This window comes from Aeromonas sp. 62-46, from assembly GCF_001898585.1.
In the GTDB taxonomy this organism is placed as follows: Bacteria; Pseudomonadota; Gammaproteobacteria; order Enterobacterales; family Aeromonadaceae; genus Aeromonas; species Aeromonas caviae.
In genome coordinates, this window is record NZ_MKUI01000056.1 from 1 (window position 1) to 41,644 (window position 41,644).

At 61.4% G+C, this 41,644-nt stretch carries 41 protein-coding genes; 20 read left to right on the plus strand and 21 right to left on the minus strand.

All coding sequences use genetic code 11. The features are described 5' to 3' along the window. Together BGO64_RS17375 and BGO64_RS17380 are read left to right on the plus strand one after the other, a co-directional pair. On the plus strand, positions 1-181 hold a 181-nt coding region (locus tag BGO64_RS17375), incomplete at its 5' end, for a hypothetical protein (protein ID WP_286701087.1). A gap of 107 nt (positions 182-288) precedes the next feature. Beyond that, complete coding sequence (locus BGO64_RS17380) at positions 289-828, plus strand: gamma carbonic anhydrase family protein (RefSeq protein WP_103244715.1); 540 nt, start codon at positions 289-291, stop codon at positions 826-828. A 79-nt stretch (positions 829-907) separates the two neighbouring features. On the opposite strand, the gene polA is transcribed toward BGO64_RS17380, so the two are convergent. Then, complete coding sequence (gene polA / locus BGO64_RS17385; protein ID WP_286701088.1) at positions 908-3,661, minus strand: DNA polymerase I; 2,754 nt, start codon at positions 3,659-3,661, stop codon at positions 908-910. Between the two features lie 401 nt (positions 3,662-4,062). Between polA and elbB the strand changes: the two genes are divergently transcribed. Continuing rightward, on the plus strand, positions 4,063-4,713 hold the full coding sequence (gene elbB, locus BGO64_RS17390; RefSeq protein WP_286701089.1) for an isoprenoid biosynthesis glyoxalase ElbB: 651 nt from the start codon (positions 4,063-4,065) through the stop codon (positions 4,711-4,713). Between the two features lie 72 nt (positions 4,714-4,785). On the opposite strand, the gene BGO64_RS17395 is transcribed toward elbB, so the two are convergent. The 4 genes from BGO64_RS17395 to fieF all read right to left on the minus strand — a co-directional run bounded on the left by BGO64_RS17395 (position 4,786) and on the right by fieF (position 8,218). Next, a complete protein-coding gene (locus BGO64_RS17395; protein WP_010672454.1) occupies positions 4,786-4,995 on the minus strand; it encodes a cell division protein ZapB in 210 nt (69 codons plus the stop codon). Positions 4,996-5,216: 221 nt separating this feature from the next. Beyond that, positions 5,217-6,497 carry a hypothetical protein gene (locus BGO64_RS17400; protein ID WP_286701090.1) on the minus strand — a complete coding sequence of 427 codons (1,281 nt, stop codon included), beginning with the start codon at positions 6,495-6,497 and terminating at the stop codon, positions 5,217-5,219. Positions 6,498-6,518: 21 nt separating this feature from the next. Beyond that, entirely contained in the window at positions 6,519-7,298 is a 780-nt protein-coding gene (gene cysE, locus BGO64_RS17405; RefSeq protein WP_010672452.1) for a serine O-acetyltransferase, read from the minus strand. 8 nt (positions 7,299-7,306) lie between these two features. Next, the gene (fieF, locus tag BGO64_RS17410) at positions 7,307-8,218 is read right to left on the minus strand and encodes a cation efflux pump FieF (protein WP_043155671.1); all 912 of its coding nucleotides are present in this window, start codon (positions 8,216-8,218) and stop codon (positions 7,307-7,309) included. Between the two features lie 87 nt (positions 8,219-8,305). On the opposite strand from fieF, the gene BGO64_RS17415 reads away from it, so the two are divergent. From BGO64_RS17415 to trmL, 3 genes are all read left to right on the plus strand, one after another. Continuing rightward, a complete protein-coding gene (locus BGO64_RS17415) occupies positions 8,306-9,001 on the plus strand; it encodes a response regulator (protein ID WP_010672450.1) in 696 nt (231 codons plus the stop codon). Next, a complete protein-coding gene (locus tag BGO64_RS17420) occupies positions 8,998-10,353 on the plus strand; it encodes an ATP-binding protein (RefSeq protein WP_039041147.1) in 1,356 nt (451 codons plus the stop codon). Before BGO64_RS17415 ends, BGO64_RS17420 begins: the two co-directional genes overlap by 4 nt. A gap of 70 nt (positions 10,354-10,423) precedes the next feature. Beyond that, positions 10,424-10,888, plus strand: coding sequence for a tRNA (uridine(34)/cytosine(34)/5-carboxymethylaminomethyluridine(34)-2'-O)-methyltransferase TrmL (gene trmL, locus BGO64_RS17425; protein WP_286701091.1), 465 nt, complete (start codon positions 10,424-10,426; stop codon positions 10,886-10,888). 31 nt (positions 10,889-10,919) lie between these two features. On the opposite strand, the gene dinF is transcribed toward trmL, so the two are convergent. From dinF to lexA, 4 genes are all read right to left on the minus strand, one after another. Then, entirely contained in the window at positions 10,920-12,290 is a 1,371-nt protein-coding gene (dinF, locus tag BGO64_RS17430; RefSeq protein WP_236758551.1) for an MATE family efflux transporter DinF, read from the minus strand. Positions 12,291-12,304: 14 nt separating this feature from the next. After that, complete coding sequence (locus tag BGO64_RS17435) at positions 12,305-12,931, minus strand: SCO family protein (protein ID WP_042879170.1); 627 nt, start codon at positions 12,929-12,931, stop codon at positions 12,305-12,307. Positions 12,932-13,121: 190 nt separating this feature from the next. Next, entirely contained in the window at positions 13,122-13,412 is a 291-nt protein-coding gene (locus tag BGO64_RS17440; RefSeq protein WP_010672445.1) for a hypothetical protein, read from the minus strand. A 349-nt stretch (positions 13,413-13,761) separates the two neighbouring features. Next, positions 13,762-14,388, minus strand: a complete 627-nt coding sequence (gene lexA / locus BGO64_RS17445; RefSeq protein WP_010672444.1) for a transcriptional repressor LexA — start codon at positions 14,386-14,388, stop codon at positions 13,762-13,764. 204 nt (positions 14,389-14,592) lie between these two features. On the opposite strand from lexA, the gene plsB reads away from it, so the two are divergent. Beyond that, on the plus strand, positions 14,593-17,016 hold the full coding sequence (gene plsB, locus BGO64_RS17450; protein WP_010672443.1) for a glycerol-3-phosphate 1-O-acyltransferase PlsB: 2,424 nt from the start codon (positions 14,593-14,595) through the stop codon (positions 17,014-17,016). Positions 17,017-17,080: 64 nt separating this feature from the next. Here the strand turns inward: plsB and ubiA are convergent, their stop codons facing one another. Together ubiA and BGO64_RS17460 are read right to left on the minus strand one after the other, a co-directional pair. Continuing rightward, positions 17,081-17,944, minus strand: a complete 864-nt coding sequence (gene ubiA / locus BGO64_RS17455) for a 4-hydroxybenzoate octaprenyltransferase (protein ID WP_042864636.1) — start codon at positions 17,942-17,944, stop codon at positions 17,081-17,083. Further along, a complete protein-coding gene (locus tag BGO64_RS17460; RefSeq protein ID WP_201985752.1) occupies positions 17,941-18,492 on the minus strand; it encodes a chorismate--pyruvate lyase family protein in 552 nt (183 codons plus the stop codon). The genes ubiA and BGO64_RS17460 overlap by 4 nt, the downstream gene beginning before the upstream one ends. Before the next feature lie 145 nt (positions 18,493-18,637). On the opposite strand from BGO64_RS17460, the gene BGO64_RS17465 reads away from it, so the two are divergent. Further along, positions 18,638-19,069: a flagellar basal body-associated FliL family protein gene (locus BGO64_RS17465; RefSeq protein WP_010672440.1), complete on the plus strand. Its 432-nt coding sequence runs from the start codon at positions 18,638-18,640 to the stop codon at positions 19,067-19,069. 56 nt (positions 19,070-19,125) lie between these two features. Continuing rightward, positions 19,126-19,296 (plus strand): hypothetical protein, encoded by a 171-nt coding sequence (locus BGO64_RS17470; RefSeq protein ID WP_010672439.1) that lies wholly within the window; start codon positions 19,126-19,128, stop codon positions 19,294-19,296. 57 nt (positions 19,297-19,353) lie between these two features. On the opposite strand, the gene BGO64_RS17475 is transcribed toward BGO64_RS17470, so the two are convergent. From BGO64_RS17475 to BGO64_RS17485, 3 genes are all read right to left on the minus strand, one after another. Beyond that, positions 19,354-19,698, minus strand: a complete 345-nt coding sequence (locus tag BGO64_RS17475; protein WP_447503894.1) for a DUF2799 domain-containing protein — start codon at positions 19,696-19,698, stop codon at positions 19,354-19,356. A gap of 163 nt (positions 19,699-19,861) precedes the next feature. Further along, positions 19,862-19,984, minus strand: a complete 123-nt coding sequence (locus BGO64_RS17480) for a hypothetical protein (protein ID WP_010672437.1) — start codon at positions 19,982-19,984, stop codon at positions 19,862-19,864. A 266-nt stretch (positions 19,985-20,250) separates the two neighbouring features. After that, positions 20,251-21,273 (minus strand): LacI family DNA-binding transcriptional regulator, encoded by a 1,023-nt coding sequence (locus tag BGO64_RS17485; protein WP_041212112.1) that lies wholly within the window; start codon positions 21,271-21,273, stop codon positions 20,251-20,253. Between the two features lie 252 nt (positions 21,274-21,525). Here BGO64_RS17485 and BGO64_RS17490 point away from each other — a divergent pair, with 252 nt between their 5' ends. The 4 genes from BGO64_RS17490 to BGO64_RS17505 all read left to right on the plus strand — a co-directional run bounded on the left by BGO64_RS17490 (position 21,526) and on the right by BGO64_RS17505 (position 24,871). Then, positions 21,526-21,969 carry a PTS sugar transporter subunit IIA gene (locus BGO64_RS17490; protein WP_104455056.1) on the plus strand — a complete coding sequence of 148 codons (444 nt, stop codon included), beginning with the start codon at positions 21,526-21,528 and terminating at the stop codon, positions 21,967-21,969. Positions 21,970-22,001: 32 nt separating this feature from the next. Then, the gene (locus tag BGO64_RS17495) at positions 22,002-22,289 is read left to right on the plus strand and encodes a PTS sugar transporter subunit IIB (RefSeq protein ID WP_016349013.1); all 288 of its coding nucleotides are present in this window, start codon (positions 22,002-22,004) and stop codon (positions 22,287-22,289) included. 60 nt (positions 22,290-22,349) lie between these two features. After that, complete coding sequence (ulaA, locus tag BGO64_RS17500) at positions 22,350-23,606, plus strand: PTS ascorbate transporter subunit IIC (RefSeq protein WP_011704190.1); 1,257 nt, start codon at positions 22,350-22,352, stop codon at positions 23,604-23,606. 215 nt (positions 23,607-23,821) lie between these two features. Then, on the plus strand, positions 23,822-24,871 hold the full coding sequence (locus tag BGO64_RS17505) for a glycosyltransferase family 9 protein (protein WP_319863283.1): 1,050 nt from the start codon (positions 23,822-23,824) through the stop codon (positions 24,869-24,871). A gap of 21 nt (positions 24,872-24,892) precedes the next feature. Here the strand turns inward: BGO64_RS17505 and BGO64_RS17510 are convergent, their stop codons facing one another. From BGO64_RS17510 to rfaD, 5 genes are read right to left on the minus strand one after another with little or no spacing between them, the layout of a single operon-like run. Further along, positions 24,893-25,588: a glycosyltransferase family 32 protein gene (locus BGO64_RS17510; RefSeq protein ID WP_286701093.1), complete on the minus strand. Its 696-nt coding sequence runs from the start codon at positions 25,586-25,588 to the stop codon at positions 24,893-24,895. Beyond that, complete coding sequence (locus BGO64_RS17515; protein WP_042864640.1) at positions 25,585-26,316, minus strand: glycosyltransferase family 25 protein; 732 nt, start codon at positions 26,314-26,316, stop codon at positions 25,585-25,587. Before BGO64_RS17515 ends, BGO64_RS17510 begins: the two co-directional genes overlap by 4 nt. Beyond that, a complete protein-coding gene (locus BGO64_RS17520) occupies positions 26,297-27,619 on the minus strand; it encodes an O-antigen ligase family protein (protein ID WP_045522532.1) in 1,323 nt (440 codons plus the stop codon). Before BGO64_RS17520 ends, BGO64_RS17515 begins: the two co-directional genes overlap by 20 nt. 22 nt (positions 27,620-27,641) lie before the next feature. After that, entirely contained in the window at positions 27,642-29,405 is a 1,764-nt protein-coding gene (locus BGO64_RS17525) for a bifunctional glycosyltransferase family 4 protein/polysaccharide deacetylase (protein ID WP_286701094.1), read from the minus strand. A gap of 49 nt (positions 29,406-29,454) precedes the next feature. Beyond that, positions 29,455-30,414 (minus strand): ADP-glyceromanno-heptose 6-epimerase, encoded by a 960-nt coding sequence (gene rfaD / locus BGO64_RS17530; RefSeq protein ID WP_039041134.1) that lies wholly within the window; start codon positions 30,412-30,414, stop codon positions 29,455-29,457. A gap of 154 nt (positions 30,415-30,568) precedes the next feature. On the opposite strand from rfaD, the gene BGO64_RS17535 reads away from it, so the two are divergent. From BGO64_RS17535 to BGO64_RS17555, 5 genes are all read left to right on the plus strand, one after another. Next, positions 30,569-31,213: a TetR/AcrR family transcriptional regulator gene (locus BGO64_RS17535; RefSeq protein ID WP_010672429.1), complete on the plus strand. Its 645-nt coding sequence runs from the start codon at positions 30,569-30,571 to the stop codon at positions 31,211-31,213. A gap of 183 nt (positions 31,214-31,396) precedes the next feature. After that, a complete protein-coding gene (locus tag BGO64_RS17540) occupies positions 31,397-32,587 on the plus strand; it encodes a glycine C-acetyltransferase (protein ID WP_049636419.1) in 1,191 nt (396 codons plus the stop codon). Between the two features lie 89 nt (positions 32,588-32,676). Further along, positions 32,677-33,702, plus strand: a complete 1,026-nt coding sequence (gene tdh, locus BGO64_RS17545; RefSeq protein ID WP_010672427.1) for an L-threonine 3-dehydrogenase — start codon at positions 32,677-32,679, stop codon at positions 33,700-33,702. Between the two features lie 219 nt (positions 33,703-33,921). After that, positions 33,922-34,374, plus strand: a complete 453-nt coding sequence (locus BGO64_RS17550) for a c-type cytochrome (RefSeq protein WP_039041132.1) — start codon at positions 33,922-33,924, stop codon at positions 34,372-34,374. Positions 34,375-34,458: 84 nt separating this feature from the next. Beyond that, positions 34,459-36,762, plus strand: coding sequence for a putative bifunctional diguanylate cyclase/phosphodiesterase (locus BGO64_RS17555; RefSeq protein WP_052814996.1), 2,304 nt, complete (start codon positions 34,459-34,461; stop codon positions 36,760-36,762). Here BGO64_RS17555 and rep read toward each other — a convergent pair. Next, a complete protein-coding gene (rep, locus tag BGO64_RS17560) occupies positions 36,749-38,761 on the minus strand; it encodes a DNA helicase Rep (protein WP_286701095.1) in 2,013 nt (670 codons plus the stop codon). The genes BGO64_RS17555 and rep overlap by 14 nt on opposite strands. Before the next feature lie 152 nt (positions 38,762-38,913). On the opposite strand from rep, the gene BGO64_RS17565 reads away from it, so the two are divergent. Further along, complete coding sequence (locus BGO64_RS17565) at positions 38,914-40,134, plus strand: cysteine desulfurase (protein ID WP_286701096.1); 1,221 nt, start codon at positions 38,914-38,916, stop codon at positions 40,132-40,134. Between the two features lie 13 nt (positions 40,135-40,147). Beyond that, positions 40,148-40,582 (plus strand): SufE family protein, encoded by a 435-nt coding sequence (locus BGO64_RS17570; RefSeq protein ID WP_161470358.1) that lies wholly within the window; start codon positions 40,148-40,150, stop codon positions 40,580-40,582. A gap of 21 nt (positions 40,583-40,603) precedes the next feature. On the opposite strand, the gene tcdA is transcribed toward BGO64_RS17570, so the two are convergent. Further along, the gene (gene tcdA, locus BGO64_RS17575; RefSeq protein WP_049636414.1) at positions 40,604-41,440 is read right to left on the minus strand and encodes a tRNA cyclic N6-threonylcarbamoyladenosine(37) synthase TcdA; all 837 of its coding nucleotides are present in this window, start codon (positions 41,438-41,440) and stop codon (positions 40,604-40,606) included. Positions 41,441-41,644 lie beyond the last annotated feature (204 nt).

Here is a 41,644-nt window from a genome sequence, read left to right on the forward strand (position 1 = left end):
GCTTTTGGCTGCTGCGGGAGTGGCATTCTACTCAACCGCCTTCTCGAGTCAAGCCTTATTTTACGAGGCTTTTTCGAGGTTACCGACGAGGTTGTTTGCGTTGCCGCTTGCCCTGTCGATGGAGGCGCATTATAGGGAGCGAATTCTTTCTGGCAACCCCTCCTCTGCAATAAAATTGTAAAAATCGGCACTTTTTTAGTTATTCATATCCAAGCACAGCTTTTATACAAACTTATCCACAGAAACCGGTGTCGTCTTGCTAGAATGGCCGAAAACAAGGAGGCCAAGATGGACTTGCGACTAAGACCTTACAAGGGAAAATGCCCGCAACTGGGCAATCGGGTATATGTGGATCCCTGCGCCACCCTGGTGGGGGATATCCAGCTCGGCGACGATGCGAGCATCTGGCCCATGGTGGCCGCCAGAGGGGACGTCAACCATATCCGCATCGGTGCGCGCAGCAACATTCAGGACGGTACAGTGCTGCACCTGACCCGCAAGAGTGCCAGCAACCCTGGCGGCTATCCGCTGCTTATCGGCGAAGATGTCACGGTCGGACACAAGGCGATGCTGCATGGCTGCACCATAGGCGACCGGGTACTGGTCGGCATGGGTGCCATCCTGCTGGATGGGGTGATCGTTGAAGACGATGTGATGATCGGGGCGGGCAGCCTGGTGCCACCAGGCAAGCGGCTCGAGGCCGGCTTTCTTTATATGGGCAATCCCGTCAAGCAGGCCCGCCCTCTCAAGCCGGCCGAGATCGCCTTCCTGAAGACCTCGGCCGACAATTATGTGCTGCTCAAGGATGAATACCTGCAAGAGGCCTGACCCTGCAGCCACAAACAGGAAGCCCGGCATGATGCCGGGCTTCTCTGCTTATATAGCTAGCCAATCACTGTGGTCAGGATCAGTGGGCCTGATCCCAGTTGTCACCGGTGCCCGCTTCCACCACCAGCGGCACATCCAGTTCGGCCGCACCCGACATCTTCTCCTTGATGAGGGCGATGTACTCTTCCAGCTTCTCTTCGCGGATCTCGAACACCAGTTCATCGTGCACCTGCATCAACATGCGGATCGACTGGTCTTCAATGCCCCGGATCCAGCCATCCACGTTGATCATGGCCCGCTTGATGATGTCGGCAGCCGTACCCTGCATGGGGGCGTTGATGGCGGCCCGTTCGGCCGCCTTGCGCAGGCCCGCGTTGCGAGACTTGATATCCGGCAGATAGAGGCGACGGCCAAACAGAGTCTCCACATAGCCCTGGGCGTCCGCCTGCTGGCGGGTACGCTCCATGTACTCCAGCACACCCGGGTAGCGCTCGAAGTAGAGATCCATGTACTTCTGCGCTTCGGCGCGACCGATCCCCAGCTGCTTGGCCAGACCGAAGGCACTCATGCCATAGATGAGACCAAAGTTGATCGCCTTGGCGCTGCGACGCATGTCGCTGGTCACCGCATCGAGCGCGACGCCGAATACCTCGGCGGCGGTCGCCTTGTGGATGTCCTTGCCCTCGGCAAAGGCGGTCAGCAGCCCTTTGTCACCGGAGAGGTGGGCCATGATGCGCAGCTCGATCTGGGAGTAATCCGCCGCCACCAGCTTGTAACCGGCGCACGGAATGAAGGCCTGCCGAATGCGGCGCCCCTGTTCGTTGCGCACCGGAATGTTCTGCAGGTTGGGGTCGGTGGACGACAGTCGACCGGTCGCCGCCACCGCCTGGTGATAGGAAGTGTGCACCCGCCCGGTCTGCGGCTTGATCATCAGCGGCAGCTTGTCGGTGTAGGTGGACTTGAGCTTGGCCAGGCCACGGTGCTCCATCAGCAAACGCGGCAGCTCATAGGTCTCCGCCAGCTCGGCCAGCACCTCTTCCGCAGTGGATGGCGCTCCCTTGGGGGTCTTTTTGATGATCGGCAGCCCCAGCTTGGTGAAGAGGATTTCACCCAGCTGCTTGGGCGAGGAGAGATTGAACTCCTGCCCGGCCAGCTCGTGGGCCTGCTTCTCCAGCTCTGCCAGACGCACTTCGATCTCCTGGCTCTGCTGATGCAGCAGCTTGGGCTCGATGGTGGTACCGAGTCGCTCCATCCGCGCCAGCACCGGCAGCAGCGGCAGTTCGATCTCGCTGAACACCTTGGCAAGGCCCGGCTCGGCAGAGAGCTTGCCCCACAGTGCCTGATGCAGACGCAGGGTGATGTCGGCATCTTCCGCCGCGTAAGGAGCCGCCTGCTCCAGTTCGATCTGGTTGAAGGTGAGCTGCTTGACCCCCTTGCCAGCAATGTCCTCGAACGAGATGGTCTCGACGTTCAGATACCTGCGGGCCAGGGAATCCATGTCGTGGCGGCTGGCGGTAGAGTTGAGCACATAGGACTCGAGCATGGTGTCGTAGGCGATACCCTGCAGCTCGATACCGTGGTTGAGCAGCACGTTGCGATCGTACTTGAGGTTCTGCCCCACCTTGAGACAGGCCGGATCTTCCAGCAGCGGCTTGAGCTTGCCCAGCACCAGCGCTTCGCTCAGCTGGACAGGCGCTCCCAGATAATCATGGCCGAAGGGCACGTAGGCCGCCTTGCCCGGCTCGATGGCAAAGGAGACGCCAACGACGCGCGCTTCCATATAGTCGAGACTGGTGGTCTCGGTGTCGAAGGCAAACAGCGGCGCCGCCTGCAACCGTGCCAGCCACTCGTCGAATTCGGCCTCATCCAGGATGCAGCGATAGTCGGTTTCGATGGCGGCTGCCGGGGCGGCGCCTTCCTCATCACTTTCGGCTTCGCTCTCCTCAGCGCCACCGGACTCCAGCTCTTTGATCAGGTTGCGCAGCTCATACTCGCGATAGACCGCCAGCAGAGCCTCTTTGTCGATGGGGCCAAGCTGCAACTCTTCCAGGCTCTGTTCCAGCGCCACGTCGGTCTTGATGGTGGCCAGCACATAGGAAAGGCGCACCTGCTCTTCCTGCTCGCGGAACTTGTCGGCGAACGCCTTGGAGCCACGGAAGCCGAGCGCCGCCACTTTGTCGAGGTTGGCGGCGATCTCGTCGATGCTGCCTATCCCCTGCAACAGAGCCAGTGCGGTCTTCTCGCCGACACCTGTCATGCCGGGAATGTTGTCCACCTTGTCCCCCATCAGCGCCAGGTAATCGATGATGAGCTCGGGCGGTACGCCGAACTTCTCGATCACCCCTTCCCGATCGGTCTTCACATCCTTCATGGTGTCGATCAGGGTGACATGGTCGGAGACCAGCTGCGCCATGTCCTTGTCGCCGGTGCTGATGAGCACAGGCAACTGTTTCTCGGTCGCCTGACGGGCCAGGGTGCCGATCACGTCGTCAGCCTCCACCCCTTCGACCATCAGGAAGGGGAAACCCATTGCCTTAATCATCTGGTGGATAGGGGCGACCTGGCTGCGCAGATCGTCCGGCATGCTGGCGCGTGTTGCCTTGTATTCGGGATAGATGTCGTCGCGGAAGGTCTTGCCCTTGGCGTCGAACACCACGGCCACGTGGCAGTCAGGGTACTGCTTGCGAAGGCTGCGCATCATGTTGGCCATGACACGGACGGCGCCGCTAGGCAAGCCGGTCGAGGTGCGCAGATCGGCCTGCTGCGAGGCAAAGAAGGCGCGGTAAAGATATGAAGAGCCGTCGACCAGAATAAGAGGATTGCTAGAGGCCATGAAAATCGTCCTGCCAAGAATAAACAGCCGCTAGGATGCCACAGGGCCCGCACCACACCAAGGGGACTCCCACCATCACCCCGGCGCACCGGTGGGGCATATTGCTGTGGATAACTCTGTGCTCAAAAATGGCACCATTGCATCACGGCCGTGACAAAGCTGTGGATTAAAACAAAAAATATCTTTTAAAACATTACGTTGAGAACATGAAAACTCAACATGACACACTCATCATGATCTCGATCAATGTGGAAAAAAATTCAAGGGGGGTACTGAGGCAGGATCCAAAACGAAACAATCCTAGCACAGGGAGATGACTTGACCAGCGGAGGTCGAACGATAACCATACAAAAGTACAACAATCTACCCTGGCTCACATTTTCAACAACGAGGAGTCTGTCATGAAAAAAGTGGCCGTGATCTTGAGTGGTTGTGGCGTGTTTGACGGCGCCGAAATCCACGAGGCCGTCATCAGCCTGCTGGCGCTGGCCCGTCAGGGAGCATCCGTTCAATGCTTCGCCCCCAATGTCCCTCAGCTTCATGTCATCAATCACCTGACCGGCGAGGTCAGCGAGGGAGAGAGCCGCAACGTGCTGGTCGAGGCGGCCCGCATCTGTCGCGGCCAGATCAGGGATGTAGCTGAACTGGATGCAGCCGACTTCGACGCCCTGCTGGTGCCGGGCGGCTTCGGCGCCGCCAAGAACCTGTGTGACTTCGCCATCAAGGGCGCAGAGTGCCGCATCCAGCCGGATGTGCTGAAGGCTTGCCAGAGCTTTGCCAGAGCCTGCAAACCGGCCGCCTACATCTGCATCGCACCGGCCATGATCCCGCTCATCTATGGGGCAGGCACCCTGGCCACCATTGGCAACGACGAGGGCGCCGCCAACGCCATCGAAGCCATGGGTGGCAGTCATCTCGACTGCCCGGTGAGCGAATTCGTGGTGGATCAGGAGCGCAAGGTCATCTCCACTCCTGCCTACATGCTGGCCAACAATATTGTGGAGGCGGCGGACGGCATCGAGAAGACCGTCAAACAGCTGCTGGCACTCTGATTGCCCGGCAGACCAAAACAAGCGGGCCGCTCAAGGAGCGGCCCGCTTTCATTCCGGTCAGTCTAGACGGAATCAGATGGCATCGCCCATCTGGTCCATCTTGCCCAGCAGGGCACGCAGACGCTCTTGCCAGGCAACGTGCTCGTTGCGCAGTTGGTGGTTTTCGTCTTGCAGCTTGCTGTTCTGCTCTTTCAGCTCGTCCAGCTCCATCTTCAGCAAGGAGATATTGTCGACGGCGGATTGTACTTTGGATTCGAGTTGCTCAAGGACTTCTAGTGACATATGCATACCTGTATGTTCAATTGCGATGCCCCACAGAGGGCGATTCAAGCGCGTGGAGCCAGCATACCCTGATGCGCTCGACACAAACAAGCCAGCACGTTGCAAAATGCGCCCTGCGGCCCGGTATTGCTTAAATATGCGTCGGTTTTTCTCGCAGGCAGCAGGAACCTCGATCCCGGGCGTCCGCCGTGGCATAACCCGCCCTCCTGCCGATGCCACCATCAGCCATGCAAGGCGATGAAGCCCCCCATCATCAGACAGGCCACGGCGTACATCAACAGGCCGTAGAGCAGGTTCCAGCGCAGCAGCAGCCCGGCGCTCAGGCTGTAGCGGGACGCCAGCGCCAGATTGGAGCCGGAGAGCGGGCTCGTCCCGGTCGCCAGCCCCCACCCCATGAGGAAGCACATGCCAAGCAGGCTGGGATCCGGTGCCAGCGGCCAGAGCAGCGGCGCCACCCCCGAGATGCTGATGAGAGGATGCACGCCCACTATGGCCACCAGGAAGATCAGCAGCAGGGTCAGGCAGGCTTCCAGCCAGCCGAAGTGGTTGAACAGCGGCAGGCCGTGGCCACTGCCAAAGTCCAGTACTGACAGCGCGCTGTTGATGCCAGCCGCCAGCAGGCCGGCCCCCAGAAACAGCACAAGCTGGCCACCGATGGCCGGGAAGCGCTCCACCACCTGGCGCTTGAGAGCTGCCCCTCGCCCCGCTTGCGGCATGAACAGCAAGGCCAGCAAGGGCGCCACCAGGGCGATCACCGCCAGAATGCTGAGTCCGGGCCAGAAACGGTGGATCACCAGCACCAGCAGTGCCAGGGTCACCGGTAGCCCCAGGGTCTGGAGCCGCAGCGGATAACCTTCAAAGGTCTCCACGCCGAGTCGCTCTACCTGCCAGGCCGTCAGCCCCATGGCCAGCAAGGCCGCCAGTATGCCAAAAGGCAGTATGCTGCCCAGTTGCAGACCCGGTGCATAGGTGAGGGCCACCGCCATGGCGACGAAGAAGGGGGACCAAAACGCAGCCGCACAGAAGATCCGGCTCAGCACCATGACCTGACGCCGCTCCAGCGTCCCGTTGCGCTCCAGCCGATCGCCGATGATGAAGAGCACCGAAAGATTGATGACGGCCCCCAGCAGATTGAGGCTGGCCATGGTGCTCCACAGCCCCTTGCGACCGGACCAGGAGGCGGTGCCGGTCAAGAGGCCGGAGGTAGCCAGATTGAGGGTGCTCACTGCGGCAAACATGGTCAGCATGTTGATGTTCGGCAAGAGCCAGTCACCGGGGCTGAGGCTGGCCCCTCGCCACCAGGAAAAGAGCAGCAGCAGGAGCGCCGCGCCGTAGAGGGCTAGCGCCTGGCGCCGTGCGGCACCCACCAGCCAGGGCCAGGTGAGCAGGGAGGCGGCCCAGGCCGCGATGGCGGCGGGCCAGGGGGAGAAGTCCAGATAAAGGTGCAGCAGGTTGAGCAGCCACATCCCCAGGATCAGAAAGCCTGACCAGCGCTTGACCATACAACGGCCTCGGTCAGGGGATCAGAGGCACTGATCCATGTCCAGGGAAGGTTTGTCGCACTCGGGGCGGCCCACAATCCTGGCGGGCACGCCAGCGACCGTGGTGTGAGGCGGCACCGGGTTGATCACCACGCTGCCGGCACCGATCTTGGCACCGACGCCCACCTCGATGTTGCCGAGCACCTTGGCCCCCGCCCCTATCATCACCCCTTCCCGGATTTTGGGGTGGCGATCGCCACTCTCCTTGCCGGTCCCCCCCAGAGTCACACTCTGCAGGATGGAGACGTCGTTCTCGATGACGGCGGTTTCGCCGACCACGATACCGGTGGCATGGTCAAACATGATGCCCTTGCCGATGCGGGCGGCCGGGTGTACATCCACGCCGAACACCACGGAGATCTGGTTTTGCAGATAGAGCGCCAGGGCACGGCGTCCCTGACGCCACAACCAGTTGGCCACCCGATACCCCTGAAGAGCATGGAATCCCTTGAGGTAGAGCAGCGGGGTGGAGAAGAGGTCGACCGCCGGGTCGCGATCCTGCACCGCGCAGATGTCGGCGGCCACTGCGGCCAGCAGCTCGGGCTCGCTGCGCAGGGCCAGCTCGATCACTTCCCGCAAGGCGATGGCAGGCATGGTGGTGCTGTCGAGCTTGTTGGCAAGCTGGAAGCTCAGCGCCGAGCGCAAATCCCGGTGATTGAGAATGGTGGAATGAAAGAAGCTGGCCAGCATGGGCTCCTGGGCCGCCATGCTCTGCGCTTCCTGCTGAATTTTTTGCCAGGTTCTGGCAACCAGATCATCCATGTTGCAGCCTACTGTTGTTCAGGGTGAGTGCTTTGTCGTTCTTTTGTCAGCACCGAGATGGGGTCCATGTGAATGATCACATCCATCCGCTCGAAGGCCTGGCGGACGGCCAGTTCAGCCTCGTCGGCTATCTGATGGGCCCTGACCAGAGGCAGTTGATCATCGAGTTCCAGATGCAACTGCACGAAACGGGTCGGCCCGGATTGGCGGGTACGCAGGTCATGTACGCCATGCACCCCCTCTACGGCGCAGCAGAGGGCCATTATTCTCGCTTGTTCCTCCTCTGGCAACTGACGATCGAGCAGGGCCTGCACCGATTCGTAGCCGATATGGACAGCCCCCCACACCAGGAACAGACCGATCAGAATGGCAAACAGGCCGTCGGCCCAGTACCACCCCTGCCCCGCCAGCACCAGTGCCACCAGCACGCCGCCATTGAGCAGCAGGTCGGAACGGTAGTGCAGCATGTCGGCCTTGATGGCCACACTGTTGGTCTTGCGGATGACAAAGCCCTGGAAGCTCACCAGCAACAGGGTCAGCACGATGGAGCCGACGCTGACCCAGATCCCCGCCTCCAGGCGCACCACGGGCACCTGATTCAGCATCGACGAGATGCCGTGCATCACCAGCAGCAGGGCGGACCCCGAGATGAAGGCCGACTGCACCAGACCCGCCAGGGACTCCGCCTTGCCGTGGCCGAAGCGATGCTCTTCGTCGGCAGGGGCCAGCGCATAACGGATGGCCAGCAGATTGATGAGAGAGGCGCTGATGTCCATGAAGGAATCGGTCAGGGATGCCAGCAGGCTGGATGAATCCGTCATCAGCCAGGCGATCAGTTTGCCCAGGATGAGCAGGGTGGCGGTGGTCACAGCGGCCATGCTGGCCAGGGTGACCCAGCGGGAATAGTGTTGGTGGCTCAAAACCGGCTTTCCTCCGACGCGTAAAAACTTATTATACCCTGACCCGGACGTCAGTTTGGCGTGCAAAATCAACAGAGTGACTCCCAGATGAACAAAATACTCCTGGTCGACGACGATCTCGAACTGACCCAGCTGCTCACCGAAATCCTGACCCTGGAGGGGTTTGAGGTCACTGTCGCCGAGGATGGGGAAGAGGGATTGCAGCGACTGGCAGAACAGGCATTCGACCTGGTGCTGCTGGACGTCATGATGCCCAGACTCAACGGCTTCGCCATGCTGACCCGGCTGCGCAAGACCCACGACACCCCGGTGTTGATGCTGACCGCCCGTGGCGACAGCCAGGATCGGGTCAACGGGCTGGAGGCCGGTGCCGACGACTATCTCGCCAAGCCGTTCGACGACAGGGAGCTGCTGGCCCGGGTGCGCGCCATCCTGCGTCGAACCCAGAGCCAGGCTCCCCAGCGCGGCGGCAGCTCGGAAGAGGTGCGCTTCATGGATCTGGTGCTGCAGCCCGGCCTGCAACAGGCTCGCTGCGACGATCAGTTGCTGGAACTCACCGCCACCGAGTTCGGCCTGCTGGAGTGCCTGCTGCGCAATCCGGGCCAGATCGTCAGCAAGGGCCTGCTCTCCGAGCAGGTGCTGGGCAAGAAGCTCGAACCTTTCGATCGGGCCATCGACATGCACCTGAGCAACCTGCGCAAGAAGCTGCCGGAGCGGGCCGACGGCCAGCCCCGCTTCAAGACGGTGCGGGGACGAGGCTACCTGTGGCTGGAGCAGGCATGAAATCGGCCCGCACCTTCAACGGCCTTTCCACCCAGATCTTCCTCTGGTTCTGGTTCATCCTGCTGCTGGTCGTGGCCGCGGTGGTAATCCTCCCCACCCTGGACCCCCGCAACATCATCCCGCTGCCGGCCCACGAGATCACCCGTCTCAACAACAACCTGGCGGCGCTGCAACGGGGCGCGGATCCCGAGCAGGATTTCGATCTGGCCAAGGCCATCGATGCCGCGGGCCTCTTGCCGGTGGACAACATCTATCTACGCGATGCCAAGGGGCAGATGCAGTCCAGCACCCGGCTAAGCAAGTTCGTGATCCGTTTCATGCTCGACTCGGACAACCCGGCCAAGCCCATGCTGGGCAGCGAACACCAGCGCGCCATCGCCGGCCCCTTCCAGATGGTCCATCACGGCCAGACCTATCACGTCTATTTCGGTCTGAATGTCGAAAACTCCTACCTGTTCCTCTTCATCCAGATCCTGGATCACCCCATCCAGATCCTGGGCATCGCCATGCTGGTCAGCACCCCGCTCTGTCTGTTGCTCGCCTGGCGCCTGACCCGCCCCATACTGCAGTTGCAGCAGTCGGTCTCCCAACTCGCCCAGGGCAACCTGGAAATACAGATCCCCAACCTGGGGCGGCGCGACGAGATAGGCCAGCTGGCCGAACATGTCAGTCGCATGGTCGATACCCTCAAGGACATGATCCAGAAGCAGAAGCAGCTGCTCTCCGACATCTCCCACGAGCTGCGCAGCCCCCTGACCCGCATCCAGCTCGCACAGGCGCTGATCCGCCGCAAGCAGGGGGACAGCGCCGAGCTGGCGCGCATCGAAGGGGAGATAGCCCGGCTCGACAAGCTGATAGGGGATCTGCTGGATCTGTCGCGGGTGCAGCAACATGTGGAGGCGCCAGTGACGCTGCCCCTGGCGGAGCTGCTGGAGCCCATCCTGGACGACGCCATGTTCGAGGCAAACCAGAACGGCAAACAGCTCAGGCTCCCTTCCCTGCCCGCCGAATCCCTCACCATGTGGCCGGAACTGTTGGCCCGCGCCCTGGAAAACCCGCTGCGCAACGCCCTCAAGTATGCCCGCGAGTTCATCAAGGTGGACTGGTACCGGGAGGGACGGGAGTGGGTGATGACCATACGGGATGACGGCCCTGGCGTGCCGGTGGAGCAGCAGCCCCGGTTGTTCCTGCCCTTCTTTCGGGTGGACGATGCCCGCAACGCCAAGACCGGGGGCACCGGTCTCGGCCTTGCCATCGCCGCCGAGGCGATCCAGCGTCATGGGGGGACCATCCGGGCCAGCAGCAATCAGCCGACCGGACTGGTCATCACCATCCGTCTGCCCATGCCCTGACCTCCCCCTTTTCATCGGCACGGGTGCTGGGTATGCTGGCGCCCGTTTCGCACCAGCCCAGGATCCTTCCATGCTCGATATCGTGCTCTACCAACCGGAAATCCCCCCCAACACCGGCAACATCATTCGCCTCTGCGCCAATACCGGCTACCGGTTGCACCTGATAGAGCCTCTGGGGTTCGAGTGGGATGACAAACGGGTCAAGCGGGCCGGGCTCGACTATCACGAGTTTGCCGACATCAAGCGCTGGCCTGACTATGAGGCGTTTCTGGCGGCCATCGCCCCCCAACGGGTCTTTGCCTGCACCACCAAGGGACGCACCGCCCACTCGGCGGCCCGGTTTGCCCCCGGTGACGCCCTGCTGTTCGGGCCCGAGAGCCGAGGCCTGCCCATGGAGATCATCGAGAGCCTGCCATTCGAGCAGCGGCTGCGCATCCCCATGCTGCCCCAGAGCCGCAGCATGAATCTGGCCAACGCTGTCGCGGTGTTCGTCTACGAGAGCTGGCGACAGTTCGACTATTCAGGCTCGCTCTGACCGCTGACGATATTGGCAAGGTGGCCAGGATTCAGACTGACTGCGCCGTCCCCTGCCCCGCCAGCAGCCGTCCATCACGCTCCAGTCGCCAGCAGAGCCAGCCCAGCGTCAGGCCACGACCGGCCATCAGGGCACTCATGGCGGCCCACAGGGCCGCCACACCCCATCCCTGGCAGAACCACCAGATGGGAAAGAAGCCGGCAAACACCGCCACCAGCATGCTGTTGCGCATCTCCCGGGCCCGGGTGGCGCCGATAAAGACCCCATCCAGCAGGAAGCACCAGACCGCCAGCAGCGGCATGGCCACCAGCCAGGGGAGCTGACGTTGCGCCTCGGCGATCACCGCCGGTATGTCGGTAATGTGACGGATGAGCCAGTGGCCCCCCAGGGCAAACGAGAGGGTGAATGCCAGGGCGATCAGCAGCGCCCAGCCCAGATTGAGGACGATGGCCTCCCGCAGCAGCGGCCTATCACGCCGCCCGATGGCGCGCCCTACCATGGCTTCCACCGCATAGGCAAATCCATCCAGCCCGTAGGAAATCAGCATCAGGAAATTGAGCAGCACCGCATTGGCGGCCACCGCCACATCCCCCAGCCTGGCCCCCTGTAGAGTCATGAACACGAAGCAGAGTTGCAGGCACAGGGAGCGGATGAAAATATCCCGGTTCAGGGCGAGCAGCCGTAGCAGGGCCGGCCACTGGCGCCAACGCAGCCAGGCGTTGTGCCACACCCCGGGATCAAGTCGGCGCAGATGCCGGCTCACCAGCCAGAGCCCCACCCCGAGCGTGCTGTAATCCGCCAGCAGGGACGCTGCGGCCACCCCTTTCACCTGCCAGCCCAATCCCAGCACGAACCAGGCATCCAGCACCATGTTGACGAGATTGCCCAGGATCAGCAGCAGCATGGGACTGCGTGCATCCTGCATGCCCAGCAACCACCCCATGATGACCAGATTGCACAAGGCCGCCGGGGCGCTCCAGACCCGCACCGACACATATTGACCGGCATAGGTCTGTACCTCGGAAGAGCCGCCACCGAGGGCGATGATGGCCGGCAGGAACGGCAACAACAGGAGCAACAGCGCCATGCCCAGTCCGATCGCCAAGCCCAGGGCCCGCGCCAGGGTGTCGAGCTGCCCTTCGGCATGGGCTGCACCTTGAGCCTGAGCGGTCAGCCCTGTGGTGGACATGCGCAGGAAGCCAAGCAACCAGAACAGCAGATTGATGAAGGTCGCACCGACCGAGACGCCGCCGAGAAACCAGGCCTGGCCAAGATGACCGATCACCCAGGTGTCCACCAGCCCCAGCAAGGGCGTGGTGACGTTGGAGAACACCATGGGCAGGGCCAGGGCGAAGACGGCTCTGTGGCGGCGAGGATCCTTCAGCCAGGCGGGAATCAGCATGGTGCGCGCCGGGCTCACTCGCCAACCAGCCGCACGATGCGCGCGAAGTCGGCCACCATGGCCTGCATGTCCACGTGGGGCACCTCACCCGGTGCTACTTTGGGTCGGAAGGTGGCCACCAGCTTCCCCTCGGGGTTGATCAGCACGATGGAGGCGGAGTGGTCGATCAGGTAGTCCTTGCGATCCCCTTCCACGATGGAATAGACCAGCCCCAGATTGCGGACCAGAGGAAAGAGGGTACTGTGAGGTGCGGTCGCCGCCTTGAACTCGGGCTCGAAGAAGGCGGTATAGCTCTTCAGGCGGGCGCTGTCATCCCGCTGGGGATCCGCCGAGATGAATACCACCTGGCTAGTGGGGGCTATCTTCTTCAACGCCGGATAGACGCTGCGCAGATCCGCCAGCGTGGTCGGACAGACATCCGGGCAGTAGGTGTAACCGATGAACAGAAAGCTCCAGTGTCCCGTCAGGTTGGCAGGGGTAAAGGGCTGTGCATCCGCATCCGTGAGGGCAAACGGATTGATGTCTCGCCCCGCCGGGTAGTAATCGGCCTGTTCCGGCACCGCGGGCTGACTCCAGTAATAAGCCGCCGCAATGGCGCCGATGAACAGCAACAGCAACAGGTAAAAGCGTGGTTTAACCATATAAAACAAAGCCTTGCTTATGTTAGAAGCCCTGGGGGCAAAACCGGTAGGGGTCATTGTAACCCGCCAGCCCCCGCCGATGGCTAGTCTTGCATCCCGGCGGGAAAGCGTCTGTGCCATGGATAAGCCGCATCGGCGCCAAAACAAGAGCCCCGCTCTGGCGGGGCTCTTGTCTGTACAGGAAGAGGGATCAGGGCCGCAGCCTGTGCTGCGGCTGGGCACGTCTCAGGGGGACGCGCAGCGGGATGACGGGGGCAGTCCAGGGCTCATCCGGCAATCCGATGTCGTGATGACGGCGAAACAGACGAACCAGGCGGACAATCTTGTCTTTGGGGCACCCAAGCCAGATGGTCCAGCCATCTCCCTTGTGATAGACCCAGAGCGCATAGAACCATGTCATCCGACTGCCCTTGATGAATCGGGTGATGGAAGATGCGGGCGCTGCGGCCGGCACCGGATCCCACGGCGAGCTTGAAGCCATACCTGTCCTCCTTGCTCAACAGGTCACGCTGACGGGTCTCTTTGTCCTCAACGACGAACCAACCACGGCAGCGTACTGACTGTACGAGTCCCCAGTCTGAGGCGACTCTCCCTTCTGCGCACCGACCCGGCGATCATGCATCCCTGCCATGGCGTACTGCCCGGTGCGACTCCCCCTTCCCTGATCACCGACCATGACAGGGGCCTTATCAAAGGATATATCCGAAATGCATGTCGTGCGGCGAGACTGTGTGCACCGGAAGGAGAGGCGAAAAGGTGGGGAGGGAGATGCCATCGGCGATGAAAATGAAGAGGCCTCCCGCAGGAGGCCTCTTCATCGCATCGGATGCTTACATCCAGTCGGCGTTGCGGATCACGCCAACCGCCAGGCCCTCTATGGTGAGGTGCTGACTGGCGAGATCCACCTCGATGGGGGAGAGCTCTTCGTTTTCCGGCAGCAGCCATACCTGGCTGCCCTTGCGCTGGAAGCGCTTGACGGTGACGTCCTCGTCCAGACGTGCCACCACGACCTGGCCGTTGCGTACCTCCTGGGTCTTGTGTACCGCCAGCAGGTCCCCGTCCATGATGCCGATGTTCTTCATGCTCATGCCCTGCACCCGCAGCAGGAAGTCTGCCCGCGGGTGGAACAGGGCGGGATCCACCTGGTAATGGCTCTCGATGTGTTCTTGGGCCAGGATGGGTTCCCCGGCCGCCACCTTGCCGATCAGTGGCAGGCCGTTTTCTTCAGGCTGCACGTCCTCTTCTTCGAGCAGCAGACGAATGCCGCGGGACGTGCCCGGCATGATCTCGATGACCCCTTTTTTGGCCAGGGCCTTCAGATGTTCTTCGGCCGCGTTGGCCGACTTGAAGCCAAGCTTCTGGGCAATCTCGGCGCGAGTCGGCGGCATGCCGGTCTCGTTCATGTTCGCCTTGATGAGCTCGAGTACTTCAGCCTGGCGAGGGGTAAGGGGTTTCATAGCATGGGCACCTGTCTTTTTATACAGCACACTGGCAGTATATACAGTGCTGGGGCCAAGGCAAGGCGCAACTGGCATTTGTCGCGACCCGACGCACATTTGTCCCTCCCCCCGCTCTGAAGTGCCGACTCATCGTACCTCTCGGCGACAAGCTGTCGGTGATTTGCTATGCTCACGCCGCATTTTTTTGGAGAGCAGACGCACATGTCCCTTGGACAGAAGATTTCCAGAGCCATCCTGCAATGGCCGGTCAGCGGCTTGGTCAATCACAAGAGCCTGCCGGAAAATCCCATCACCGAGCTCAAGCTGGATCCGGCCAGACCCATCGTCTATGCCCTGAAGACCAGCTCGATCACCGACCTGATGACCCTGCAACAGTGCTGCGAGGATCTCGGCCTGCCCGGCCCCTTCACGCCGCTGGAGCTGAACGGTCAACTGCTGCCACGCTACGTCTGTCTGGATCGTCCGCCTCCCCTGTTCGGCACGCGCAACAAGCCACTCCCCTTCCTGCAGGAGTTCCACCAGCTGCTGGACCTGCACAAGCAGGATCCGGCGCTGGACATCCAGGTAGTACCCGTCACCCTGTTCTGGGGCCGCGCCCCGGGCCGGGAAGGCGAGGAGGCCTCCGGCTGGAACATCATCAGCAGCCTGGCGCCCAACCGCCTGAAGAAGGCGCTGATCGTGATCCTGAAAGGGCGCGAGAACCTGGTGCGCTTCTCCCCGCCCCTCTCCCTGCGCTACATGGCGGACAAGCACGGCACCGACGAGGCCATCGCCCACAAGCTGGCGCGGGTGGCCCGCACCCACTTCAGCCGCCAGCAGCTGGCCGCCACCGGGCCCAAGCTGCCGAACCGCAACCTGCTGTTTAAGCAACTGCTGGATTCGAGCGTGATCCAGCAGGCCATCGAGGAGGAGGCCAGACGGGAAGGGATCAGCCTGGAGAAGGCGCAAAAGCGTGCCCACGGCTACATGGACGAGATCGCCTCCAATTTTTCCTATCGGTTGATCCGCCTCGGCGAAAGCTTCCTTGGCTGGCTGTGGAACAAGCTCTATCGCGGCCTCTCGGTCAACGGAGCAGAGCAGGTGCGTCAGCTGGCCCAGGAAGGGCACGAGATCGTCTACGTCCCCTGCCATCGCAGCCACATGGATTACCTGCTGCTCTCCTACGTCATCTACCACCAAGGCATGGTGCCACCCCACATCGCGGCGGGCATCAACCTCAACTTCTGGCCGGCAGGCCCCATCTTCCGCCACGGCGGCGCCTTCTTCATCCGCCGCACCTTCAAGGGCAATCCGCTCTACAGCACGGTATTCCGGGAGTACCTCAACCTGCTGTTCGCCAAGGGCTATTCGGTGGAATTCTTCACCGAGGGTGGGCGTTCGCGTACCGGTCGCCTGCTGCCCCCCAAGACCGGCATGCTGGCCATGACCCTGCAGGCCATGATGCGCGGGCTGGACAGGCCGGTGACCCTGGTCCCCGTCTACCTCGGCTACGAGCACGTGATGGAGGTGAATACCTACCACAACGAACTCAAGGGGAGCCGCAAGGAGAAGGAGAGCTTCCTGCAGGTGCTCGGCATCCTGCGCAAGCTGCGCAACTATGGCCGTGGCTTCGTCAATTTCGGCGAACCACTGACCCTCAACAGCTACCTCGGCGAACATGTGCCCACCTGGAAGGAGAGCATCGGCCGGGAGGAGCGCCCCGAGTGGATGGCCTCCACCGTCAACCAGCTGGCCGAGCTGCTGATGACCCGCATCAACGATGCCGCCGCCGTCAACGGCTTGACCCTGAGTGCCCTGGCCCTGCTGGCCGCCGAGCGCCACGCCCTGACCCGGGACGAACTCCAGGCCCAGCTCAACACCTATCTGGACCTGCTCAAGCAAGTGCCCTACAGCCCGCACAGCACCATGCCGGACGAGGACGCCAGGACCCTGCTGGAGCAGGCGATGGAGCTCAACAAGTTCGAGGTGAGCGAGGACAAGCTGGGCCAGATCATCAGCCTGGACCGCTATCAGGCGATCCTGCTCACCTACTACCGCAACAACATACTGCACCTGTTCGCCATGCCCTCCCTGGTGGCGGCCCTGATCGAGCGGTGCGAGGGGATCTCCCGCAGCGAGATCGTCGCCCGCTGTGTCGACATCTACCCCCTGCTCAAGACCGAACTCTTCCTGCGCTATGAAGAGGACGAGCTGCCGGAACTGATCGATGCCCTGCTGGCCGAGCTGTTACGCCAGCAACTGGTCGAGGCACGCGACGGCGGCTACTGGGTCAACCCCGGCAACCAGATGCGCCTGCTGCTCTTGGCCGAAAGCATTCAGGAGACCCTGCAACGCTACGCCATCGTGCTGACCCGCATGCTGGCCCAACCCCACATCGAGGCGGAGCAACTGGAAGCGGACGGCCTGATGATGGCGGAGCGCCTCGGCACCCTGCACGGCATCAACGCCCCCGAGTTCTTCGACCAGAAGCTGTTCAGCACCCTGATCCACACCCTGCGCAGCGAAGGCTATCTGGATCCGGGCTGCAAACCGGATCTCGGCCGCTTCCAGGCATTGGCCGACAACATAGTGCCGCTGCTTAGCAACAAGATCCGCCGCACCATCCAGGCGGGCAACCGGCTCTGAGACGTCGACACCCAACAAAAAGGCCGCATCATGCGGCCTTTTTTCATCCAGGAAGGGGGGCGGGTTAGAGGTAGTGAACCATCACCCCGAGCAGCACCAGCGCCCCCACGTAGTTGTTGTTGAGGAAGGCCTGGAAGCAGGCTTCCCGCTGCCGCTCCCGGATCAGTCGCTGCTGGTAGACGAACAGCGCCGCCGCCCCCAGCAGTCCCCAGTAATAACCTGACCCCAACCCCATCAGCTGCCCGATCCCCAGCAGGATCAGCAGGGTCGCCAGTTGCAGCGCGCCGATGATCCGCTTGTCGTGGCGGCCAAACAGGATGGCGCTCGATTTCAGCCCCAGCTTGAGGTCATCGTCCCGGTCCACCATGGCGTACTCGGTGTCATAGGCGATGGTCCACAGCAAATTGGCAAGAAACAACAGCCAGGCTTCCGGCGGCAGGGCATTGGCCTGAGCCGCGTAGGCCATGGGAATGGACCAGGAGAAGGCCATGCCGAGCACCAGTTGAGGGATGGGGATGAAGCGCTTCATGAAGGGGTAGCAGACTGCCAGCAGCAAGCCGGCAAAGGACAGGCTGATGGTGAGCGGGTTCAACGTCAGCACCAGGGCGAACGAGAGAAGCGCCAGCACGGCGAACAGCACCAGCACTTCCCGCTCGGCGACCCGCCCCATGGGCAGCGGTCGTCCAGCGGTGCGTTTCACATGACCGTCGAAGTTGCGATCCGCATAGTCATTGATGACACAGCCGGCGGAGCGCATCAGGAAGACGCCCACCACGAACACGGTCAGGATCCAGGGGTCAGGCAGGCCACCAGCCGCCAGACAGAGCGCCCACAGGGTCGGCCACAGCAGCAGCAGGGTACCGATGGGCTTGTCGATGCGGGCCAACTGCGCATAGGCCAGTCCCCGCTCCTTGGTTAACAGCTTCACTCCAGCTCCTTATCCGATGGCAACGAATGAGACGATAGCGAGGGCAGGAAAAGTTCATGGACCAGCAGTGGCCATTGCCCCAGAAACAGGCGGGAACGACGCCCCCAGACGGTGGCGGCCGGACACCAGGGATTGCTCGCTATCTCGAAACAGGCCAGTTGCAGGTGATCCCGCCGCGCCGGTGCATCACCGAAAATGCGCTCTCCCAGCGGCTGCTCTCCCAGATCCTGCAAACCGCCCCCCTGCAAGGCCGCTTCGGCAAACAGGGTCCAACCCAGGATGGCAGGCCCGCCATCACCGTGCAGGATCACCTCACGGCACATGCCCGCGGGGGCCGACACCGCCACCAGCGCCTGCTCGTCCACCGTCAGCGACACGGCGCGATTGCCGAGCAGTTGCACCGAGAGATGATGATTGTAACGACGCAGGCGCCGGGTCATGGAATCGGCCTCCAGCAACCAGGGACGCAGCGCCTCGGGCGGTTCGCACTCTGCAGGCGCCCGCCACGGGACGAGCTGGACGAGGGGAACAGTCAACTCGGACTTCACAGCTTCACCATCCGGAGATTTCCGTTGTCAGGTTAAAAACCGGTTTATTATCCGTAAATCAATGGCGAATTGTAAGAACATCCGTGCTTGACGGCCCCGATGGCAGCATCAAAAATGGGGCATCCGTCGCTGCCGAGCCATCCAGATGAAGATCTTCAGAATTCTGCTGCTGTCCCTGGGGTGTACCCTCTTGAATACACAGGCCTTCGCCAACGAGGAAGAGGCCACCGATCCCGCCTCCTCCGCCGTCCAGCCGGGATTCGCCTATCACGCTCTGGATCCGGACATCATCACCAACTACCTTGGCGACGGCAAAACCCTCGGCTATGTACGGGTGACGGTAGAGCTGATGGCCACGGACGCTGCCGACCTCAAGTTGCTGGAGCAGCACGACCCCCTGATCCGCGACGCCATCATCCGGCTGATTGGCAGCAAGACGGGCGCACAGATCAAGTCCCTGGTGAACCGGGAAGAGCTGCGCAAGGAGTGTGAGGCCAAGGTCAATGAGCTGCTGGTCAAGGAGACAGGCAAGAAGGCGGTCCGCGAGCTCATCTTCACCAAATACCTGTACCAGTAACCACACCGGGAGGGGTCCCGCCCCTCTCACCCGTTGCATTCACTGTCGAGGACGTCATGGGTCACAAGACGCTGTGTGAGTGGCGCCGTCACGAGATCCCCGCCGATCTCAAGACGCTGCGCAAGATTGTGCGCAAACCCAAATTCGTGTGTGGCAAGTGTGCCCGCAGCGCCAATGACAAGGATTACCTGTGCCAGCCGCTGCGGCTGAAGCATAAAGAAGGGTAGGTACCTCTTCTCACGAAGAGGTTCACGCAATATTTCAGAAGAGAGAGGAAGGCTGATTTATTGATCAGTCCAGCCATGGCGACCCTGTTCAAACAGGCGACGGGCCTGCACGTCGTTGGGACAGACGCCGCGATACTCCTCTCCCGACCGTCCTGCCAGATAGAGATGCTCGGGTCGGCAATACCAGGCCAGCCCCTTCTGGCGACCCAGCTCCCAAAGGGCAACGTCCACTTTTTCCCCACACTGGGTCTGGTGAAATGCCACCCGATCGCCAGCAAAACCGAGCTTGCCGTCCGCCTCTCCCACGTCGCTCCACGCCTTCTCGCAAGGGTCGTCGGAGTTGGAAACACAGCCCCCGAGCAGGGCGGCACAAAACATGATGACGAGTGAGCGCATATTCATCCTTGGCGTCGTTGGAATCGTTGTTGAGCCGCTGCCTGCCTCGTACAGCGTCATTTGAGCAGTTCATTCTAACCAGCCCGCCCCGTTCTCACCAAGGGCTGCCCCCCCTCGCCACACAAAAAATCGGGCGGGCACCAGGCCCGCCCTCAGGCGTTACAGGGAATCACTGATCGTCGAGAGGGTCATAGTCCTGCCAGCTCTCGTCATCCAGTTCCTCCAGCTCGTCTTCCCAGGATTCCGGCTCCCAGTCATCATCGAGATCGAAATCAGGCGTCTGCGTACCCATGCTCATTCTCCTTGGATAGTGCACCGGCCTACAAAGTCTATCCAGAATAATGGGGCTCGCCAGTGGTTCCGCTCAGAGCTTGACCAGGGTGCAGCCAGCCACCTGGAGTCATGGCTCCGGTGGCATCCACGCTCTGCTCCAACCCGGTGACAGACCGGGCGAACACGGTCGGCTGGCAGTTCCCGCGCAGGGCGACGGTGCACCGACCTGGTCTTCGGTCACAACGCCTTGAACATGCTTGCATCGCCCTGTCGTGGCATCGCTCGTCAGGTGCTCTGGCGCTTTTGCAATTGAAAATCCAGGGCGAGGCTCATGCCGGCCACCTCCTCGCCCGCCAGTTGGCGCAGGATCAGCTCCGCCGCCTCCCTGCCCATCTGGTGATAGGGGATCCTGACCGAAGTCAGCGCAGGATGACAGGCGCGCGCCACATCCAGATCGTCGAAACCGGCGATGGCGAGCTTGCCCGGCACGCTCAGATGGCGGCGCTGGCATTCGAACAGCACCCCGGCCGCCAGCTCGTCGTTGACGCAGATCAGCGCATCCAGTTCGGGCCAGCGCAGCAGAAACTCCCCCAGCATGGCCGCCCCAGTGCTAAAACTCGGCAGCTCAGAGGTATTGATGATGGCGTCCGGGGAGAGGTAGTTGTCCAGCAGCGCCTTCTGCCAGCCCTGCATGCGCTGCTGCAGCATCCACTGCTCCTGGCGGGCACAGAGAAAGCCGATGTTGCGATGACCGCGCTCGATGAGGTGGCGGGTCAGCTGATAACCGGCATCGAAGTTGGAGACCCCGACGTTCATGTCGATGGGATGGCGCGCCATGGCTCCCACCTCCACCACCGGCAAGCGGGCCGCCTGCAGGCGCTGCCGGATGACCTCCCCGGGATCCCCCCCAAACAACACCACGGCGGCCGGATTGTGCTGCAGGAAATTGCTGAGCAGGCTGGCCTCCTGCTGCTTCAGGTGCTGGGCATCCCCCAGCATGATCTGGTAGCCCTCGGCGAGCAGGGTCTGCTGCAGCCCGGCAATCATGTCACCGCAGGCGCGCTCCGCCAGGCTGGGGACGATGACTACTATGGTCTGGGAAGTGGCGGACGCCAGCGCCCCCGCCGCCCGATTGGGGATATAGCCGAGTTCATCCACCGCCGCCTCGATGCGCTCTCGCATCTTGTCTGACACCAGCTCGGGGGTGCGCAGGGCGCGCGACACCGTCATGGCTCCCACGCCAGCCAACTGGGCCACGTCGTTGAGGGTCACCCGACCCGTGCTGCGGCGTTTTTTCGCTTCTGACATCCTTTCCCTTCCTCGGCATACGGGCATTCACTTTAAGGCAAAAGCGGGGCACTGACTATTTGCTCAAACCGGATTTTACCTTCTTTGAGGCCGATAAGGGGCAGGATGAATCCCTTCTGTGAGAGAAATGATAGCGCTATCACAGATCAATGTTAGCGCTATCTGGTAGCGCTAACTTTCGGGATCAAGCTCACAGTTATCAAGAGGCAAGATCGCTAGATTGGCGCCATCCTATCCAGCCCGGACACTGCCATGCTGACCCAATTGCTGACCGAGGAGGTCATTTCCATCGAAGCGGGCGCCCGCGACTGGCGCCACGCCATCGAGCTGGCCACCGCCCCCCTGCTTGCCAACGGCACCATAGAGCCCTCCTATGTGGCGGCGCTCTATCGCTCCCACGAGGAGCTCGGCCCCTACTACGTGCTGGGCCCGGGCCTGGCCATGCCCCACGCCCGCCCGGAAGACGGCGTCAACCGGTTGGGACTGGCGCTGACCGTACTGAAAGAGGGGGTCAACTTCGGCTCCGAGGGCAACGACCCGGTGCGGCTGCTGGTCACCCTGGCCGCCAGCGACAGCAACTCCCACGTGGAGACCATCGCCCAGCTGGCCGAACTGTTCATGAATGAAGAAGACGTGGCGGCCATCATGACGGCCACCAGCAAAGACGACATCTTGCGCATCCTGGCGCGTTATTGAGTGGCGCCCTGCGCCCGACAGAGGAAGAGAACATGAAGATTCTGGTTGTATGCGGACACGGCCTGGGCACCAGCCTGATGATGGAGATGAGCATCAAGAGCATTCTCAAGGAGCTGGCCGTGACGGCCGAGGTGGATCACCGGGATCTCGCCTCCGCCGGCAGCGAGAGCGCCGAGATCTTTGTCGCCACCCGCGACATCGCCGAACAGCTGGTCAGCATGGGGGTCGACGGCCGGCTGGTATCCCTGGACAACATGGTCGACAAGGCCGCCATGAAAGAAAAACTCGCCATCGCCCTGCGCGAGCTGGGCGCACTCTAACCCCTTTGCGACTGTCTGGGCGGCTGGTGAGCCGCCGCTTCCATCTGCTTGGAGCTGACCATGGAATTTTTCAATTTTCTGATGTTTGACGTGCTGTCGGAGCCGGCCGTGCTGGTTGGCCTCATCGCCCTCATCGGCCTGATCGCCCAGAAGAAACCGGTGACCGAGTGCATCAAGGGCACGGTCAAGACCATCATGGGCTTCGTCATCCTGGGGGCCGGCGCCACCCTGGTGGTGAACTCGCTGGGCGACTTCGCCACCATCTTCCAGCACGCCTTCGGCATCAAGGGGGTGGTGCCCAACAACGAGGCCATCGTCTCCATCGCCCAGCAGTCGTTCGGCAAGGAGATGGCGATGATCATGTTCTTCGCCATGCTGGTGAACATCCTGATCGCCCGGCTCACCCCGTGGAAATTCATCTTCCTGACCGGTCACCACACCCTGTTCATGTCGATGATGGTGGCAGCCATCCTTTCCGCCGGCGGCATGAGCGGCATCCCGCTCATCGCGGTGGGCAGCCTGGTGGTCGGCGTGACCATGGTGCTGTTCCCGGCCCTCGCCCACCCCTACATGAAGCAGATCACCGGCTCGGACGATGTGGCACTCGGCCACTTCTCCACCTGCTCCTACGTGCTGGCCGGCTGGATCGGCGCCAAGTTCGGCAACAAGGCCCACAGCAGCGAAGAGGTGCAGGTGCCCAAAAGCCTGCTGTTCCTGCGCGATACCCCGGTGGCCATCTCCTTCACCATGGGCATCATCTTCCTCATCACCTCCGCCTTCGCCGGGCCCGAGTTCGTCGCCAGCGTCGCCAAGGGCAAGCACTGGTTCATGTTCTCCCTGATGCAGTCCATCACCTTCGCCGCCGGGGTCTACGTGATCCTGCAGGGGGTGCGGATGGTCATCGCCGAAATCGTGCCGGCCTTCAAGGGGATCTCCGACAAGCTGGTGCCCAACGCCAAGCCGGCGCTGGACTGCCCCATCGTCTTCCCCTACGCCCCCAATGCGGTGCTGATCGGCTTCCTGTCGAGCTTCGCCGCCGGTCTGGTGGGCATGGTGCTGCTCTACCTGCTGGGGCTCACCGTCATCATTCCAGGCGTCGTGCCGCACTTCTTCGTTGGTGCGGCGGCCGGGGTGTTCGGCAATGCCACCGGCGGTCGTCGCGGCGCTCTCCTCGGTGCCTTCGCCAACGGCCTGCTGATCACCTTCCTGCCGGTATTCCTGCTGCCGGTGCTGGGGGATCTGGGCTTTGCCAACACCACCTTCAGCGATGCCGACTTCGGCGTGGTGGGGATCCTGCTCGGCCTCATCGTACGCTGATCACTCTTGCCCATCGGGGGCATGGCCGACGGTGCCATGCCCCCGCTCATCTTCCCGCACTGCCAGCCGGGCCCCACCAGCCCGAACAACGTCGAAATTATGTGCAAACACAGTGCGTTGGATCGGATTTTCACCCCATAGCGGCAGCATCTGACAGGGGAGTGCGATATGCTGATGCGCTGACGTTCAACCCGACCTCGCTCGAGGCCCTTTCCATGAAATACCTGGTAGTACAAACCAAACAGATAGGAGATGTGCTGATCTCCACCGCACTGTGCAACAACCTCAAGCAGCACGACCCTGCCGGGGAAGTTCACTATCTGGTCATGGATTACTGCGCGGGCATGGCAGAGGGAAACCCCAACATCGATCGATTGATCGTCATCGAGAAGGCGCGCCGCAACGAGTGGCGCTACATGAAGGATTTGCTGCTGGGCATTCGCCGCGAGCGCTACGATGTGGTGATCAACAGCCAGGGCCAGATGATAGGTCTGCTCACCTGCCTCATCTCCGGCGCCCGCCTGCGGATCGGCTTCGACTCCTTCCCATGGCGCCTGGGCCACAACCGCATCGTGCGCTTTCGCCATGACACCGAGCATCAGGGCAACAGCACCCTGGTGGACGACCGGTTTTCACTGCTCAAGCCCCTCGGCCTCGCCAGGGAGGATCGCAACTACTATCTCTGGCTCAGCGACGAGGAGAAACAACGGGGGCGCGAGACCCTGCTGGCCGCTGGCGTCGACCCGACCCGGCCACTCATCGCCATGGGAGTGAACTCCCTCGGGCATTACAAGCGCTGGCCCATCGACTGCTTCGCCAAGGTCGCCCAGTGGCTCATCGAGGAGCACAATGCCCAGATCCTGGTCTATTGCGGACCGGGGGAAGAGGAGTACAACCGGGGGCTGAAGCCGCTGCTGCCAGAGGCGTTGCAGGCCAGCGTGTTTGACCATGTTCAGACCCGTTCGGTACGGGAGCTGGTGGGGCTCTTCGCCCATTGCCAGCTCTTCGTCGGCAATGATACCGGACCGCGGCACATGGCGCAGGCGCTGGATATCCCCCTGCTCACCATCGTCTCTCCCCTCGGACACTCCGCCATTGCCAATCCCGTCTCTCATCCCCGTTATCGCTTCGTCGACACGGGTCGTCAGGATCCGCAGCAGGAAGTGCGCGAGGTACAAATGCAGCTGGATCAGCTCTGGAGTCAAGTCACACCAGTCACCGGCAAGCAGGCAGATGGAGACATGGCTCCCCTGCCCACTGTCTAGCACGGTGATGCCATATCGCCGTCATTTGCGCAGGCGGAAGAACTCCTTCTGCCATTCATAGAGAGACCCTGACCAGCCTTTGGCCTTGGCACGCAAGAACACAAGACCGGATGAGCGTTTCCAGCTGTGCTGGAACCAGTGGGTCATGTAGCGCTCTGCCGCCGGCTCGAAATGAATCGCCTCCCCCTGGTAGTTGTAGAAATAGTGCACGGGGGCGATCAGGGCGGTATCCCCTGATGATGCCAGCTTCTCCGAGACCAGGTGTGTCATTATCTCCGGCCCCATGTACATGGGAGAGGACATGATCTCCTGTTCATAGAAGCGCACCAGTTCGGACAGCATGGCCGAATCTTGTCTGGCGTAGATGACCGCGGTGCCGATCAGCCGATCGGATTCGTAGCCAACGCCAAAGGCCACGGACTCGAAGAGCGGGAAGGGATCCTGGTTGATGGTGACATCGGTATCCAGATACAGACCCCCTTCCTGAGCGAGGATCTTGAGCCGCAGGTAATCGGTCACGAAGGCCAGCAGGCCTCGCCGGTAGCACTCCCGGGCAAAGGTGCACTCCTGTATCCAGCGTTTGACCTGCGGATCCGTGTCCAGCCAGAGCTTGTAGTCGTAACCCTGCTTGCGCCAGTCATCGATGCACACGTGCGCCAGAGGAGGCAAGCGGCTGCCGAGCCAGATGGCGTGAATGGTTCTGTTGGTCGCACTCATGCCTTGCCCCCCGCCTGTTTCATGTTCCACAGGGCCATCCTGACGAAGCGGTAGAAGCGATAGAGTTCACGGGTCAACTTGAATCCCAGCGGAACTTTCTTCAGCACGACCTGATTCTGGATGTCGCTGCCCATGTCCCGCGGACTGTAGATGGCATAGGGAATCAGGCCGGTACAGATGAGCCCGGTGCGATAGGACTCACCGATGAAGTTGTCGACCGAACAGAGCCACCGCTGGCTGTGGGCCAGCAACCGGCGGGCCCCTTGGGGAGAGATGCTGTATCCCGTGGTCCAGCACGAGTTGTTGTGCCAGAACATGAGCTGCATGTTGTCCACTGTAGTCAGGGCCGTGGCGGTACCGATCTGGGGTTCCACCTTCACGTACTCGTACTGTTCGTGGATCTTCGGCAGGGTACCCACCACCTCTTCAAAATACTGGGTGGGCAGGAAATCGTCTTCCAGGATGAGGATGGGCTCGTCGAGCTCGACACACTTCTCCCACAGCAGATAGTGGCTGGCATAGCACCCCTTTTCCCCGGGCGTCAGCGGTCTGCTGCGAAACCGGATCCTGTGCTGATCATCCGGCAGGGCCTGCAGCCGCTCGGGCAGCCCCTCAAAACCGTTCACTGCGCTGAAAAATTCGAAGGGGATGCCTCTGGCAGAGAGCACAGACTCGACACGACTGCGCCGCTCGACGGCCCTGTCCAGACTAATGACGTAAATTTTCATGACCTTCCTTTCCAAGCCTGTTCAGTTCCCAATGCAATGCGGTCGAGTAGATGGCGCCCATGAAGACGCTGAATACCCACTGCCCGGAACGCATGTAGAAGAATGATTCGAAGTTGTTGATGATGAGCCAATAGAGGATGAAGGAGATGGCCAGCATCTTGATGAAACGGGACGAAACCGGACAGCACAGCACCTGGCGGAGCACCGAGAAAAGTGTGCCATACAACACCAGGAAACCGGCTACCCCCCAGCACACCAGTGTTTCCATGTTGGAGTTGTGCAGGTGACGAAACTCCCGGGTAATGTAGTCAGGCAGCGTCTTGGAGAGGGTGATCACCAACGACTGGCTGCCATAGCCTGTCCCGAAGAAGGGGTGAGCCAGGAACCACTGGATGGCCTCCAGCCAGGTCTTCAATCGCACCCCGATGCTGAAGTCCCGTACCTCGTTCCAGTTACCCGTCAGGATGGCATGCACATCCCCCTGATGCACGAAGCCGGCCAGCAACCGCTCCCGGATGAACGAAACCTGATACAGCGCCAGCATGGTCATCAGCAAGATGGCGTAGGTCAACACCACCTTGCGCCTTGGCCAGTGCTCTCCTCCCCCCAGCAAGGGGAGGATGGCCAGCGAAGCCGAGATCGCCAGCCAGGACTGACGGGACTGCAGAATGACGGAGAAGACCCCGAACAACAGGATACCGAGCAGGATCCCGGCATTGCCCAGCGACAGCTTCCTGAATTTCGATGTAAGCAACAAGAGCACAAAAAACAGGAAGCAGGCACCCGCGATCAGGGAGCCGTGCTGGGCATTGCGGTAATTGAAATCTACCCTGGCCCCATCAAGACCTGTCTCCACGATGGAGAAGAAGGAGGAGTGATAGGCAAAGGTGAAAATGACACCGAGGCAGAAGGTCAGCAGGGTGATGACAATCCGGCGCGGGTCCCCCTTCAGCCAGTAGGCGAGACCAAGGAAGAAGAAGAGGTATGCCATCGACTTCACAGAAGGGTATTTGAGGGCATAGTCGGGCACGAACTGTCTGGATGCGACCCAGCTCAGGCTCTGTACCACCAGGGCCAGACAGAGCAGTTGAAAGATCCTGTTCCTTGTAAAGAAGGCCCTCTCCACATAGAAGGCCATCAGGGTGGCCAACACTATGATGGTCTGGCAGACGTCGGCGATCAGCTGAATCGAATCCTTGAACAGGGTGTAACCCAGAATATTCAGGAAGATGAAGTTGCCGAACGCCTGGCCGTGAAAGATGCGGAGAAAATCGTCACTCGTCGATGAGTCATGATCTGTCATACGGAGCAAGGTGTATTCCCTGTCAGGTTTTTCGGAAGACATAGTTGCCACGGATCTTGCGCCACAGACCGAACATGTCTGTGCGGGGGAAGATGGCGATCCGGCGGATCTGGAACGGATCCCGGTGCATGGCTCTGGGGCCGCTGTTGGTGGCCACAGCATAGCGATAACCGGCGGCAACGGCCTGGGATTTTGCACTGTCGTTCAGATCCCCGTAAGGATAGGCAAACGAGATCAGGGGATGGCCGAGCAGCTGCTCCAGCCAGGCCTTGTTGGCCTGGATCTGGTGGGCCTGCTCCTCTGGGGGGAGCGTACTCAGGCGGGGGTGAGTCAGGGTATGGCCCCCGATCTCCACATGACCGGAGGCCACCAGCGCCTTGATCTCCTCCGGGGTCATCAGGGTCACCGGGGTATCGGGGTGGGTCGGGTGCTCCACATCCCAGCGATTGTGATCCTCACCGGTCACCACATAAACCACCGCCTTGTAGCCATACTTTTCCAGCAGCGGCAGCATGCGGGTGAGGTTGTCCCGATAGCCGTCGTCCACGGTGATCATCAGGTACTTCTTGCCGTATTGCAGCCGGTGGATGAACCCGTTCTCCGCCAGGTCGGCAAATGTCAGCGTCTCGTAGCCCAGCCACTTCATCAGCTTGAGGTGCTTCTCGAACATGGCGACCGGGAGCCAGGTGCCATGCACCCCCTTCTCGCTCTCGTGCTCGATGAAGCGGTGATACATGATGACCGGCATCTCCCGGCGCAGGGTCTCGACCACGGCATCCTGATAGACGGATTCCAGCCCGGTCACGATGCCTTGCAAATCATACTCTTGCAGGATCCGTTGGCGCACTGGGTCTGGCACCACCTTGGAGGCCAGCGCCGAAGGGATCTGCGCCTTCAGACCGGCAAAATCGATGGCCAGATCCCTGGGGCCGATGTCGCCGAAGTTGCTGGCGAGCGCCTCGTCCAGATTCTGCTCCGTCACCAGACCGATGGCCCTGGCTTCGCCGATGGCAAACGCCGGACGACCGCACAGCAGCGCCTCCATCGCCACCCGACCGGCACCGATCACCAGATCGCAGCCCGCCATCAGGGCGGGCACATCGTCCACATAACCGACGAAGTCGACCTTGTCCTGAAAACGGGCAAAACGCGCCGGCACCTGGGTACCGCTGACGACGCGCACCCGGCAGGCTTCCAGATCCAGTACCTCGTCCAGCAACCGGTAGCAGAGCTCCCCCTTGGGACCGCTCAGCCGACCAATGATGGCGATCACCGGTTTGTCGTTGTCCGGTATCGGCACGGGCTGGAACTTGTCGGTCTCGATGCCGTTGCGCAGCACCTGCACCATGGCCGGGTCCACCCCCAGGTTGTCGATGATCTGGCTGGCGATATCCTCGCACACCGCCACCGCCCGATAGCCCAGCGCATGGAATGCCTTGCGGGAGGCGTGTACCGGCTGGCGCCCGTGCACCGTGGTGATCATGGGGGTGCCGGTCAGCTTGCAGGCGACGTAGCTGCTCCAGCCCGAGGCGCGCGAATGGGCGTGTACAAGCTGGATCCTGTGCTTGCGGATCAGATAGATGAGATAGAAGACGTGCCAGAAGCGGCGCAGGATGCTGCGCTTGTTGAAGCGCAACCGAAAGACCGGCCCCAGAGTCGGTTTGGTCAGGGTGTCAGAGACGTAGAAAACCTGGTGGCCACGGCGGGTCAGCTCGTTGCCGACCGTGGTGGCATAGACCTCCGCGCCCGTCACTTCGAGCTGGGAGAGAGCCATCAATATGTTCATGCAAGCGCATCCGATCGACGGGTGGCCAGAGCCACCCGTCAGAGGGGGATCAAGCCCGGTTCAACCAGGCCATGTAATCGGCCACGCCTTCGGCCACAGTCTTGAACTCGCCGTCATAGCCGACGCCGCGCAACTTGGTGAGATCCGCCTGGGTGAAGCTCTGGTAGCGACCCTTGAGGTGATCCGGGAAGGGAATGTATTCGATGGCGCCTTTCTGGTGATGCCTGATCACGGCTTCCGCCACGTTCTGGAACGGCTCAGCCCGGCCGGTACCGCAGTTGAAGATGCCGGAGTGCTGCGGATTCTGCCAGAACCAGAGGTTCACCTTGCAGACGTCGTCCACGTAGATGAAGTCGCGCATCTGGCCGCCATCCGGGAAGCCGTCACAGCCCTCGAACAGCTTGGGATTGTCCCCCTGCTTCACCTGGGTATTGAGGTGGAAGGCCACGGACGCCATGGAGCCCTTGTGCTGCTCGCGGGGACCATAGACGTTGAAGTACTTGAGACCCACCACCTGGGAGTTGATCTCCGGCATCCAGCGACGCACGTACTGATCGAACAACTGCTTGGAGTAGCCGTAGACGTTGAGGGGCTGCTCGAACCTGGGATCTTCGATGAAGTTGTCGTTGCGCCCGCCATAGGTCGCGGCGGAAGAGGCGTAGATGAAGGGGATTTCCCGTTCGATGCAGTAGTGGAACAGATCCTTGGAGTACTCGTAGTTGACCTCCATGATGAACTTGCCGTTCCACTCGGTGGTCGCGGAGCAGGCGCCTTCGTGGAAGATCACCTCGATGCCGTCATCCCACTCCTCGAATTCGTCACCGGAGACGATCCGCGCCTGGAACTCGTCCTTGTCCATGTAGTCGGCGATGGTGAGGTCGACCAGGTTGACGAACTTGGTGCCGTCGGTCAGGTCATCGATGACCACGATATCGGTCCGTCCTTGAGCGTTCAGCTGCTTGACCAGATTGCTGCCGATAAAGCCAGCACCGCCAGTTACTACGATCATGGAGTTTGCCTCGCGTACGTTGTGGCCCCGTGTGACTGCCTGTTAAAGCTGTGTATAGTGGGCCAATTTGAAATTGCCGAAAAGTTTATCACGGGCCGCAAGGGGATTCGACCTCGATGACTTTTCCCCTTCGGGCCCGGCAGAGGGACCAGCGATGAAGACCAGAGACAGGATCATCCACAGCGCCACCGAGCTGTTCAACGATCAGGGCGAGCGCAACATTACCACCAACCACATTGCCGCACACCTTGGCATCAGCCCGGGCAACCTTTACTACCACTTCAGAAACAAAGAAGACATCATCCACTCCATCTTCGATCAGTACGCCCGCCACCTGAGCGACAGCTTCACTCCGATCCGCAGCAGCGAGATCCGGCTGGAGGATCTGATGGGCTACCTGGATGCCATCTTCTATTTGATGTGGCAGTTCCGCTTCTTCTACGCGAACCTGCCGGACATCCTGAGTCGCGACGAGCTGCTGCAGCAGAAATACCTCAAGGCACAGGAGCAGCTCCGTGCCACCGTGGAGACGCTGCTCAGAAGCCTGCGCGAAGGCGGCATCATCGCCGTCAGCGATGAAGACCTGCCGGATCTCGGCCAGACCATCAAGATGGTCGTCACCTGCTGGATCCCGTTCCAGATCGCCCAGGCCCCGGCCACCCGCATCACCAAACCCCTGCTCTACCAGGGGGTCTTGCGGGTGCTGTTTTTGCTGCGCCCCTACGTGCAGCCACAGGTGGCCCCCCAGATACATCAACTGGAGCAACATTATCACCAACTGGCCCAACCAGCCGGGTGAGATCTGTTTCACAATTGTTGATTATCAGCATAAAAATTTGAATTTATACGCAGGGATTACAGTAAAATGTTGCCCATTCTAGGGTCTGTCGGCGTTTCGTCGCGACCGTGACGACGCCGAACCGTGCGGGTTGCACGGCCCGGGATCCTGATAACACAGTCGATACAGCAATGAGGACCGAGGATGTCTAACGGATTCTATCGTCACCTGACCGAACAGCTCGAACAGGTCAAGGCGGAAGGGCTATACAAGCAGGAGCGCATCATCACCTCGGCCCAGCAGGCCCAGATTGCGGTGGGCGGCGAGCAGGTACTGAACTTCTGTGCCAACAACTACCTGGGGTTGGCCAACCACCCCGACCTGATTGCCGCCGCCCATCAGGGGCTCGAGAGCCACGGCTTCGGCATGGCCTCCGTGCGCTTCATCTGCGGTACCCAGGACCAGCACAAGGCGCTGGAGCAGAAGCTGTCCGCCTTCCTCGGCACCGAAGACAGCATCCTCTACTCCTCCTGCTTCGACGCCAACGGCGGTCTGTTCGAGACCCTTTTCGGTGCCGAAGACGCCATCATCTCCGACGCCCTCAACCATGCCTCCATCATCGATGGGGTGCGGTTGTGCAAGGCCAGGCGCTATCGCTACGCCAACAACGACATGGCCGAACTGGAAGCCCAGCTCAAGCAGGCCGATGCCGACGGCGCCCGCTTCAAGCTGATCGCCACCGACGGCGTCTTCTCCATGGATGGCGTCATCGCCGACCTCAAATCCATCTGCGATCTGGCCGACAAGTACGATGCGCTGGTGATGGTGGATGACTCCCACGCCGTCGGCTTCATCGGTGAGAACGGCCGCGGCACCCACGAATACTGCGAGGTGATGGAACGGGTCGACATCATCACCGGTACCCTGGGCAAGGCGCTGGGTGGCGCGTCCGGTGGCTACACATCCGGCAAGAAAGAGGTGATCGACTGGTTGCGTCAGCGCTCCCGTCCCTACCTCTTCTCCAACTCCCTGGCACCCTCCATCGTCTCGGCCACCATCAAGGTGATCGACATGCTGGCCGAGGGTCACGACCTGCGTGCCCGCCTCAAGGAGAACAGTGCCTACTTCCGCGAGCGCATGAGCGCCGCCGGCTTTACCCTGGCCGGTGCCGATCACGCCATCATTCCGGTCATGCTGGGGGATGCCAAACTGGCCGCCGAGATGGCGAGCCGCATGCTGGACGCCGGTATCTACGTGGTGGGCTTCTCCTTCCCCGTGGTACCCAAGGGTCAGGCGCGCATCCGGACCCAGATGTCCGCCGCCCATACCCGGGAGCAACTGGACAAGGCGATCGATGCCTTCATTCGCATCGGTCGCGAGCTCGGTGTGATTTGATCACATGGCTGGCTGATTAAAACGGGGGCCAAGGTTGGGCCCCATTTTATTACCCTCTGTACCCGGCATGGCGCCGTGAGGAATCTGTCATGAAAGCACTCTCCAAACTCAAATCCGAAGTCGGCATCTGGATGACCGATGTCCCGGCTCCCGAGCTCGGCCACAACGATCTGCTCATCAAGATCCGCAAGACCGCCATCTGCGGCACCGACATGCACATCTACAACTGGGACGAGTGGGCCCAGAAGACCATTCCCGTCCCCATGGTGGTGGGGCACGAGTATGTGGGAGAGGTGGTCGCCGTCGGCCAGGAAGTGCGCGGCTTCGCCATCGGCGATCGCGTCTCCGGCGAAGGCCACATCACCTGCGGCCACTGCCGCAACTGCCGTGCCGGTCGCACCCACCTGTGCCGCAACACCATTGGTGTGGGTGTGAACCGCCCGGGTTCCTTCGCCGAATACCTGGTGATCCCGGCCTTCAACGCCTTCAAGCTGCCGGACAACATCCCCGATGAGCTGGCCGCCATCTTCGATCCGTTCGGCAACGCCGTGCACACCGCCCTCTCCTTCGATCTGGTGGGTGAAGACGTGCTCATCACCGGCGCAGGCCCCATCGGCATCATGGCCGCTGCCGTCTGCCGTCACGTTGGCGCCCGTCACGTGGTGATCACCGACGTCAACGAATACCGGCTGGAACTGGCCCGCAAGATGGGCGCCACCCGTGCCGTCAACGTGGCCAAGGAGAAGCTCTCCGATGTCATGGAAGATCTCGGCATGACCGAAGGGTTCGATGTGGGGCTGGAGATGTCCGGGGTGCCCAGCGCCTTCCAGGACATGATCGACAAGATGAACCACGGCGGCAAAATCGCCATGCTCGGCATTCCGCCCTCCACCATGGCCATCGACTGGGGCAAGGTGATCTTCAAGGGACTCTTCATCAAGGGGATCTACGGCCGCGAAATGTTCGAAACCTGGTACAAGATGGCAAGCCTCATCCAGTCTGGCCTGGATCTCAGCCCCATCATCACCCACCATTTCCATATCGATGACTTCCAGCAGGGCTTCGAAGCCATGGGCTCGGGCAAGTCCGGCAAGGTGATCCTGAACTGGGATTGACGACGCGCGAGGGGCGCCTTGGCAATCAGCGCGCCCTCTTTTGTTCAGCCTCACTACACCCGGCGTATGCCGGGTTTTTTTATGTGGCATCACCCCTTCCCGCTCTGCCACTTTGTTTGCAGATTGCTTAACACTTCACACACAAGCGTTTAAATGGCTGTAACTATTCGGTTATAATCCCGTCGTTTTCTGGGGATAATAAGAGCCTGCTGGGAGTACATGAGCGTGTTGAAAAAACTGAGCTATTTGCTGGCTGCCGGGATGGCGGCTGCCACTCTGTCCGGCGCCGTCCTTGCCGCCGATGACATGTCGACAGAGGCCATCGCCGAGCGTATTGCCCCGGTTGGCCAGGTTTATACCGCCAAGGATCTGGAAGGTATTGCGACCGCCGCGGCCGCGCCTGCGGCAGCCTCCTCAGGCCCCCGTGACGGCGAGACCGTGTTCAAGGGTGCCTGCTTCGCCTGCCACGATACCGGTGCCGCCGGCGCCCCCAAGCGAGGTGACAAGGCCGCCTGGGAGCCACGCATCGCCCAGGGCTTCGACACCTTGCGCAAACACGCCATCGAAGGCTTCACCGGCAAGGCTGGCATGATGCCACCGCGGGGGACCTGCGCCACCTGCAGTGACGAAGAGATCGAGAACGCCATTCACTACATGATCGACAAGCTCTAAGTAATTGAAAGGGCTCCTCTTGCAGCCCTTTCAATCCCATCACTTCCGACTACGCTTGAAGGTAAGTTTTTTCGGGAGTGTTGCATGTCAGTTCAGCCCACCACACCGCCAGACTCGCACTCCTTGCTGGCGGTCGTCTCCTCCATCATGGATTTTCCCGCCCCCGGCATTGCCTCCCCCGAGGATTACGCCCGACTGGTCGGTCTGCTGGACACACTCTGCCCTCTGCAACATTTCGCCATGCTGGGGCTGGCCGACGGGGGGCTGAACTGGCGCTACACCTATCAGCTTCCCGACGTGTTCAAGCAACAATTGGGACGGGAAGAACCTCGCCTCACCGAACAGCTCACCCGGCTCGATGAAGGTCAGGGCTGGTGCGTGCAGCCTGTGGAGCATATCGACGTGCAGTGGTTGCTGGCACGCAGCACCCCGGATCAGGCACCCACCCTGAGGTTGCTGCTGGAGTGCCTGGCCAAACGCCTGCACGAAACCCAGACCGGTACCCAGCTGGCGGGACAGGCTTCCCCTCTCATGCAGCGGGATCCCCAGTGGCAGGAGAAAATCGAGAAGATCGGCCGAGTGATGCGCCTGGCTCACAACCTGCCTCAGCATGCCCTGTTTGCCCAGTTGGAAGCTGTGTTGCGCCAGATGCTCTCGGTCAGCGACATGTTGCTGATCCGGCTGGAAAACCAGCGACTGGAGCGACTCTATCCACCACACCTGACATACGACGATGACATCATTCGGGCCATGTGCCACAGCACCAACAGCGTAGAGCGCCATGAAGAGGGACTTTACTGGTACAGCCTGCCCCTGCGCCAGCAGCAGCAATACTTTGCCCACCTCATCCTCAACATGACCCGGCCTCTGGAAACCGATGACAGGCTGTTCCTCGATTTCCTGCGCCATCAGCTGACCCTGTTGCTGGAGCTCAAAAGGGTGCGACAGCAACTCGATGAGCTCAACTCGGAGGAGTCCATCAACCAGCGACTCCAACAGCTGCGCCAAACCAACTTGAGGTTGCAGAAACGGCTCAAGCATCATCAGGAGCTGGAGCGGCGGCTCCAGTTCAATGCCCTGCACGACCCGCTGACCCAGTTGCCAAACCGGGCGCTGCTGATGAATCACCTGCATCATGCCATGACCCGCTACCGCCGTTACCAGACAGCCGGCTTCACCCTGATTTTCGTCGATGTGGATCACTTCAAGCAGGTCAATGACGCCCTGGGCCACAGTGCCGGCGATCAGTTGCTGCAGGAGCTGGGCAGCAGGCTGCAAGGCTGCATCCGGCAAAATGACATGGTGGCGAGGCTCGGAGGGGACGAATTCGTCATCTATCTGGACAACAGCCAGCGGGAAGAGGACATCAGCCCCGTGCTCAATCGCCTGATTGGCCGTATCGGCCATCCGTTCCGGCTCCAGGGCAACGAACTGACCATCACCGTCAGTCTGGGGGTCGCCAGTGTGACGGAGCAAACGGCCGATGTCAGTGAACTGCTGCACCAGGCAGACCTCGCCATGTACCAGGCCAAGCGCAACGGCCGCAGCCGCATCGTCATGTATTCGGAGGCCTGTACCGAACAGGCGGGGTCACCGGAAGAGCGGCTCTTCAGAGCCTTGCGGGAAGGGCGGATTGTGCCCTACTTCCAGCCAGTGATCAGGCTGTGTGACAGCCGCCTGGTCGGACTGGAGGTCATGGCGCGCTGGATAACGGAGGAAGGGGAGCTCAAGGATGCATTCGACTTCATTCCTCTGGCGGAACAGTGCGGCCTCATTCAGGATCTGGACCGCCAGATCCTCAAGCGCACCTGCCAGCAACTGAAGCTTTGGCAACCCGCCTCCGGGGTCGGTCGTTTCAGGATAGCCATCAACCTCTCCGGCAAGCACCTGGCCAGCCACGAGCAGATCATGCAACTGCTCACCATCATGGAGGAGGAGGGTGTCATCCCCGCATGTTTCATCTTTGAGTTCAACGAACGCGAGCTCTCCCGGCAGAGTGCCGACTCCCTCACTGCCCTGCATGAACTGAGGGCGAAAGGGATCCAGGTCAGCCTGGATGACTTCGGCACCGGCTTCTCTTCCCTCAACGCCCTGTTTCACTTCCCGGTGGATTACATCAAGGTGGACGATAGCTTCACCCATCGCATGTTGAACTCACCCAAGGATCTGGCGCTTATCCGCGCCATGCGGGACATCTGCCAGGACCTCGACTTCACCCTGGTGGTCGAGGGGATCGAAAATCAGCAGCAGTTGCAAAAGCTCATCGAGCTTGGCTGCGCCCTCGGGCAGGGGCGCCACATCTCGCCCCCGCTGCCGGGAGCCGATATTCCCCCTCTGCTGGGTCAGGCTTCCCGAGAGACCAAGCCTTCCGACCTCAATCCTTCTTGAACAGGGCCCGCAGGTTGGCGACACCAACCTGCCCCTTCTGCTGGCGCTCCTCGGCCGTCACCTTCTTCTGGTTTTCCCACTCCAGGTCATCCTGGGGCAGCTCCAGCAGGAAGCGGCTCGGCTCCGGCCGCACCGACTCGCCAAACTGGCGGCGCTCCTTGCAGAGAGTAAAGGTCAGTTCGGTCTGGGCCCGGGTGATCCCCACGTAGGCGAGGCGCCGCTCCTCCTCCACATTATCCTCGTCGATGCTGGTCTGGTGGGGCAGCAGCCCCTCCTCCATGCCCACCATGTAGACATAGGGAAATTCCAGCCCCTTGGAGGCGTGCAGGGTCATCAGCTGCACCTGATCCGCCTCATCCTCCCCTTCGTTGCGCTCCATCATGTCCCGCAGGGTGAGCCGGGTAACCACCTGTGCAAGCGTCATCGACTCTTCCAGCTCGTCCCCCTCCAGCATCTCGCTGATCCAGCGATAAAGGGTGGAGACGTTCTGCATCCGCATCTCTGCCGCCTTCGGGCTGGGAGAGGTCTCATAGAGCCACTCCTCGTAGTGGATCTCCTTGATCATGTCCCGCACCGCCTCCACCGGATTGCCGCGCAGCGCCTGATCGCCGAGCCGTACCAGCCAGTTGGTGAAGGCCTGCAGGGCGGATAGACCGCGCCCGGAGAGGTGTTGCTCCAGCCCCAGCTCGAAGCTGGCGGCAAACAGGCTCTTGCCGCGCTGGTTGGCGTACTGGCCCAGTTTTTCGAGGGTAGTGGGGCCTATCTCGCGGCGCGGCAGATTGACCACCCGCAGGAAGGCAGTGTCCTCATCCGGGTTCACCAGCAGCTTGAGGTAGGCCATGATGTCCTTGATCTCGGTGCGGGAGAAAAACGAGGTACCGCCGGAGATACGGTAGGGAATGCGGTTGGTCATCAGCGCCTTCTCGAAGATGCGCGACTGATGGTTGCCCCGATAGAGGATCGCGTAATCCTTGAACCGGGTGCGGTTCATGAACTTGTGGCCCATCAGCTCGGCGGCGATACGCTCCGCCTCGTGCTCCTCATTCTTGGCAAACAGCACCTTGAGCTTCACCCCCTCGTCCAGCTCGGAGAAGAGCGCCTTGTCGTAGACATGGGGATTATTGGCGATCAGGATGTTGGCGCACTTGAGAATACGCCGCTTGGAGCGGTAGTTCTGCTCCAGCTTGATGAGACGCAGATTGGGGAAATCTTCGTTCAGCAGCACCAGGTTCTGCGGCTTGGCACCGCGCCAAGAGTAGATGGACTGGTCGTCGTCCCCCACCACGGTGAAGCGGGCCCGCTCGCCGACGATCTGCTTCACCAGCTCGTACTGGCTGGTGTTGGTGTCCTGGTATTCGTCGACCAGCAGATAGAGGATCTTGTTCTGCCAGCGCTCGCGCACCTCCTGATTGCTCTTGAGCAGCAGGGTCGGCATCACGATGAGGTCGTCAAAATCCAGAGCGTTGTAGGCCACCATCTGGCGGTGGTAACGCTCGTAGAGCTGGGCCATCAGCACCTCTTCCGGGCCGCGGGCGATGCGCATGGCGCGAGCCGGCAGGATGAGGTCGTTCTTCCAGTTGGAGATCTGGCTGATGAGGGCCGAGAGCTTGTCCTTGTCGTTATCGAGCTCCGCCTCGGTCAGCTCTTTCAGCAGCGCCAGCTGGTCGGTATCGTCGAACAGGGAAAAATTGGCCTTGAGATTCAGGCTCTTGTGCTCGCGGCGGATAATCTCAAGCCCCAGAGTGTGGAAGGTGGAGACCATCAGCCCCCGCGCCTCCTTGCGACCCAGGGTCTGGCCGACCCGCTCCTTCATCTCCCGCGCCGCCTTGTTGGTAAAGGTGACCGCCGCTATGTTGCGCGCGTTGTAGCCGCACTGCTGTACCAGATAGGCAATCTTGTTGGTGATGACGCGGGTCTTGCCCGATCCGGCACCCGCCAGCACCAGGCAAGGGCCGGAGACATACTTGACCGCTTCGTTCTGATTGGGGTTGAGCTTCATGGGCCGGATCTCTTGGCTTATGATGAGGGGCGGCATTGTAGCAGAGATCCCGCAGGCAGCCGAAACCGGGCACGGGATCCCGCCACTTCATCTTGTGTTTGCCCGCCATTTTCCGGATCATGACCGACTTTTCCAGACGAGATGAGGGGAGCATGAATCAGCAACAGCACGCCCGGCTGCGCGGCCAGTTTCCGGCCTTGGCGCAAGAGGTAAACGGCCACCCTCTGGTCTATCTGGACAACGCCGCCACCACCCAGAAACCGCAAGCCGTGCTGGATGCGATCAATCACTACTATCGGGCCGACAATGCCAACGTGCACCGCGCCGCCCATGCCCTGAGCGGCCGGGCCACACGCGCCTTCGAAGATGCCCGCAAGACGGTTGCCCGCTTTATCAATGCCCCTCGCAGCCACGAAGTGATATGGACCCGTGGCACCACAGAGGCGATCAATCTGGTGGCCCAGAGCTGGGGGATGAACGAGCTGAGGGCGGGGGATGAAATCGTGCTCAGCACCCTGGAGCATCACGCCAATATCGTCCCCTGGCAGCTGGTCGCCCAGCGTACCGGTGCCGTCATCCGGGTCATCCCCCTCGATGAGCGGGGCGATCTCGACATCGCTGCCTATCTGGCCCTGCTGGGACCACGTACCCGACTGGTGAGCGTGGCTCACGTCTCCAATGCCCTTGGCACCGTCAATCCAGTCAAAGAGATGGTGGCAGCGGCCAAGGCGGTCGGGGCCCTGAGCCTCATCGACGGCGCCCAGGCGGTGGCCCATCTCGTGGTGGATGTGCAGGCTATCGGCTGCGACTTCTACGCCTTCTCCGGCCACAAGCTCTATGGCCCGACCGGGATCGGCGTGCTGTGGGGCCGCACTGAGCTATTGGAGCGGATGCCCCCCTGGCAGGCCGGCGGCGAGATGATAGACAGGGTCAGCTTCAGCGGCACCACCTTCAACACCCTGCCCTTCAAATTCGAGGCAGGCACCCCCCATATTGCCGGCGCCATCGGCCTGGCCGCAGCCATCGGCTTTATGATGGAGCAGGACAAGGATTCATTGGCCAGCCATGAAGCGGCGCTGACCGACTATCTGGTTGCCGGACTGCAACAGGTGCCAGGGCTGCGTCTGGTCGGCGAACCCGGTCAGCGCGCCGGCGCCATCTCCTTCCTGCTGGACGACATCCACCCACAGGACGCCGCCACCCTGCTCGACATGCAGGGCATAGCCCTGCGGGTCGGCCATCACTGCGCCATGCCGCTGATGGAATCGCTCGGTATCGGCGGCACGATGCGCGCCTCGCTGGCCTGCTACAACAATCGGGACGATGTCGACGCCCTGCTGGCCGCCCTGCACAAACTCCGTGACTTCTTCTAAGGCAGACAATCCAATGAACAGCCTCGCAACCTACACCCGGATAGGCGTTGAGCCCGACGCAAATAGCATCCGTCAGCAGTTTGCGGCAGCAAACGGCTGGGAGAACCAGTACCGACTCATCATCCAGCTCGGCAAACTGCTGCCTGCACTGCCCGGCGAATGGCAGCAGGAGGCATTTCGCCTCAAGGGGTGTGAGAGCCAGGCTTGGTTGAAAGGGGAGAAAGGTGAGGATGGTAACTGGCACTTTGCTTGCGATTCCGATGCCCGCATCGTGCGCGGTCTGATTGTCATCGTGCTGGCCGCACTCAACCACCAACCCGCAGCGACGATCCACTCCTTCGACATGGAGGACTATTTCACCGAACTGGGGCTGGAGAAACACTTGAGCCCGTCGCGGGGCAACGGGCTCAGAGCTATCGTGTTGGCAATCCGGGGGCTGGCCGTCTAACCAGCCTTGTCCAGTGGTCGATCAGGCTGCGCCAATCGACCCTGTGTCTTCATTCCCGGCCTCTTTCTCGGCACGGGCTCCCCGCTCGGCAATCTTCTTCAATACCCGGGACGCGGCGACCAGCCCAAAGGTGGCCGTCACCGGCGTCACGGCGCCAAAGCCGGAGGCGCAATCCATCTTCATATTGCCGTCGCTGGCCGCCTTGGCCTGGCAGGTGCCGCCATTGCCATCCGGATAACTCAGCTGCTCGGTTGAGAAGACGCACTCCACCCCGAATTTGCGCGCCGGGTTCTTGCTGAAGTTGTGTAGCCGGCGCAGGTCGGAGCGCACCTTGGCGGCCAGCGGATCCTGAATGGTCTTGGCCAGGTCGGCCACGGTGATCTGGGTCGGGTCCATCTGCCCGCCGGCACCGCCCGCCACAATCACCGGAATCTTGTTGCGCTTGCAGAAGGCAATCAGCGCCACCTTGGCCTTGACCGAGTCGATGGCATCCACCACATAGTCAAACTCCCGCTTGATATGCTCGCCCAGGTTGTCGGCGGTGACGAAGTCATCCACCTCGATCACCTCGCAATCCGGGTTGATGGCACGGATGCGCTCGGCCATCACCTCCGTCTTGAGACGGCCGACCGTCCCCTGCATGGCGTGGATCTGGCGATTGGTGTTGGTGATGCAGATGTCGTCCATGTCGATCAGAGTGATCTGGTTGATGCCAGCCCGAGCCAGCGCCTCGGCCGCCCAGGAGCCGACGCCACCGATCCCGACCACGCAGACTTTCGCCTGGCTGAAGGAGCCAAGGGCACGCTGGCCATAAAGACGGGCTATGCCCCCGAATCGCTGTAGATACTCTGCTTTCATACCACCACCTTGCTTGAGGGCGGCCATTATAGCGGCAACCTCTCTCAGGGGCGATGATCGGATGATGGCGGTGTTGATGTGAGGGGAAATGGGTGCTGTCTCGGGAACGAAAAAAAGCCCAGTCGTTAGACTGGGCTTTTTAAGTAGTGGCGGAGCGGACGGGACTCGAACCCGCGACCCCCGGCGTGACAGGCCGGTATTCTA

Coding starts and splice junctions, on each gene's coding strand:
- BGO64_RS17510 (WP_286701093.1), bottom strand. CDS start 25,588: ATGAGTGCGACCAACAGAACCATTCACGCCATCTGGCTCGGCAGCCGC.
- BGO64_RS17420 (WP_039041147.1), top strand. CDS start 8,998: ATGAAATCGGCCCGCACCTTCAACGGCCTTTCCACCCAGATCTTCCTC.
- BGO64_RS17495 (WP_016349013.1), top strand. CDS start 22,002: ATGAAGATTCTGGTTGTATGCGGACACGGCCTGGGCACCAGCCTGATG.
- rfaD (WP_039041134.1), bottom strand. CDS start 30,414: ATGATCGTAGTAACTGGCGGTGCTGGCTTTATCGGCAGCAATCTGGTC.
- ulaA (WP_011704190.1), top strand. CDS start 22,350: ATGGAATTTTTCAATTTTCTGATGTTTGACGTGCTGTCGGAGCCGGCC.
- plsB (WP_010672443.1), top strand. CDS start 14,593: ATGTCCCTTGGACAGAAGATTTCCAGAGCCATCCTGCAATGGCCGGTC.
- BGO64_RS17520 (WP_045522532.1), bottom strand. CDS start 27,619: ATGACAGATCATGACTCATCGACGAGTGACGATTTTCTCCGCATCTTT.
- BGO64_RS17400 (WP_286701090.1), bottom strand. CDS start 6,497: ATGGTCAAGCGCTGGTCAGGCTTTCTGATCCTGGGGATGTGGCTGCTC.
- trmL (WP_286701091.1), top strand. CDS start 10,424: ATGCTCGATATCGTGCTCTACCAACCGGAAATCCCCCCCAACACCGGC.
- BGO64_RS17470 (WP_010672439.1), top strand. CDS start 19,126: ATGGGTCACAAGACGCTGTGTGAGTGGCGCCGTCACGAGATCCCCGCC.
- BGO64_RS17505 (WP_319863283.1), top strand. CDS start 23,822: ATGAAATACCTGGTAGTACAAACCAAACAGATAGGAGATGTGCTGATC.
- elbB (WP_286701089.1), top strand. CDS start 4,063: ATGAAAAAAGTGGCCGTGATCTTGAGTGGTTGTGGCGTGTTTGACGGC.
- BGO64_RS17525 (WP_286701094.1), bottom strand. CDS start 29,405: ATGAACATATTGATGGCTCTCTCCCAGCTCGAAGTGACGGGCGCGGAG.
- BGO64_RS17415 (WP_010672450.1), top strand. CDS start 8,306: ATGAACAAAATACTCCTGGTCGACGACGATCTCGAACTGACCCAGCTG.
- BGO64_RS17515 (WP_042864640.1), bottom strand. CDS start 26,316: ATGAAAATTTACGTCATTAGTCTGGACAGGGCCGTCGAGCGGCGCAGT.
- BGO64_RS17550 (WP_039041132.1), top strand. CDS start 33,922: ATGAGCGTGTTGAAAAAACTGAGCTATTTGCTGGCTGCCGGGATGGCG.
- tdh (WP_010672427.1), top strand. CDS start 32,677: ATGAAAGCACTCTCCAAACTCAAATCCGAAGTCGGCATCTGGATGACC.
- BGO64_RS17570 (WP_161470358.1), top strand. CDS start 40,148: ATGAACAGCCTCGCAACCTACACCCGGATAGGCGTTGAGCCCGACGCA.
- BGO64_RS17555 (WP_052814996.1), top strand. CDS start 34,459: ATGTCAGTTCAGCCCACCACACCGCCAGACTCGCACTCCTTGCTGGCG.
- BGO64_RS17565 (WP_286701096.1), top strand. CDS start 38,914: ATGAATCAGCAACAGCACGCCCGGCTGCGCGGCCAGTTTCCGGCCTTG.
- BGO64_RS17490 (WP_104455056.1), top strand. CDS start 21,526: ATGCTGACCCAATTGCTGACCGAGGAGGTCATTTCCATCGAAGCGGGC.
- BGO64_RS17435 (WP_042879170.1), bottom strand. CDS start 12,931: ATGGTTAAACCACGCTTTTACCTGTTGCTGTTGCTGTTCATCGGCGCC.
- rep (WP_286701095.1), bottom strand. CDS start 38,761: ATGAAGCTCAACCCCAATCAGAACGAAGCGGTCAAGTATGTCTCCGGC.
- BGO64_RS17440 (WP_010672445.1), bottom strand. CDS start 13,412: ATGGCTTCAAGCTCGCCGTGGGATCCGGTGCCGGCCGCAGCGCCCGCA.
- BGO64_RS17480 (WP_010672437.1), bottom strand. CDS start 19,984: ATGGGTACGCAGACGCCTGATTTCGATCTCGATGATGACTGGGAGCCG.
- BGO64_RS17475 (WP_447503894.1), bottom strand. CDS start 19,698: ATGAATATGCGCTCACTCGTCATCATGTTTTGTGCCGCCCTGCTCGGG.
- BGO64_RS17395 (WP_010672454.1), bottom strand. CDS start 4,995: ATGTCACTAGAAGTCCTTGAGCAACTCGAATCCAAAGTACAATCCGCC.
- BGO64_RS17380 (WP_103244715.1), top strand. CDS start 289: ATGGACTTGCGACTAAGACCTTACAAGGGAAAATGCCCGCAACTGGGC.
- tcdA (WP_049636414.1), bottom strand. CDS start 41,440: ATGAAAGCAGAGTATCTACAGCGATTCGGGGGCATAGCCCGTCTTTAT.
- BGO64_RS17540 (WP_049636419.1), top strand. CDS start 31,397: ATGTCTAACGGATTCTATCGTCACCTGACCGAACAGCTCGAACAGGTC.
- dinF (WP_236758551.1), bottom strand. CDS start 12,290: ATGCTGATTCCCGCCTGGCTGAAGGATCCTCGCCGCCACAGAGCCGTC.
- lexA (WP_010672444.1), bottom strand. CDS start 14,388: ATGAAACCCCTTACCCCTCGCCAGGCTGAAGTACTCGAGCTCATCAAG.
- cysE (WP_010672452.1), bottom strand. CDS start 7,298: ATGGATGATCTGGTTGCCAGAACCTGGCAAAAAATTCAGCAGGAAGCG.
- BGO64_RS17465 (WP_010672440.1), top strand. CDS start 18,638: ATGAAGATCTTCAGAATTCTGCTGCTGTCCCTGGGGTGTACCCTCTTG.
- polA (WP_286701088.1), bottom strand. CDS start 3,661: ATGGCCTCTAGCAATCCTCTTATTCTGGTCGACGGCTCTTCATATCTT.
- BGO64_RS17535 (WP_010672429.1), top strand. CDS start 30,569: ATGAAGACCAGAGACAGGATCATCCACAGCGCCACCGAGCTGTTCAAC.
- BGO64_RS17485 (WP_041212112.1), bottom strand. CDS start 21,273: ATGTCAGAAGCGAAAAAACGCCGCAGCACGGGTCGGGTGACCCTCAAC.